Here is a 57,671-nt window from a genome sequence, read left to right as displayed (position 1 = left end):
GTACAGGTAGCTGCGGTCGGAGGTGTTGCGGCCGCGGACCGCACCCACCCGCTCCTCGCCGTGGGCGTCCTTGCCCTCAGGCTTGGACACCATGGCCGCTTTGCGGGCGGGGTCGGCGCCGTCGTAGCTGATCGTGCCGTCCTTGAAGTGGACCTGCTCGTAGCCGAACTTCCAGTTCCACTGGAAGGCCGTCACGTCGATGGTGACCTCGGGGTCCTTGTCGAGGTGCAACATCTTCTCCTGCACCACCACGGTGAAGTAGAAGAGCACCGAGATGATGAGGAACGGCGTCACCGTCAGCACGAGTTCGAGCGGCATGTTGTAGCCGAACTGCCTGGGCAGCTCCGTGTCGGTCGCCTTCTTGCGGTGGAAGGCGGACGTCCAGAACATCAGCCCCCACACGACGACGCCGACGACGAGCGAGGCGATCACCGCGCCGATCCACAGTTCCCGGTTCCAGTGGGCCTGCGGGGTGACGCCCTTCGGCCAGCCCATGCCGAGCACTTCCGACCAGCTGCATCCGCTCAGGGTCAGCGCCAGCAGGCCCAGCGTCCCGGCCAGCGCCAGGGGCCGCAGACGACGGGCCAGACGACGGTTGCCCTGCGACATACGTTGCGAACGGACCTGCTCGCGAGGTGTCACGTTGGCGCCTCCTGCTCGGACATCGAATACTACGCAGCGTAGACCACGCCGTTGAGCCGGGCGACGAAACCCCGGCCCGGCGGGCCCACGCGCGCCGCCCAAGTGCGGCATACTGGGGCGCCGTGTGTGGTCTGCTGGCTTTCGTCGCGGCACCGGCCGGCGGCGACCCGGCCGGAACCGACGACACCGCCGGGGCCGCGGATGCCGTAGCCCGGGCGTCGCACCTGATGCGCCACCGCGGCCCCGACGAGCCGGGCACGTGGACCGACCCCGGCGCGGGCGGGGCCGCGGAAAGCGTGGTGTTCGGCTTCAACCGGCTGTCCATCATCGACATCGCGCACTCGCACCAGCCGTTGCGCTGGGGGCCGCCGGAGGCGCCGGACCGGTACGTGCTGGTGTTCAACGGCGAGATCTACAACTACCTCGAGCTGCGCGACGAGCTGGCCGCCGAGCACGGCGCCGTCTTCGCCACCGAGGGTGACGGCGAAACGATCGTCGCCGGCTACCACCACTGGGGCACCGGGGTGCTCACGCGGCTGCGCGGCATGTTCGCGTTCGCGCTGTGGGACACCGTTGCACGCGAATTATTCTGTGCGCGTGACCCTTTCGGCATCAAGCCGCTGTTCATGGCCACCGGCACCGGCGGGACCGCGGTGGCCAGCGAGAAGAAGTGCCTGCTGGACATCGCCGGGCTGGTCGGATTCGACACCGGCATCGATGACCGTGCCGTGCAGCACTACACCGTCCTGCAGTACGTGCCGGAGCCCGAGACGCTGCACCGCGGCGTGCGCCGGCTGGAATCGGGCAGCTACGCCCGCATCCGGCCCGGACGGCCGCCGGAGGTCACCCGCTACTTCGTGCCGCGCTTCGCCGCCACGCCGATCACCCGCGACACCGAACAGGCCCGCTACGACGAGATCACCGCGGTGCTCGAGGATTCGGTGGCCAAGCACATGCGCGCCGACGTCACGGTCGGGGCGTTCCTGTCCGGCGGCATCGACTCCACGGCCATCGCGGCGCTGGCCATCCGGCACAACCCCCGGCTGATCACGTTCACCACCGGCTTCGAGCGGGAGGGCTTCTCCGAGATCGACGTGGCGGTGGCATCGGCGGAGGCCATCGGGGCCCGCCACATCGCCAAGGTGGTCCACCCCGACGAGTTCGTCGCCGCGCTGCCCGAGATCGTCTGGTACCTCGACGAACCCGTCGCCGACCCCGCGCTCGTGCCGTTGTTCTTCGTCGCCCGCGAGGCCCGCAAGCATGTCAAGGTGGTGCTGTCCGGCGAGGGCGCCGACGAGCTGTTCGGCGGCTACACCATCTACCGGGAACCCTTGTCGCTGAAGCCCTTTGACTACCTTCCGCGTCCGGTACGCCGGTCGATGGGCAAGGTGTCCAAGCCGCTGCCGGAGGGCCTGCGCGGCAAGAGCCTGCTGCACCGCGGGTCGCTGACGCTCGAGGAGCGCTACTACGGCAACGCCCGCAGCTTCTCCGACGCCCAGCTGCGCGATGTGCTGCCCGGGTTCCGCGACGACTGGACGCACACCGACGTGACGGCGTCGATCTACGCCGAGTCGGCCGGCTGGGATCCGGTGGCCCGCATGCAGCACGTCGACCTGTTCACCTGGTTGCGCGGCGACATCCTGGTCAAGGCCGACAAGATGACGATGGCCAACTCGCTGGAACTGCGGGTGCCGTTCCTGGACCCCGAGGTGTTCGCGGTGGCCTCGCGGCTGCCCGTGGACGCCAAGATCACCCGGACCACCACGAAATACGCCCTGCGTCGCGCGCTGGAACCCATCGTTCCCGCGCATGTGCTGCACCGGCCCAAGCTGGGGTTCCCCGTTCCCATCCGGCACTGGCTGCGCGCCGGCGAGCTGCTGGAGTGGGCCTACGGCCTGGTGGCGTCCTCGCAGGCCGGTCACCTGGTGGACCTGGACACCGTGCGCCGCATGCTCGACGAGCACCGCAACGGGGTCAGCGACCACAGCCGCCGGCTCTGGACGGTGCTCATCTTCATGCTCTGGCACGCGATCTTCGTCGAGGGCAGCGTGGTGCCGCAGATCAGCGAGCCCGTGTACCCCGTGCAGCTCTAGGGTTTACCGCGAGCAGACGCAGAATCGCACGCGGAGAGCTCGCGCAGTGCGATTCTGCGTCTGGTCGCCGGGCGGACGCGTCTGCTCGGCGAACTAGGCCAGCACGGCGGTGATCTCGGCGGCCGCGTCCTCGCCGTAGGCGCCGGCGAGCCGGGTCGCCGCGACCTCGTGGTCCCACGCCCACTCCTGGGTGCCGGTCGACTCCAGCACCAGCACGGCGACCAGCGAGCCGAGCTGCGCGGACCGCTCGAGGCTCAGGCCCGCGCTGCGCCCGGTCAGGAACCCGGCGCGGAAGGCGTCGCCGACCCCGGTGGGGTCGGTCTGGCTGGTCTCGGGCACCACGTCGACGTGGGTGGTGGTGCCGTCGGGCTCGACGATGTCGACGCCCTTGGGGCCCAGCGTCGTCACCCGTAGCTCGACCTGGGCCATCACGTCGGCGTCCGTCCAGCCGGTCTTGGACAGCATCAGGTCCCACTCGTAGTCGTTGGTGAACAGGTACTTGGCGCCGTCGACGAGCGTGCGGATCTCCTCGCCGGACAGCCGGGCCAGCTGCTGGGACGGGTCGGCGGCGAAGGGCAGGCCGAGCTTGCGGCACTCCTCGGTGTGCACCCGCATGGCGTCGGGGTCGTTCGCCCCGATGATCACCAGCTCCGGCGTCCCGATGGCCGAGACCACGTCGGCGAGCTTGATGTTGCGGGCCTCCGACATGGCGCCGGGGTAGAACGACGCGATCTGGGCCATGTCGACGTCGGTGGTGCAGGTGAAGCGGGCGGTGTGCGCGCTGTCGGAGACCAGGACGTGATCGCAGTTGACGCCGTGGGACTGCAGCCAGTCGCGATACCCGCCGAAGTCGTCGCCGGCCGCCCCGACCAGCGCGACGTCGCCGCCCAGCACCCCGATCGCGAAAGCGATGTTGCCCGCGACGCCGCCGCGATGAATGACCAGGTCATCGACCAGGAAGCTGAGCGAAACCTTCTGCAGGTGCTCGGGCAGGAGTTGCTCGGAAAACCGGCCGGGAAACCGCATCAGATGGTCGGTTGCAATCGAACCTGTCACCGCGATCGTCACGAATTCTTCACCCTTCTTAGTAAGGCTGCCTATCTTACGCAACGCGGCATGGGCCAAAAACCGGTGCGCTAGCCTGCCTAGCAAGACCCGAGCAACGCAGGGGGTGGGACCCACCGCGGACGTTTTACCGCTCGTGGTCCCGTCTACCACCATAGGAGAAACTCGATGGCCGGTCCGCACCCGCCGAATGAGACTGTCTGGGGGCCTTCCTCGGCATGCGACTGGGCGAGGGAACCGGCGCCGCGCTAGCCCTGCCGGTGCTGCGCGCCGCGGTGGCCGCGCTCTCGTCCATGGCGACGTTCGCCGAGGCCGGCGTGTCGCCCCGGTCGACCTCGTGATCCGCTCGCTGGCAACCGCTTTCGCGTTCGCGACGGTGCTGCCGGTGCCGCGTGCGGCGAACTCGGCGATGGGCCGGGGAGCCATGACCGCGCTGCCGCTGGCGGGCGCCGCCCTGGGCGCGCTGGCCGCGGCAGTGACGTGGGGCGGTGCTCACGCGTTCGGGCCGGCCAGCGCCCTGCCCGGCCTGCTGGCGGTGACGGCGCTGCTGCTCGCGACCCGTGGCCTGCACATCGACGGTGTCGCCGACACGGCCGACGGGCTGGGCTGTTACGGGCCGCGGGAGCGGGCCCTGGCGGTGATGCGCGATGGCTCCACCGGGCCTTTCGGCGTGGCGGCCGTGGTGCTGGTGATCCTGTTGCAGGGGCTGGCCTTTTCAGCGCTGGGCACCGCGGCGATCGTCGTCGCGGTGGCCGCGGGCCGGGTCGCCGCGGTGCTGGCCTGCCGGCGGTCCGTGCCGGCTGCCGAGGGTAGCGCGCTGGGCGCCCAGGTGGCCGGCAGCCAGCCCGCGCCGGTGGTGGTGGCCTGGGTCGTGGCGCTGGCCGCCGTTTCGGTGCCCGTCGGACCGCTGCCGTGGCAGGGCCCGCTCGCGGTGCTGCTGGCGCTGTGCTGCGGCGCCGGCCTGGTGTCTCACTGCGTGCGGCGGTTCGGCGGCATCACCGGTGACGTGCTGGGTGCCGCGATCGAACTCACCACGACGGTCAGCGCGGTGGCGCTGGCGGCATTGGTGCGGCTCTGAGCGGTCGAGCGCCCTCCTCGAACGTGAAGCTGGCTTCACGCTCGAGCGCCAACGTGAAGCTGGCTTCACGCTCGGCGAAGAGTTACAGCTAGCCCAGCCGGGCCATCCAGCCGTGGGTGTCGGCGAAGGTCCCGCGCTGGATGCCGGTGAGCGTGTCGCGCAACGCCATCGTCACCTCACCGGGCTGCCCGTCGGCGACGGTGAATTCGCTGTCGCCGTACTTCACTCGCGCGACGGGGGTGATGACGGCGGCGGTGCCGCAGGCGAACACCTCGGTGATCTCGCCGGCGGCGGCCTTCTTCTGCCACTCGTCGACGTCGATCTTGCGTTCCTCGACATTGAATCCGGCATCGATTGCCAACTGCAGCAACGAGTCTCGGGTGATGCCGGGCAGCAGCGAGCCCGACAGCTCCGGGGTGACCAGCCGGGCCGAGCCGCCGCTGCCGAACACGAAGAAGATGTTCATCCCGCCCATCTCCTCGACGAAGCGCCGTTCGACGGCGTCGAGCCACACCACCTGGTCGCATTCGTGCTCGGCGGCCTCGGCCTGGGCCACCAGCGAGGCGGCGTAGTTGCCCCCGAACTTGGCGGCGCCGGTCCCGCCCGGGCTGGCCCGCACGTACTCCGTCGAAACCCACACCGTCACGGGGTTGATGCCGCCCTTGAAGTACGCGCCCGCCGGCGAGGCGATGAGCAAGTAGCGATACCGCTTCGACGGCCGCACCCCGAGCCCGGGCTCGGTGGCGATCATGAACGGCCGCAGGTACAGCGCCTCTTCACCGCCGGCGGCAGGCACCCAGGCCTTGTCGACAGCGACCAGCTGACACAGCGAGCCCATGAACAGCTCGTCGGACAGCTCGGGCATCGCGAGCCGCCGCGCCGACGACCGCATCCTCGCCGCGTTGGCCTCGGCCCGGAACGACACGATCGAGCCGTCCGCCCACCGGTAAGCCTTGAGCCCCTCGAAGATCTCCTGCGCGTAGTGCAGCACGATCGCCGAGGGATCCAGCTCGATCGGTCCGTACGGGATGACACGGGCGTCGTGCCAACCCTGGCCCTCGTCGTAGTCGATCGACACCATGTGGTCGGTGAAGTACTTGCCGAAACCCGGCTCCGCCAAAATGGATTCACGTTCCGCGTCGGTCGCCGGATTGGACGCGTGTGTAACCGTGAACTCCAGTGAGCCGGTCGTCATGGCGCTGATTGTATCTGGCGGCGGCTAGCGGGTTTTCGCGGCGACGAACGGAGGATTGACCACTTCGCATTCGGCGGCGCGGCCGCGGACGTCGACGGTGACGCGCTGACCGTCGTCGATGCCGGCGCCGGTGTCGATGAGGGCCAGCCCGATGCCGACCTGCAGCGTCGGAGAAAACGTGCCGGAGGTGGTGACGCCGACGGGCGCGTCGCCGGCCAGCACCGTCAGCCCGGGACGCAGCACGCCGCGGCCGACCATCCGCAACCCACGCAACAGCCGTCGCGGTCCCGCCGCCTTCTCGGCCAGCAGCGCGTCGCGGCCGAAGAACGCCTCCTTCTTCCAGCCGATCGCCCAGCCGCAGCGGGCCTGCAGCGGCGAGATGTCGGGCGACAGCTCGTGCCCGTGCAGCGGATAGCCCATCTCGGTGCGCAGCGTGTCGCGGGCGCCCAGCCCGGCCGGTTGTCCCCCGGCGGCGGCCACCGCCGCGGCCAGCGCGTCGAACACCACGGCCGCCGACTCCCACGGCGGCAGCAGCTCGTAGCCGTGCTCGCCGGTGTATCCGGTGCGGCAGACGCGCACCGGTACGCCGGAGTACGAGGCGTCGGCGTAGGCCATGTAATCCATGTCGGCCGGCAGGCCCAGATCGGCCAGCACGTCCGCCGACCGCGGCCCCTGGACGGCCAGCACGGCGTAGGACCGGTGTTCGTTGGTGATTGTCAGCTTTGGGCCCAAACCGGCCCCAGCGGCGCCCTGCAGCGCCTGCACCACCGCGGCCGTGTTGGCGGCGTTGGGCACCAGGAAGATCTCGTCGTCGTCGACGTAGTAGGCGATCAGGTCGTCGATGACACCGCCGGATTCGTTGCAGCACAGGGTGTATTGGGCCTTGCCGGGGCCGATGCGGCCGAGGTCGTTGGTGAGCGTGGCGTTGACGAACTCCGCGGCGCCCGGCCCCCGCACCGACGCCTTGCCCAGATGGCTGACGTCGAACAGGCCGACGGCGTCGCGCGTCGCGTTGTGCTCGCTGACGGTGCCGGCATAGGACACCGGCATCAGCCACCCACCGAACTCGGCAAACGCCGCGCCGAGCTCGCGGTGGCGATCTTCCAACGGTCCGTGCTGCACGTCATCGGTCACGGCGATTCACCCTAATCGTCGAGCCTGGCACACTTGGGCAGGTGTCCGATCCGCTGGACTTCGAGGCCCTCGAGGCCGCCGGGATCGCCGATGCGCGCGAGCGCGCCGACCTGATCAAGTACCTGCACGGGCTCGGCTTCACGCGCGAGGAGATGGTCGAGGCCGAAGGCCGCGGCCGGCTGTTCGGGCTCGCCGGCGACGTCCTGCAATGGCCGGGACGCCCGGTGTACACGCTGCAGGGCGCGGCCGACGAACTCGGCCTGACGGCCGACGACGTGGCCCGCGCGTGGGCGTTGCTCGGGCTGACCGTCGCCGGTCCCGACGTCCCGGTGCTGAGCCAGGCCGACGTCGACGGGCTGGCGACCTGGGTGGCCTTGAAACGGGTGGTCGGCGAGGACGGGGCGTTCGGGCTGCTGCGGGTGCTCGGCGCCGCGATGGCCCGGCTGGCGGAGGCGGAGTCGACGACGATCCGCGCCGGGATGCCGGACATCCAGATGACCTACACCAACGACGAGCTCGCCACCGCGCAGGCGTACCGCGCGGTCGCCGAGTTCGTCCCGCGCATCGGGGCGTTGATCGACGTCGTGCACCGCCACCACCTGACCAGCGCCCGGACCCACTTCGAGGGCGTGCTTCGCGACACGTCGGCAAGCGTGGTGTGCGGCATCGGCTTTGCCGACCTGTCCGATTTCACCGTCCTCACCCACGCGCTGGCTCCCGCGGAGTTGTCGATGTTGCTCAACGAGTTCGCCGGCGCCGTCTCCGACGTGGTGCACGCCGACGGCGGCCGGGTGGTGAAGTTCATCGGCGACGAGGTGATGTGGGTGAGCGCGTCACCCGAGCGGCTCGTCAGGGCGGCGGTCGACCTCGTCGACCACCCCCGCGCGCGGGAGGAGGGCCTTCGGGTGCGCGCCGGCCTCGCCTTCGGCGCCGTCCTGGCCATCAACGGCGACTACTTCGGCAGCCCGGTCAACCTGGCCGCACGCCTGGTGGCCGCCGCCGCCCCGGGTGAGGTCCTGGCGTCGTCGGAATTGCACGACGAATTGCCCGACTGGCCGGCGGTGCCCCGTGGCCCGTTGACCCTCAAGGGTTTCGACGCCCCGGTCACCGCCTACGAGCTGCGCAGCGGGGACGTTGCCGGGGACCACCCCGGCCCCGGTGACTAGGGTGGTTGCCCGTGAGCACCGAACCCGGTTACCAGGCCCCGTCCGTCACCGTCGCCGCCTCGCTGCCCAAACGCGCGGCGGACTCCGCGGTGCTGATCGTGCCGGTCGTGTCCGCGGGCGAAGACGACCGCCCCGGCGCGGCCGTGCCGCCCGGGCACTCGCTGAGCGCCGACGCGATCGCCGAGATCGAGGCCGGCCTTCGGGCGCTCGACGCCACCGGCGGCGTCGACCAGGTGCATCGGCTGGTGGTGCCGTCGCTGCCGGTGACCAGCGTGTTGACCGTCGGCCTGGGCAAGCCGCGCCCGGAGTGGCCGGCGGACACCGTGCGCCGCGCCGCCGGTGTGGCGGGTCGGTCGCTGGGCACCGCCGAGTCGGTGCTGACCACGCTCGCCGAGCTGCCCGGCGAGGGGGCCTGCGCGGCCGCCGTCGAGGGTCTGATCCTGGGCGCCTACCGGTTCACGGCGTTCCGGACTGCGAAGACGGCGCCGAAAGACAACGGGCTGCGCAAGATCACCGTCCTCGCCACCGCCAAGGACGCCAAGGCGCAGGCCGCGCGCGGAGCCGCGGTGGCCACGGCGGTGGCCACCGCCCGCGACCTGGTCAACACCCCGCCGAGCCACCTGTTTCCCGCCGAGTTCGCTTCCCGCGCAAAGGCTTTGGGCGAGGCGGCCGGCCTCGAGGTGGAGGTGCTCGACGACAAGGCGCTGCAGAAAGGTGGTTACGGCGGCATCATCGGCGTCGGGCAGGGCTCCTCGCGCCCGCCGCGGCTGGTGCGGCTGACCCACCGCGGCTCGAAGCTGGCCAAGCGGCCCAAACAGGCCAAGCGCGTGGCGCTGGTCGGCAAGGGCGTCACCTTCGACACCGGCGGCATCTCGATCAAGCCGGCCGCGTCGATGCACTACATGACCTCGGACATGGGCGGGGCGGCCGCGGTCATCGCGACGGTGACGCTGGCCGCCCGGCTCAAGCTGCCCATCGACGTGACCGCCACCGTCCCGATGGCCGAGAACATGCCGTCGGCGACCGCACAGCGCCCGGGCGACGTGCTGACGCAGTACGGCGGGACGACGGTCGAGGTGCTCAACACCGACGCCGAGGGCCGGCTCATCCTGGCCGACGCCATCGTCCGGGCCTGCGAGGACAACCCCGACTACCTGATCGAGACGTCGACGCTGACCGGGGCGCAGACCGTCGCGCTCGGCGCCCGGATCCCGGGGGTGATGGGCAGCGACGAGTTCCGCGACAGGGTCGCCGCCATCTCGCAGCGCGTGGGCGAAAACGGCTGGCCGATGCCGCTGCCCGACGAGCTCAAGGACGACCTGAAGTCGACGGTGGCCGATTTGGCCAACGTGAGCAATCAACGCTTCGCCGGCATGCTGGTGGCCGGGGTGTTCCTGCGGGAGTTCGTCGCCGACGGCGTCGGCTGGGCGCACATCGACGTCGCCGGGCCGGCGTACAACACCGGCAGCGCGTGGGGCTACACCCCCAAGGGCGCCACGGGCGTGCCGACCCGGACCATGTTCGCGGTGCTGGAGGACATCGCCGAAAACGGTTGACGGCGAATCACTTGACCAGCAGCGACATCACGGCCCGGTTGAGCCTGCGGCGCGGCCATCCGGTGATCCCGTCGGCGGCCAGCGCGGCCCGGGCCGCGTTCCGCCCGCAGGCGCCGTGCACGGAACCGCCCGGGGTGGCCGACGCGCTGCCCAGATACAGGCCCTCGACCGGGGTTTCGGCGCGCCCCATGCCGGGCGCCGGCCGAAAGATCAGCATCTGCGGCAGCTGAGCGGTTCCCCCGTTGAGCGCGCCCAGGTGCAGGTTGGCATCGGCGGCCTCCAGATCCGACGGTCGCTGCACGAACCGGTCGACCACCGTCGCGCCGAAGCCGGGGGCGTGCTCCTCGATCACCTGGTCCATCGACTTGGCGAGCTGCTCGGCCGACGAATCGTCGGCGACGTTGCGGGGCAGATGCGAGTAGGCCCAGACACTTTCGGTCCCGGCGGGCGATCTGCTCGGGTCCGCCGTGGTCGTCTGCCCCAGCAACATGAACGGCCGCTCGGGCACCACCCGGGTGTTCAGGTCGGTCATCCAGCGCAGCAGCCCGTCGCCGTCGGCGCCCAGGTGCACGGTTCCCGCGTCCTGCAGCGCCCGCGAGCGCCACGGGATGCGCGCGTTGCACGCGTAGTTGACCTTCACCACCGGCGGGTCCCAGACATAGTCCTCGAAGTCGCGGAGCAGCTTGGCCGGCACCGCGTCCGCGGGCAGCATGTCGCAGAACAGGCGCGGCGCCGTCACGTCGGCCACCACCGCCCGGCGCCCCCGCACCGTGCGCCCGCCGCTGGTCGTCACGCCGACGGCCCGCCCGCCCCTGACCTCGACGCGAGACACGTTCTGATTACACTCGATTCGCGCGCCGGCCGCGCGGGCGCGGTTCACCAGCGCGGCCGTCAGCCGGCCGGAACCACCGACGGGCACCGGCCACCCGCAATCCTGGGCCAGCATGGTCATGAGAAAGCCCATCGCGCCGCTGATCGGCGCGTCCGGGGGCACGTCGGCGTGCATCGCGTTGCCCAGCAACAACGTTCGGGGGGCGTCTCCGTCGAACATCTGCCGGGCCATCGCGTCGGCGGGCTGAACCAGCAGGCGGGCCAGCCGGAGCGCGTCGGCCGTGCCGAGCTCGAGCAGCAGCCGAACCATCGGGCGCACCGGCGGAAACGGCGCGAGCATGGCGTCCAGCAACGGCTTCTTGACCTGCTCCCACAAGTTCACGGCGCGCCACCAGTTGTCGCCGTCGGCCGGCTCGCGGCGCGCAAATTCGGCCGCGGTTCGGGCCGGGTCGTGGTGGACCATGGGCGGGTCGTCGTCGGTGGCGTGGCGCGGGTGGCCGACCACCGCCGGCGCGTGCGACCACCGCAGCCCGTGGTCCTCCAGCTGCAGGGCCGCGATCGCCGGCGAGGCCACCGTCATCGGGTAGTAGGAGCTGAACAGGTCGGTGACGTAGCCCGGCGTCAGCTCGGCGCTGCGGACCGCGCCGCCGGGCTCGGGCTGGGCCTCGAGCACGAGCACATCCCACCCGGCGTCGGCCAGCATCGCCGCGGCGACCAGGCCGTGGTGGCCGGCCCCGATGACGACGGCATCGGTCGTCTCGGCCATCCGCTAATTGACCTCGCTGGGCTCGAGGCGCTTGGCGATCGCGGCCAGCCGCCAGAGACACTCGCGGTTGCGGGGGTACACCGCGGCCAGGGCCAGCCGGTCGGGAATCAGGTTCACCGGGCCGGAGGCGGGCGTCTCGATCATCTCGACGCGGCAGCCCCCGTTCGGTAAGTCCTTGAGCCGCAGCGTTATCCGCAACGCGCCGAGCGGCCCGATGCCGGCGAGCAGCACGAGTTCCTCGCCGGGGGTGCAGCTCTCGACCACCGTCTGGTCGCTGATCACCAACGGCCACACCCCGACCGAGTGCTTGATGGCGGAGCCGGGTTCCGGCCAGTGCGAGTCGACGGCACGGGTCCGGCTGTTGCCCACCACCCACTGGGCGTACGTCCACCCGTCGGCCATCGCGTCCCAAATCTGCTGGCGCGACGCCTCCACCTCGCGGGTCGTGGCCATCTCTCGGGTCGCGGTCATCTGCACTCCTTTTTCCACCGGCATACCCCCTCCGGATACCCCGGTCGCCCGAAACCACACGCAACCGCTGCGGCCGGGGCCGTTTAGCGCGGCTGAACAGTGGCTATTAAGCCGTTACCAATACGGGCGTTGGACAGGAGGCGGATCATGACCGTTCGTCGGTTGGTTGTCGGATTGGGCGCGGTGCTGTTGCTCGCGGGCGTGATCGGGCTGTTGACTCCGGTGTCGGTGTCCGACGGCAACGGCCACTCCGTGGGCTGCGGGAACGCCGTCGCGACGGACCTGTCCGCCGCCAGGAGCGCCAACAACAACGGGGTGGCGAACATCCCGATCCTCAACCAGGTGGTTCCGCACACCGACTTCGTCGCGAAGTGCCAGTCCGAGGTGGGCGGCCGGCGGGCGTGGACGATTCCGCTGGCGGTCATCGGGATCGTCGTGGTCGCCGGCGCGTTGCTGGTGCAGCGGCGGGGCGCGCGGCAGACCGGCGTTTAGCGGCGATCGCAAGCCCGGCGAAGCCGGGTGAGGCGGGTCGCGGCCCTCAGGCCCGCACAGGGCCCGGCAGCGATCGCCGCCCGGGCTAGATGACCCGCACCCGCGCGGTGCTGCGCAAAGCCTGCGGTGCCACGCGCGCCAGCCCGTAGAAGGCATGCGCTTCCGGCGCCACCGGGCGGATCGGCTTGTTCTTCTTGACCGACGACAAGATCGCCTTGGCGACCTTGTCGGGACCGTAGTGACGCAGCGCGAACGCCTTCTTCAGCTGACCCTGACGGCCCTCGACGTGCTCGTCTCCGCGGTCCGCGGGGGCGTTGAAGCGGGTGGTGTCGATGATGTTGGTGTTGATGACGCCGGGGCAGATGGTCGTCAATCCGACGCCGGCGGCGTCGAGTTCGGCGCGCAGGCAGTCGGAGAGCATGAAGGTCGCCGCCTTGGAGCTGCAATAGGCGCTCAGCGACTGCAGCGGCGCATAGGCGGCCATGGACGCGATGTTGACGATGTGCCCGCCCGTGCCGCGTTCGACCAGGCGCCGCCCGAACGACCGGCAGCCGTTGACCACGCCGCCGAAGTTGACGTCCATCACCCGGTCGAACTGCTCGGCCGGGGTATCCAGGAACGCGCCCGCGTGCCCGATGCCGGCGTTGTTGACCACGATGTCGGGGACGCCGTGCTCGGCGCTGACCCGCTCGGCGAAGGCCTCCACCGCGTGGGCGTCGGCCACGTCGAGCACATACGGGTGCGCCCGGCCGCCGTGCGCGGCGATCTGGGCGGCGGTCTCCTTGACCGCGGCCTCGTCGATGTCGCTGACGACCAGCTCGGCGCCCGCGCGCGCGAACGCGTAAGCGGTCTCGCGGCCGATTCCGCTGCCGGCCCCGGTGACGGCGACCAGGGTGTCGCCGAACTCTTCGCGCGGCCGCCCGACCTGCGCGCGCAGCATGGCCCGGCTCGGCCGTCCGCCGTCGACCAGGTCGGCGAAATCGTGGACCGCGGCGGACATCACCTGCGGGTGCGACATCGGCGAGAAGTGCCCGGCCTTGATGTCGCGGCGCCACAGCCGCGGCACCCACCGCGCCGTCTGTTCAAAGCCGTAGGGCCGCACGAAGGGATCTTGGGTATTGACGATGAGCTGCACCGGCACGTCGATCACCGGAACCGGCCGCTTGCGGGAATACGTCCGAAAGTAGTTGGCGGGATACACCTTTACGGAGTGGGCCGCGTCCGCGGCCAGCTTGGCGGAGTGATGGATCTTCTCGGCGGGGATGTTGTCGACCATGTTGCGCCGGATCGCCGCGCTCGAGAACGCCAGCCGCAGCGTCAACGGCGCCAGCACGGGAATGGAGAACAGCACCATGTAGGTCAGGCGCAGGCCCTGGACGAGCGCCCGCAGGAAGGTGCGGGGCCGCCACGGACGGCGCAGGCCGCCGAAGATGAAGTCGGCGAGTTGATCCTGGCTCGGGCCGGACACCGAGGTGAAGGACGCGACGCGGTCACCGGCGCCGGGACGGGTGAGGTACTCCCAGACTCCGGCCGAACCCCAGTCGTGGGCCAGCACGTGCACCGGGGCGCCGGGGCTCAGCTCTCCGATCACCGCGGCGAAGTCGTCCGCGTAGCGCTCCATGGTGTGCGCCGACACCGGTTTGGGCGCCGACGACATCCCGACGCCACGGTTGTCGTAGCGGACGACCCGGAACCGCTCGGCCAGCGACGGCACGACGCCGTCCCACAGCACGTGCGAGTCGGGCCAGCCGTGCACCAGCACGACGGTGGGGCCGTCGGGGTTGCCCTGTTCGTAGATCGCGATGCGCGCGCCGTCCGCGCTCTCGACGAACTGCTGGGGCGCCTGTGGTGTTGCCGGCATGGGACCTCCGCGTCTCGCTACGTCGCCACACCGTAGCAAGCGGGTACGGGCGCGCCCGGCACGTGAGCGCCCCGCCCTGACCGAGTGCCGACGCGCGCGCAATGACAGGATAGTTTTGAATAGCTGCTTCGATGCCGCACCGGCAGCGCCGCGGTGTGGTAGCCAATGTACGACGTGCCCCGACACCGATCGAGGAGTCAGAAGAGATGGCCTTCTCCGTCCAGATGCCCGCACTCGGTGAGAGCGTCACCGAGGGGACGGTCACCCGCTGGCTCAAGCAGGAAGGCGACACGGTCGAAGTCGACGAGCCCCTCGTCGAGGTCTCGACCGACAAGGTCGACACCGAGATTCCCTCGCCGGCGGCGGGCGTGCTGACCAAGATCATCGCCCAGGAGGACGACATCGTCGAGGTGGGCGGAGACCTTGCTCTCATCGGCGAGGCATCCGAAGCCGGAGGCGATTCCGCGGCACCCGCCCCGGCGCCCAGCCAACCGGAATCGCCACCGGCGGCTGCCGAACCCGAGCCGCAAGCCGAAGCGCAACCCGAACCCGAACCCGAGCCGGCGGCCCCGGCGCCACGGCAATCCGGCGGAGGTTCCGGCGACGCGACGCCGGTGGTCATGCCGGAACTGGGCGAGTCGGTCACCGAGGGCACCGTGACGCGGTGGCTGAAGAAGGTGGGCGATTCGGTCCAGGTCGACGACCCCCTGGTGGAAGTGTCCACCGACAAGGTCGACACCGAGATTCCGTCGCCGGTGGCCGGCGTGCTGATCAGCATCACCGCCGAGGAGGACGACGTCGTCGCGGTCGGCGGTGAGCTGGCCAAGATCGGGACCGGCTCCGAGGCCGCCGCACCCGCACCGCCCCAACCGAAACCCGAGCCGAAACCCCAGCCCAAGCCCGCACCCGCGCCGGAACCGGAGCCCCAGCCCGAGGCCCAGCCCAAGGAGGAGGCGAAACCCGAACCCACGCCGCAGCCGGCTCCCGAACCGAAACCCCAACCGGCACAGGCGCAGCCGGCCCCGCAGGCCGGCGACTCGGGCACCAATGGCAGCCCGTACGTGACGCCGCTCGTGCGCAAACTCGCCGCCGAGCACAACATCGACCTGGGCACCGTCACGGGCACCGGGGTGGGCGGGCGCATCCGCAAGCAGGACGTCCTCGCGGTCGCGCAGAAGAAAGATGAGCCACAGCAGGCTCCCGCACCCACCGCGCCGGCCCCCGCCGCCGCCAAGGCGGCCCCGGCACCCGCGGCCCCTGCACCCGCACTGGCACACCTGCGCGGCACCACCCAGAAGGCCAGCCGGATCCGGCAGATCACGGCGGCCAAGACGCGCGAATCGCTGCAGGCCACCGCCCAGCTGACGCAGACCCACGAGGTCGACATGACCCGGATCGTCGGCCTGCGGGCCCGGGCCAAGGCGGCGTTCGCCGAACGCGAAGGGGTGAACCTGACCTTCCTGCCGTTCATCGCGCGCGCCGTGATCGACGCCCTCAAGGTCCACCCCAACATCAACGCCAGCTACAACGAGGACACCAAAGAAATCACCTACTACGACGCCGAGCACCTCGGTTTCGCGGTGGACACCGAACAGGGCCTGCTCTCCCCCGTCATCCACAATGCCGGCGACCTGTCCCTTGCCGGGCTGGCCCGGGCGATCGCCGACATCGCCGCGCGGGCCCGCTCGGGCAACCTCAAACCCGACGAATTGTCCGGTGGCACTTTCACGATCACCAACATCGGCAGCCAGGGCGCCTTGTTCGACACCCCGATCCTGGTGCCGCCGCAGGCCGCCATGCTGGGCACCGGGGCCATCGTCAAGCGGCCGCGGGTCATCGTCGACGAGTTCGGCAACGAATCGATCGGCGTCCGTTCGGTGTGCTACCTCCCGCTGACCTACGACCACCGCCTGATCGACGGGGCCGACGCCGGACGTTTCCTCAGCACCATCAAGCACCGGCTCGAAGAGGGAGCGTTCGAGGCCGACCTGGGGCTCTAAGTCGTGACTCGAGCTGACGGCAAGGCCGTCATCGCGATAGCGGGATCGTCCGGCCTCATCGGGTCCGCCCTGGCCGCCGCCCTGCGCGCGGCCGACCACACCGTGCTGCGCATCGTGCGCCGCACGCCTGCGAATTCCGAAGAGCTGCACTGGAATCCCGACAGCGGCGAGTTCGACGCCGACGCGCTCGGCGACGTCGACACCGTCGTCAACCTGTGCGGCGTGAACATCGGCCGGAGACGATGGTCGGGCGCGTTCAAGCAGAGCCTGCGCGACAGCCGCATCACGCCGACCGAGGTGCTGGCCAACGCCGTCGCCGACGTCGGCGTCGAGACGTTCATCAACGCCAGCGCGGTGGGCTTCTACGGCAACACCAGGGACCGTGTGGTCGACGAAAGCGACCGGGCCGGAAGCGGATTCCTGGCCCAGCTGTGCCAGGACTGGGAGGCCGCGACGCTGCCCGCCCAGTACGGCGGTGCCCGTGTCGTGCTGGCCCGCACCGGTGTGGTGCTGTCGCCGTCGGGCGGCGCGTTGCGGATGATGCGGCCGGTGTTCGCGGCCGGCCTTGGTGCCCGGCTGGGCAGCGGCCGGCAGTACATGTCATGGATCAGCCTCGAGGACGAGGTGCGGGCGCTGCTGTTCGCGATCAACAATCCGTCGCTGTCCGGGCCGGTGAACATGACCGGGCCCGCGCCCGTCACCAACGCCGAATTCACCACCACGTTCGGCCGCGCGCTGAACCGCCCGACGCCGTTGATGGTGCCCGGCTTCGCGATCCGGGCCGCCCTCGGCGAGTTCGCCGACGAGGGGCTGCTGATCGGGCAGCGCGCCATCCCGTCGGCGCTGGAGCACGCCGGTTTTCGGTTCCACCACAACACCATCGGCGAGGCGCTCGGTTATGCGACCGCGCGTCGCGACCACGACTAGACCGCAAATCGGCCCGGGGTCAGGCGGCGCCCGCCGCCGCGGGTGCGGAGGCGACCGATACCGACGCGGGACGCGGTGACGGCGATCACATGAGTAACCTCGCGGTAGTGAGCTCCATTCGCGCCGACCGCGGTCCGATCGACGTCCGCCAGCTGGGGGCGGTCGACTACCGCACCGCCTGGCAGCTGCAGCGGGACCTGGCCGACGCCAGGGTCGCGGGCGGCGCCGACACCCTCCTGCTGATGGAGCACCCGCCGGTCTACACCGCGGGGCGGCGCACCGACCCGCACGAACGGCCGGTGGACGGCACCCCGGTCGTCGACACCGACCGCGGCGGCAAGATCACCTGGCACGGGCCCGGGCAGCTGGTCGGCTATCCGATCATCGGGTTGGCCGAGCCGCTTGATGTGGTGAATTACGTTCGGCGCCTTGAAGAGTCGCTGATCAGGGTGTGCGCCGACCTGGGCCTGCACACCGTCCGGGTCGAGGGCAGGTCGGGGGTGTGGGTGCCGGCCGGGGCCGGCCGGCCCGAGCGCAAGGTCGCCGCCATCGGGGTGCGGGTCGCGCGCGCGACCACCCTGCACGGGTTCGCGCTGAACTGCGACTGCGATCTGGGCGCGTTCGGCGCCATCGTGCCGTGCGGCATCGCCGACGCCGGGGTGACGTCGCTGTCGGCCGAACTGCGCCGCACGGTGACCGTCGACGAGGTCCGCGCGCCGGTCGCCGCCGGCGTCTGCGACGCCCTGGACGGCGTCCTGCCGATCGGTGATCATCGGCCGGCCCGCGTAGCATCGGCAACGTGACTGTTGCACCCGGGGGCCGGCGGCTGCTGCGGCTCGAGGTGCGCAACACGCAGACCCCGATCGAGCGCAAGCCGCCGTGGATCAGGGTCCGCGCCCGGATGGGCCCGGAGTACACACAGCTCAAGGGACTGGTCCGGCGCGAGGGGTTGCACACCGTCTGCGAGGAGGCCGGCTGCCCCAACATCTTCGAATGCTGGGAGGACAGGGAGGCCACCTTCCTGATCGGCGGCGACCAGTGCACCCGTCGCTGCGACTTCTGCCAGATCGACACCGGAAAGCCCGCCGCGCTCGACCGCGACGAGCCCCGGCGGGTCGCCGAAAGCGTCGCGACGATGGGGCTGCGCTACGCCACGGTCACCGGCGTGGCCCGCGACGACCTGCCCGACGGCGGGGCCTGGCTCTACGCCGAAACGGTGCGCGCCATCAGGGAGCTGAACCCGTCGACCCGCGTGGAGCTCTTGATCCCCGACTTCAACGGCGAGCCCGCCCGGCTGGCCGAGGTGTTCGAGTCGCGCCCGGAAGTGTTGGCGCACAACGTCGAAACCGTCCCCCGGGTGTTCAAGCGCATCCGGCCGGCATTCACCTACGAGCGCAGCCTGGGCGTGCTCACCGCGGCGCGCGACTTCGGGCTGGTCACCAAGAGCAACCTCATCCTCGGCCTGGGCGAGACGCCCGACGAGGTCCGCACCGCGCTCGCCGACCTGCGCGCCGCCGGCTGCGACATCATCACGATCACCCAGTACCTGCGCCCGTCGGCGCGTCACCACCCGGTCGAGCGCTGGGTCAGGCCCGAGGAATTCGACGAGTTCGCGCGGCACGCCGAGGGGCTGGGCTTCGCGGGTGTGCTGGCCGGTCCGCTGGTGCGGTCGTCCTACCGCGCGGGACGCCTCTACCGGCAGGCCGCCGGTGGCGCCTCCGCGCCGTAGGCCGCGTACGTATCCTTTGGCTATGGCAAAACCCCGCAACGCCGCTGACAACAAGGCCGCGAGGGCGCAAGCCGCGGCCGCCCGCAAGGCCGCCGCCAAGGAGCGCCGCGGCCAGTTGTGGGAGGCGTTCAAGATTCAGCGCCAGGAGGACAAGCGCCTGCTGCCGTACATGATCGGCGCCTTCGTGCTGATCGTCGGCGCGTCGGCGGGCGTCGCGGTGTGGGCCGGCGGACTCACCATGATCACCCTGATCCCATTCGGCGTGGTGCTGGGCTTGCTGGCGATGTTCATCATCTTCAGCCGCCGGGCCCAGAAGTCGATCTACCGGAAGGCCGAGGGCCAGACCGGCGCCGCGGCGTGGGTGCTGGACAACCTGCGCGGCAAGTGGCGGGTGACCCCGGGGGTGGCCGCCACCGGGCACTTCGACGCGGTGCACCGGGTGCTCGGCCGGCCCGGCGTCATCCTGGTGGGCGAGGGATCGGCGGCCCGCGTCAAACCGCTGCTGGCCCAGGAGAAGAAGCGCACCGCGCGGCTGATCGGTGACACGCCGATCTACGACATCGTCGTCGGCAACGGCGAGGGCGAGGTCCCGCTGGGCAAGCTGGAGCGCCACCTGACCCGCCTGCCGAACAACATCACCGTCAAGCAGATGGACTCCCTCGAGTCGCGGCTGGCCGCGCTGGGGTCGCGGACCGGTTCCGCCGTCATGCCCAAGGGGCCACTGCCCAACGCCGGCAAGATGCGGGGGGTGCAGCGCACGGTCCGCCGGCGCTAGCGGCGATCGGCCGGGGCCCGCCCGCCAACCGAGACCACCTGCAGGCCCAGCGCCAGCTGCCCGGGCGTGAAGCTGAACAGCCGCACCGCCAGGACTCCGAGCGCAAACCAGATGACCAGCACGGCGGTCGACAGCCATCGCTCGGAGAAAAGCCCCAACCGCTGGGCCAGCGCGGCCAGGCCGTAGGCGATCAGCCAGTCGATCATCAGGGCGGCCAGCCGGCGACCCATCGGCGCGAGCGACCCCGGCCCGCTTTCGGGCAAACCGAGCCGCTCGCCGGGGTAGGCCGGGCGTGAGTCCTGGGTCATCGGCCCGGCTCCCCTGTCGCCTCGGCATCGGGACCCGACGCACCGATGCGTTTGCACACCGGAACGGATACGATCTTGCGGGCCATGGCCCCACAATAGAACCCCTGGGCTGACCGGAATCTGCTGCGGGCGCCGTGGTCGCGTAACCTCCGTGCAACACCGCGTTGACTCGCGGGCAACATCTGCTCCATAGCGTCAGGCCGCGGATAACACCAAGTAAAGGAGCATTTCTGTGACGGAAACGACGCCCGACGACGTCTTCAAACTCGTCAAGGACGAGAACGTCGAGTTTGTCGACGTCCGGTTCTGTGACTTGCCGGGCATCATGCAGCACTTCACCATTCCGGTTTCGTTTTTCGACGAGAGCGTGTTCGAGGACGGCTTGGCCTTCGACGGCTCGTCGATTCGCGGGTTCCAGTCCATCCACGAGTCCGACATGCTGCTCCTTCCGGACCCCGAGACGGCGCAGGTCGACCTGTTCACCGAACACAAGACGCTCAACCTGAACTTCTTCGTGCACGACCCGTTCACCCTCGAGCCGTACTCGCGCGACCCGCGCAACGTCGCCCGCAAGGCCGAGAACTACCTGAAGAGCACGGGGGTCGCCGACACCGCGTATTTCGGCGCCGAGGCGGAGTTCTACATCTTCGACTCGATCAGCTTCGACTCGCGCACCAACGGCTCGTTCTACGAGATCGACGCGATCTCGGGGTGGTGGAACACCGGCTCGCCCAACGAGATCGACGGCAGCCCCAACCGGGGCTACAAGGTCCGCCCCAAGGGCGGGTACTTCCCCGTCGCCCCCGTCGACCACTACGTCGACCTGCGCGCCACGATGTTGTCCAACCTGATCAAGGCCGGCTTCAGCCTCGAGAAGGGCCACCACGAGGTGGGCACCGGCGGCCAGGCCGAGATCAACTACAAGTTCAACACTCTGCTGCACGCCGCCGACGACATGCAGCTGTACAAGTACATCGTCAAGAACACCGCCTGGCAGCACGGCAAGACCGTGACGTTCATGCCCAAGCCGCTGTTCGGTGACAACGGCTCCGGGATGCACACCCACCAGTCGCTGTGGAAGGACGGCAACCCGCTGATGTACGACGAGACGGGCTACGCCGGCCTGTCCGACATCGCGCGGCACTACATCGGCGGCCTGCTGCACCACGCGCCGTCGCTGCTGGCCTTCACCAACCCGACGGTGAACTCCTACAAGCGCCTGGTCCCCGGCTTCGAGGCACCCATCAACCTCGTGTACAGCCAGCGCAACCGGTCGGCCTGCGTGCGCATCCCGATCACCGGCAGCAACCCGAAGGCCAAGCGGCTGGAGTTCCGTTGCCCCGACTCGTCGGGCAACCCGTACCTGGCGTTCGCCGCCATGCTGATGGCGGGCCTGGACGGCATCAAGAACAAGATCGAGCCGCAGGCGCCGGTCGACAAGGACCTCTACGAGCTGCCGCCCGAGGAGGCCGCCAACATCCCGCAGGCGCCCACCCAGCTGTCCGCGGTGATCGACCGGCTGGAGGCCGACCACGAATACCTCACGGAGGGCGGCGTTTTCACGCCCGACCTGATCGAGACGTGGATCAGCTTCAAGCGCGAGAACGAGATCCTGCCGGTCCAGATCCGGCCGCACCCCTACGAGTTCGCGCTCTATTACGACGTGTAACGAGCACCCGGCACCGGCTGAGCCCATCCGCTCCGCGATCCCTGCGATCGCGAGCGGGTGGGCTCATCGGCATCTGCCCGGCATCGACGGCCCGGATCGGAACCTTGTTCGGCGAGGGAGCGGCGTCGCAGAATGTGAAAGGGGTCTGAGCGGGAGGAGAATCCGATGGCACGAAACGGTCCGCGCCGGCTCGCCGGTTCGTGCGCCGCGGCGCTGACGCTCGCCCTATCGCTTGCGCCCGGCGCCGCCGCCGACAATCCGTCGTGGAACGGCCAGTACGCGATCACGTTCATGGTCGGCCCCAAGTCGGGGACCAGCATGGCCGTCGGGGACCCCGAGGTGCAGCACACCGATGTCTATACGCTCCGCTCGAGCTGCACCGGCGGGAAGTGCGTGGCCACGATCGTCGGCGGCCCGCCGCCGAGTAATCCCACTGTGCCGCAACCGGTTCAGTTCACGTGGGACGGGTCGTCGTGGACGCAGGTCAGCGATTTCCAATGGGACTGCATGATGCCCGACACCTCGATCCAGTGGAATCCGGCCCACGCCACAGTGCGCTACACGCCCCAACCCGACGGATCGCTGGCCGGCACCATGCACACCGACATCCTCAGCGGCGCATGCCAGGGCACCATCGAGATGAACATGACGGCCGTGCGCGCGTAACGGCATTCGGCCTGGGCGCACGGGCGTGATCAGACGAGCCGACCGGGCGGTTGATCCTGGTCGGCCGCACCGAGCAGGTCGAGCTGCATCCACGCGACGTCGTGCCAGCGGTCATGTTTCCACTCGACCCGCCGGAACAGACCGGCGTCGTAAAACCCGAACGAGCGGTGAAAGCCGTTGCTGGCCTGGTTCGGCTGGGTGATGCCGGCGAACGCCCGCCGGTAGCCGCGCTCGGTGAGCCGGCGCAGGAGCTCCGCGTAGAGCGCGCGGCCGCCGCCGGTGCGGTGATGGTCGGCGTCCACATAGATCCCCGTCTCAACCGACCATGCGAACGAGGGCAGGCGCCTGAGTGCGTGGCCGTAGGCGAAGCCGACGATCCGGTCATCGCGCTCCAGGATGAGCCACGCGTGGCTCTCGCACACCGAGGTAATCCGGGCGGCCATCTCGCCGACGGTGGGAACGTCGATCTCCCAGCTGATCTCGGTACCCAGGACGTAGGGACGGTAGATCGCCAGGCAGGCGACCGCATCGTCGGGTGACGCCGCACGCACTCGGCCGTCGTTGGCTGGCATGGCAGCATTCTCTCAGCCTGTATCAGCGCTACGTCGCATCACCGGCCATGTTGACGTGCCGCGAAACATAAACCATTGCGATCCCCGGCGGCGTGTCTTCGCCATAGGTTATGTGTCGCGAGCCGCGGACCAAAGTCAGCCGTCGAGCGCCAAGTCCTTGCGGAAGCGCTGCAGGCCGTCGATCTTGTCCTCGAGCGTGGCATCCGGGCCCGAATAGAACATCCACGGCATGGTGATGATGCCGGTGATGCCGGCCTCCTCGGCGCGCCGATAGTCGGCGACGGTGAAGGCGTCGGTCAGCGGCGTCAGGATGGTGAAATCCTGCATCGTCAAACCGTTTTCGGCGCGCAGGTCCCGCAGGCGGCCCACCGCCTCGATGGCGCGGTCGGTCTTGATCAGGTCGCCGATCCAGCCGTCGTTGCGGGCCGCGCGGCGCAGTGCGACGTCGCTGAGCCCGCCGACGTACACCGGTATCGGCGGCGGCGTCGGCTGCATCTCCAGCCGTGGCGCCCGGTAGAACTCGCCGTCGAACTCCGTCCACCCCGGCTGCCACAGCGCCCGCATCAAGTCGACGATCTCGTCGGTGCGCCGGCCGCGGGCGTCGAATCGCTCGCCCATCAGCGCGAACTCCTCCCGGCACCAGCCGACCCCGATGCCGAGTTCGACGCGTCCCGACGCCAGAACCGCGGCCGTGCCAATGGCTTTCGCGGCGGCGTACGGGTTGCGCATCGCCGGGATGTACACGGTGGTGACGAACCGCAGCCGCGCGGTGACCTGGGCCAGCGCCCCGGCCAGCACCCACGGATCGGGCCAGTCGGTGAACGGCTGCCAGCGCCGCTGTCCGTCCTTGGTGTACGGGTAGGGGGTGTCCAGGGTCTCCAGGTTGACGACGTGGTCGGGGATGCCGATGCCGTCGTAGCCGAGTTCGTCGGCGGCCCTGGCGATCTCGATGATCTCGCGGGTGTTCAGGAAGGCGCTGCTGACGTAGAACCTCACTGCGATTCCCGCGCCCACGACGGCTCGATGAAAACACCGTCGGCCTCGACGGTGACCCCGGAGTCATCCGAAATCGTCCCGCGGGCAAAGACTTTCACACCCTCCTTGCCCTCGATCCAGGCCTCGGAGCGAAGCCGGCCCAGGGGGGTGCCCCGCAGGTACTTCACGGTGATGGTTCCGGTGAACCGCGGCTTGGACAGCCCCTCGCTGGCCGCCTCGCCCAGCATGTGGTCGAGCACCAGGGCGCTCACCCCGCCGTGTACCAGCTTGGGTGGGCCCTCGTAGGCCGCCCCGAGGATGAATTCGCTCCAGCACCGTCCGCCGCCGTCGTGGTGGACGATGACGGGCGGGGCGATCGGATTACCCAGGCCGATCGCGGCGTTTCCCAGCGTCAGCGGGCGCGCGCCGTCGACGCGGTAGCTCACCCCGACCGGCCGGGTCTTTTGCCGCAACGACTCGGTGACCGCCTCGATCGCGGATCGCGCGTCGGCGACGACGTCCTCGCCGGCCTCGGTGCGGATCGTGGCGTCGATGAGCTCGCGAACGGCGTCGGCCAGCGGCGTGTACAGGGCCGTCACCCGTTGCGCCTCCGCCGCGCTGAGCACCTCGAAAATGGCATCCAACGCGCCGGCCTCCTGCCTCAACTCCCGAACACCTTGCGCACGACCGCTTTCGCCCGGCGCGTCACCCGAAGATAGTTGTCCAGGAACTCGCTGCCGTCATCGGTCGGCCACCCCGCCGCGACGGCGACGGCGTTGAGCTGCCGCCCGGGCCCGGGTAACTGGTCGGTGGGCTTGCCGCGGACCAGCACCAGCGCGTTGCGGGCCCGGGTCGCGGTCAGCCAGGCCTGGCGCAACAGGTCCACGTCCTCGGCCTCCGCCAGGCCGGCCGCCGCGATCGCGTCCAGCGATTCCAGCGTCGAGGTGTTGTGCAGCGCCGAGATCTCGTGCGCGTGCCGCAGTTGCAGCAGCTGCACGGTCCACTCGATGTCGGCCAGCCCGCCGCGGCCCAGCTTGGTGTGCGTATTGGGATCCGCACCGCGCGGCAACCGCTCGGACTCGACGCGGGCCTTCATGCGGCGGATCTCCTGGACCGCCTCGGCCGACACGCCGTCCGGCGGGTAGCGCGTCTTGTCAGCCATCAGGAGGAACCGCTCCCCCAGTTCCGCGTCGCCGGCCACCGCGTGCGCGCGCAGCAGGGCCTGGACCTCCCACGGCTGCGCCCACTGCTCGTAGTAGGCGGCGTAGGCGCCCAGCGTGCGGACCAGCGGACCGCTGCGGCCCTCGGGCCGCAGGTTCGCGTCCACCTCCAGCGGCGGATCCACGCTCGGAGTGCCCAGCAGCGTGCGCACCTGCTCGGCGACCGACACCGACCAGCGGATGGCCTGCGAATCCTCGACCCCGCGCGACGGCTCGCAGACGAACAGCACGTCGGCGTCGGAGCCGTAGCCCAGTTCGGAGCCGCCGAGGCGTCCCATCCCGATCACCGCGATCTTCGCCGGCACCTGGCCGCCCGCCGGCAGGTTGGCCGAGATCATCGCGTCCAGCGCGGCCTGCAGCACCGCCACCCACACCGACGTCAGCGCCCGGCACACCTCCCGGACCTCCAGCAGGCCCAGCAGGTCCGCCGACCCGATGCGCGCCAGCTCACGGCGGCGCAGCGTGCGCGCGGCGGCGATCGCCCGCACCGGGTCGCGATGGCGCGCCGCCGAGGTGATCAGGCCCCGGGCCACGGCCCCGGGCTCGGTTTCGAGCAGTTTGGGGCCGTGCGGGCCGTCGCTGTAATCCTGGATGACGCTCGACGTGCGCAGCAGCAGGTCCGGGACGTACGCCGAGGTGCCCAGCACGTGCATGAGCCGCTTGGCCACCGCGGGCTTGTCCCGCAGCGTCGACAGGTACCAGCGCTCGCCCGCCAGCGCCTCGGACAGCCGCCGGTAGGACAGCAGCCCGGCGTCCGGGTCGGGCGCGTACGACAGCCAGTTCAGCAGCCTGGGCAGCAGGACCGACTGCACCCGGCCGCGCCGGCCGCTCTGGTTCACCAGCGCCGACATGTGTTTCAGCGCCGTCTGCGGCCCCTCGTAACCCAGCGCCGCCAGCTGCCGCTCGGCCGCCGCCGACGTCATGCCGTTCGAGATCTCCAGGCCCTTGGGCCCGATCGACTCCAGCAGCGGCTGGTAGAAGAGCTTGGCGTGCAGCTGCGAGACCCGCAGGTTCTGGTGCCGGAGCTCCTCGCGCAGCACCCCCGCCGCGTCGTGCCGGCCGTCGGGACGGATGTGCGCCGCGCGGGCCAGCCACCGCACCGCCTCCTCGTCGTCGGCCTCCGGCAGCAGGTGGGTGCGCTTGAGGCGCTGCAGCTGCAGCCGGTGCTCGAGCAGCCGCAGGAACTCGTAGGAGGCGGTCAGGTTCGCCGCGTCCTCGCGTCCGACGTAGCCGCCCTCGCCCAACGCGGCCAGCGCGTCCACCGTGGACGCGACGTGCAACGAGTCGTCGCTGCGGCCGTGCACCAACTGCAACAGCTGCACGGCGAACTCCACATCGCGCAGCCCGCCGCTGCCGAGCTTGAGCTCGCGGTCCCGCACGTCGGCGGGCACCAGCTGCTCGACGCGGCGCCGCATGGCCTGGACCTCGGCGACGAAGTCCTCGCGTTCGCAGGCGACCCACACCATGGGCAGCAGCGCGGCCACGTAGCGCTCGCCCAGCTCCTTATCGCCGACGGCCGGGCGCGCCTTGAGCAGCGCCTGGAATTCCCAGGTCTTGGCCCAGCGCTGGTAGTAGGCGACATGCGATTCCAGGGTGCGGACCAGCTCGCCACTGCGCCCTTCGGGCCGTAGCCCGGCGTCGACCTCGAAGAACGCCGACGACGCGACCTTCATCATCTCCCCGGCCACCCGCGCGGCCAGGGCGTCGGCGCGCTCGGCGACGAAGATGACGTCGACGTCGCTGACGTAATTCAGTTCGCGCGCACCGCATTTGCCCATCGCGATGACCGCGATCCGCGGCGCGTCGCGCTCACCGCAGACGCTGACCTCGGCCACCCGCAGCGCGGCGGCCAGCGCGGCGTCGGCCAGGTCCGCCAACTGGGCGCCCACCACGGTGAACGGCAGCACGGGTTCGTCCTCGACCGTCGCGGCCAGGTCGAGGGCGGCCAGCACCAGCAGGTGGTCGCGGTACAACGCCTGCAGCCGCGTCAGCGCCGAGCCCTCCGCGGCCAGCGCCTCGTCGGCGCACTCGCGGAACTGGGTCAGCATTTCCTCGCGGGAGGGCAGTTTGGCGTTGCCGCGCAGTAGCTTCCAGGACTGCGGGTTGGCCACCAGGTGATCGCCCAGGGCCAGCGACGAGCCGAGCACCGCGAACAGCCGGCCGCGCAGGGAGCGTTCGGTGAGCAGGGCCGCGGAGAGTTCGTCCCAGTCGGCGTCGGGGTTCTCCGACAGCCGGATCAGGGTGCGCAGCGCGGCATCCGGGTCGGGGGCGCGGGACAACGACCACAGCCGCTCGACGTAGGCGCGGTCGTCGCGGTCGTACCAGCCAAGGGACGTGAGCCGGTCGCTCGCAGGGGGGTCGACCAGCCCGAGCCGTCCGACGCTGGGCAGCCGGGGGCGCTGCGTCTCGGGTTTGGTCACGCCCACGACCGTAGCGCAACCAGCGCGTCTTTCCGGCGACCCGCGAGCTACAGCGACAGGTAGGTGCTCAGCTCGTAGGGAGTCACGTGGCTGCGGTAGTTGGCCCACTCCGTGCGCTTATTGCGCAGGAAGAAGTCAAACACGTGCTCGCCCAAGGTTTCCGCGACCAGCTCGGAGGCCTCCATGGCCTTCAGCGCGCTGTCGAGGCTGGTCGGCAGCTCGCGGTAGCCCATCGCGAGGCGTTCCTCGGGGGTGAGGTCCCACACGTTGTCCTCGGCCTGCGGCCCCAGCACGTAGCCCTTCTCCACCCCGCGCAGGCCGGCCGCCAGCAGCACGGCGAACGTCAGGTAGGGGTTGCAGGCGGAGTCGGGGCTACGCACCTCGATGCGCCGCGACGACGTCTTGTGCGGCGTGTACATCGGGACCCGCACCAGCGCGGAGCGGTTGGCCGCGCCCCACGACGCGGCGGTGGGCGCCTCGCCGCCGACCACCAGCCGCTTGTAGGAGTTGACCCACTGGTTGGTGACCGCGCTGATCTCGGAGGCGTGCTCCAGGATCCCGGCGATGAACGACTTGCCCACATCCGACAGCTGCAGGGGGTCGTCGGTGCTGTGGAAGGCGTTGACCTCGCCCTCGAACAGGCTCATGTGGGTGTGCATCGCCGAGCCGGGGTGCTCCCCGAACGGCTTGGGCATGAAGGACGCCCGCGCGCCGTTGTCGATAGCGATCTCCTTGATGACGTAGCGGAACGTCATCACGTTGTCGGCCATCGACAGGGCGTCGGCGAACCGCAGGTCGATCTCCTGCTGGCCGGGCGCGCCCTCGTGGTGGCTGAACTCGACGGAGATGCCCATAAATTCCAGGGCCTCGATCGCGTGGCGGCGGAAGTTCGACGCCGAGTCGTGCACCGCCTGGTCGAAGTAGCCGGCGGAGTCCACCGGTACCGGCCTCGACCCGTCGTAGGGGCTGGGCTTCAACAGGAAGAATTCGATTTCGGGATGCACGTAGCAGGAGAAGCCGAGGTCGTTGGCCTTCTGCAGCTGGCGCCGCAGCACGTGGCGCGGGTCCGCCCACGACGGCGACCCGTCGGGCATGGTGATGTCGCAGAACATCCGCGCCGAGTGGTGGTGACCCGAGGGCGACGCCCAGGGCAACACCTGGAACGTCGACGGATCCGGGTTTGCCACGGTGTCGGATTCGGACACCCGCGCGAACCCCTCGATCGAGGAGCCGTCGAAGCCGATGCCCTCTTCGAAGGCGCCCTCCAGTTCGGCGGGTGCGATGGCGACCGACTTGAGGAAACCCAGGACATCGGTGAACCAGAGCCGGACGAAGCGGATGTCCCGTTCCTCCAGCGTGCGGAGGACGAATTCCTTCTGTCGATCCATGCCCCGACAGTATGCAACCGCTGTTAATTCTGTGTTACGGAAGCCCGTTCGGAACCGTTGCGAACGCTGCTCAGGACGCGCAGTGCAGCGCCGCCGGCGGCACCGTCGCGTTGACGAAGTAGCGCATGACCGCGGTGTCGACGCACTGGTCTCCGTTGAATACCGCGGTGTGCTGGGTGCCGTCGTAGGTGATCAGCGGAGCGCCGAGCTGGCGGGCCAGGTTCACCCCGGCCTGGTACGGCGTGGCCGGGTCGTGGGTGGTGGAGACCACCACGACCTTGCCCGGGGCGACGTGCGGGGCGGGATGCGGCGCCGACGTCGCCGGCACCGGCCACAGCCCGCACAGGTCGCGCGGCGCGTTGCCGGTGAACTGCCCGTAGCTCAGGAACGGCGCCGCCTGGCGGATCCGCTGGTCGGCCGTCACCCAGCTCGCCGAGTCGGTCGGCGACGGCGCGTCGACGCACCGCACGGCGTTGAAGGCGTCCTGGTCGTTGCCGTAGTGCCCGTTTTTGTCGCGCTGCTCGTAGTCGTCGGCGAGCATCAGCAGGTCGCCGGCATCGGTGCCGCGCTGCAGGCCGAGCAGGCCGCTGGTCAGGTACCTCCAGCGCTGCGGGGTGTAAAGGGCGTTGATGGTGCCGGTGGTCGCGTCGGCGTAGCTCAGGCCGCGCGGGTCCGACGTCCGGCCGGGCCTGGCGACGAGCGGGTCGACCAGGGCGTGATACCGGTTGACGAACTGGGTCGGATCGGTGCCCAGGGGGCAGCCCGGCGAGCGGGCGCAGTCGGCGGCGTAGTCGTTGAAAGCCGTTTGGAATCCGGCCATTTGCTCGATGTTCTCCTGCACCGGGCCGACGGTGGGGTCGATCGCGCCGTCGAGGACCATCGCGCGCACGTGGCCGCCGAACTTCTCCAGGTAGGCCGTGCCCAGCTCGGTGCCGTAGCTGAAGCCGAGGTAATTGATCTGATCATCGCCGAGCGCCTGGCGCACCAGGTCCATGTCGCGCGCGACCGAGGAGGTGCCGACGTTCGCCAGGAACGCGGTGCCCATCCGGTTGACGCATTGCTGGGCCAGCTGCCGGTAGAGCTGCTCGATGTGCGCCACACCGGCCGGGCTGTAGTCGACCATGGGCTCGCGCCGGTACGCGTCGAACTCGGCGTCGGTGCGGCAGCGCAACGCCGGCGTCGAGTGGCCCACCCCCCGCGGGTCGAAGCCCACCAGGTCGAAGTTCCGCCTGATGTCCGAACCGTCGAGGTCCGAGGCCATGCCGGCCACCATGTCGACCGCGGACCCGCCGGGCCCGCCGGGATTGACCAGCAGGGACCCGAGGCGCTTCCCGGTCGCGGGCACGCGGATGACGGCCAGCTTCGCCTGAGCCCCGCCCGGGGCGTTGTAGTCCACCGGGACCGACACGGTGGTGCACCGCGCGCCGGCCGGAACGTCAGCGGAGTCGCTGAGGAACTGATCGCAGGTGCCCCAGGTCAAGCCTGACGCGGCGGCCTGCGGCGGAGCCGGCGCGGGCGTCTGACCGGCACCGGGCTCGGGCGTCGCCCCCGCCACCGGAAGTGTCCCCGCGGATTGCCCGGCGGCCAGCACCCCCAACGACAGCAGCGCTGAACTCAACGGTCTCAGGCGCGACATGGCTGACATCGTTGCACCCGGGCGTCGTTCGGCTACAGCGCGAAATGGTCACGCCTTGGTCTCGTCTTCACACGCGCGAGCGTGTCGTCGCAACGTGGCGAACGACTCAGCACTTGGCCCCGCTGGGCGGCGTGGAGCCCCCGACCAGGTATGCCGTCACGTAGTCGTCGACGCAGCTGTCGCCCTGGAAGACGACCGTGTGCTGGGTGCCGTCGAAGGTGAGCAGCGAGCCGCGCAGCTCGTTGGCGAGGTCGACACCCGCCTTGTACGGCGTCGCCGGATCGTGCGTGGTCGACACCACCACCGTCGGGGCCAGGCCGGGCGCGGAGATGTTGTGCGGCTTGCTCGTCGGCGGCACCGGCCAGAACGCGCACGTGCCCAGCGGCGCGTAGCCGGTGAACGTGCCGTAACTCATGAACGGGGCGATCTCACGGGACCGGCGGTCCTCGTCGACGACCTTGGCGCGGTCGGTGATCGCGGGCTGGTCCACGCAATTGATCGCCACGCGGGCGTCGGTGGCGTTGCTGTAGTGGCCGTGCGCGTCGCGGCGCATGTACATGTCGGCCAGGGCCAGCATGGTGTCGCCGTGGTGGTGGGCCAGCTCGGTCAGCCCGTCGGTGAGGTGATGCCACAGCGTCGGCGAGTACAGCGCCATGATCGTGCCCACGATCGCGTCGCTGTAGCTCAGCCCGCGCGGGTCGGTGGTGGGCGCCGGGCGGCCGATCATCGGGTTGTTCGGGTCGACCAGCGGGTCGACCAGGCTGTGGTAGACGTCGACGGCCTTGGCCGGGTCGGTGCCCAACGGGCAGGTCGACTGCTTGGCGCAGTCGGCGGCGTAGTCGTTGAACGCGTCCTGAAAGCCCTTGGCCTGCCGCAGATCCGCCTCGATCGGATCGGCGTTGGGGTCGACGGCGCCGTCGAGGATCATCGCCCGCACCTTCGTCGGGTAGGCCTCGGCGTAGGCCGAGCCGATCCGGGTGCCGTACGAGTAGCCCAGGTACGTCAGCTTCTCGTCGCCCAGGGCCGCACGGATCCCGTCCAGGTCGCGGGCGACGTTGACGGTCCCGACGTTGGCCAGGAAGCTCTTGCCCATCTTGTCGACGCAGCGGCCGACGAAATCCTTGGTCTCGTCCTCGATGTGGGCCACCCCCGCCGGGCTGTAGTCCACGTCGGGCTCCGTGCGCAGCCGGTCGTTGTCGGCGTCGGAGTTGCACCAGATCGCCGGCCGCGAGGTCCCGACGCCGCGAGGGTCGAAGCCCACCAGGTCGAACCGCTCACGGACCCGCTTGGGCAGCGTCTGCACGACGCCGAGGGCGGCGTCGATGCCGGACTCACCGGGGCCGCCCGGGTTGATCACCAGCGAACCGATCTTGTCTCCGGTCGCCGGGAAACGGATCAAGGTCAGCGCGGCCACGTCGCCGTCGAGGTGGTCGTAGTCGACGGGCACGGCCAGCTTGCCGCACATCGCGCCCTTGGGGATCTTGGCTCTGGGGTTCGACGAGCGGCACGGCGTCCATTCGATCGGCTGGCCGAGCCTCGGCTCCGACATGACCGCGCGGCCGCGCACCATGTGGACGCAGCCGGCGAGAAGGACCGCCACGGCGGCGATCGCCGTTCCGGTCAGCAGCGTGCGCGCGACTTTGTCGCGGCGAGTCAGGCCCATGGTCACCTATGCTGCCAGAGCCCGCCTGAGATTTTGATGAGCGCGACACCGGCCGGCCACCCGGAGGCCACCGGCAGCTGCGGCAAATCGGGCCGAGGCATGTATCACAGGGCGGCGGCGGTGAAATCGCGGCGATGAAGTGGCAGAATGGCGGGGTCAGACGAACCCGGGGACCCGACCAGGATTTCAACACCTCAAGGGCCACGAGGATCGACCCGGCCATTCATTGAGGACAACGATGTCTGAGCACAACGTTTACGGCGCGAGCGCGCCGGCGCTCACCAAGATCCGCACCCACCACCTGCAGCGGATGAAGGCCGAGGGCCACAAGTGGGCGATGCTCACGGTCTACGACTTCTCCACCGCCCGCATCTTCGACGAGGCCGGCATTCCGGTGTTGCTGGTGGGCGATTCGGCGGCCAACGTCGTGTACGGCTACGACACCACGGTGCCGGTCTCGATCGACGAGCTCATCCCGCTGGTCCGGGGGGTGGCGCGGGGCGCCCGGCACGCCCTGGTGGTCGCCGACCTGCCGTTCGGCAGCTATGAGGCCGGACCCGCCGCCGCGCTGGCCACCGCCACCCGGTTCATGAAGGAGGGCGGCGCGCACGCCGTCAAGCTCGAGGGCGGCGAGCGGGTGGCCGAGCAGATCGCCTGCCTGACCGCCGCGGGCATCCCGGTGATGGGCCACGTCGGGTTCACGCCGCAGAGCGTGAACGGCCTCGGCGGGTTCCGGGTGCAGGGCCGCGGTGACGCCGCCGAGCAGACCGTCGCCGACGCGATCGCCGTCGCCGAGGCCGGGGCGTTCTCGGTCGTGATGGAGATGGTGCCGGCCGAACTGGCCACCCAGATCACCGGCAAGCTGACCATCCCGACCGTCGGGATCGGGGCCGGGCCCAACTGCGACGCCCAGGTTCTGGTCTGGCAGGACATGGCCGGGATGACCGGGATGAGCGGGGGCAAGCCGCCGCGGTTCGTCAAGCGCTTCGCCGATATCGGCGGCGAACTGGCCGGCGCCGCGCGGCGGTACGCCCAAGAGGTGGCCGACGGGTCCTTTCCCGCCGACGAGCACTGCTTCTGACCCGCGTCGGCCGCGGTCGCAAATACCACGAAAACCCTTGCGTGACAATGCTGTACGATTGACCGAGTAACGGACTTCGACACCATGTAGACACCGAAGGGCGCGCGCAATTCTCTGTGGGAACCGGGGTGACTTGGTGCGCCGCCGAACGGTGTTGAGGTCGCTGCTATGGCTGGCGGGAGGCCTAGGAGGGGGAGCACTGGCCGGAGCACCGCGCGCCATCGCGCAACCGCCCCGCACGTCGCCGGAAGGCAGCCGGTGGTCACCCGACCGCGCCAACACGTGGTACCGGGCGCAGGGCTGGCTCGTCGGCGCCAACTACGTCACGTCGAACGCCATCAACCAACTGGAGATGTTCCAGGCCCCCACCTTCGACCCGCGGCGCGTCGACACCGAGCTGGGCTGGGCGCAGGCCAACGGGTTCAACTCGGTGCGAGTCTTCCTGCACGACTTGCTGTGGGCCCAGGACCGCCGCGGGTTCCTCTCCCGCCTGGCGCACTTCGTCGACATCGCCGCGCGCCACGGCATCAAGCCGCTGTTCGTGCTGTTCGACTCGTGCTGGGATCCGTTCCCCGAGCCCGGCCCGCAGCGCCCGCCGCGGCCCGGCGTGCACAACTCGGGATGGGTGCAGAGTCCGGGCGCCGCGCGCCTCGACGACCGCGAATACCAGGGCACCCTGCGCGGCTACGTCACGGGCGTGCTGACCGAATTCCGCACGGACGACCGCGTACTGGCCTGGGATCTGTGGAACGAGCCCGACAATCCCTCCCGCTACTACCGCTCGGTCGAACGGGCGGACAAGGTCGAGCTTGTCGCGGATCTGCTGCCGCAGGTCTTCGGGTGGGCACGATCGGTCGATCCGTGCCAACCGTTGACCAGCGCCGTGTGGGACGGCGAATGGGCGGACCCGCAACGGCGCAGCACGATCAGCGGCATCCAGCTCGAGAACTCCGACGTGATCACCTTCCACTCGTATGGCGAGCCCGCGGACTTCGAGGGCCGCATCGCCGAACTCGCCCCGCTGGGCCGCCCGATCCTGTGCACGGAGTACCTGGCCCGTCCCCTGGGCAGCACCGTGCAGGGCATCCTGCCAGTCGCCAAGCGCTACAACGTCGGTGCGCTCAACTGGGGGCTCGTCGCCGGGAAGACCCAGACCTACTTCCCGTGGGACTCGTGGGAGCACCCGTACGCCGCGATGCCCGACGTGTGGTTCCATGACCTGCTCGGGCCGGACGGACGCCCTTATCGGGACACCGAGATGGACACGATTCGTCAGCTGAGCGGGCTGGCGCTGCATCGTCGCCCCGACCCTCCCGGTTAGCGCGCCGGCCCGCGATCGCCACCGGGCGCGTAACTCGCGTATGGCAGGCTGTTGGAGCCGATTCCCGCCCCCGACGGAAGCCACGATGCCTGCAAAAGCGCCCAAGACTTCGCGCCATCTCGAGGTAGAGCGCAAGTTCGACGTCGTCGACGCCACCGTGTCGCCCTCGTTCGAGGGCATCGCCGCGGTGGCCCGCGTGGAGAAGTCGCCGACGCAGTCCCTGGACGCGACCTACTTCGACACACCGAACCAGGATCTGGCGCGCAACAAGATCACGCTGCGGCGCCGCACCGGCGGCCACGACGCGGGATGGCACCTGAAGCTCCCGGGGGGTCCCGACGCCCGCACCGAGATCCACGCACCACTGAGCGCCGACGGGCACGAGGCGGTTCCCGACGAACTGCGCGACGTCGTGCTCGCCATCGTGCGCGACCGGCCTCTGCAACCCGTCGCGCGCATCACCACGACCCGCGAAAGCCAGGTGCTGTACCGCGCCGACGGCACCGCCCTGGCGGAGTTCAGCAACGACCACGTCACCGCGTGGGCGGCCACCGGTTCCGGCGACGATCCCGACGATTCCGGCGATTCCCCTGGCGCCCAACAGGAGTGGCGCGAGTGGGAGCTGGAGCTCTCGGAGGACGCCGCCGGCAGCGGGGTCCCCGACACCGACCTGCTGAACCGGTTGTGCAATCGGCTGCTCGACGCGGGCGCCGCGCCCGCCGGTCACGCCTCCAAGCTGGCCCGGGTGCTGGGCCGGACCGCGCAACCCGTCGGCCCTGCACGCGCCGAGGAGCCCCTGCAGCGCGCGCTGATCGAGCAGGTCGGTGAACTGCTGGTGTGGGACCGCGCCGTGCGCGCCGACGCGCCGGACTCCATCCATCAGATGCGGGTCACCACCCGCAAGATCCGCAGCCTGCTGCGCGATTACGACGAGTCGTTCGGCCTGGGCGACTTCGCCTGGATGCTCGACGAATTGCGCGAGCTGGCCGGCATCCTGGGCATCGCGCGCGATGCCGAAGTGCTCGCCGAGCGCTATGACACCGAATTGGGCCGGCTGGCACCGGATTTGGTGCGGGGACCGGTGCGCGCGCGCCTGGTCGAGGGTGCCTGGAACCGATATCAGACCGGGTGGCGCCGATCGTTGATGGCCATGCGCTCCCAGCGGTATTTCCGCCTCCTGGACGCCCTCGACGAACTGGTCTCGCGCAGCCCCGCCGAGATCCTGGGCGAGGAGCACGCGCCGGTTACCATCGACGCCGCCTACCGCAAGGTGCGCAAGGCCATGAAAGGCGCCGCGCAGGCCGAGCTCGACCACCCTCCCGGCGCGCACGAACGCGACGAGGCGCTGCATCGAATCCGCAAGCGCGCCAAGCGTCTTCGCTACACCGCCGCGGCGACCGGGGCCGACCAGGTGTCCGAACAGGCCAAGGCCATCCAGTCGCTGCTCGGCGACCATCAGGACAGCGTCGTCAGCCGCGAGCATCTGCGACACGAGGCCGAGGCCGCGCACGCCGCCGGCGAGGACACGTTCACCTACGGGCTGCTGTACCAACAGGAATCCGACCTTGCCGAGCGGTGCCGTCAGCAACTCGACGACGCGCTGCGCAAGCTGGCCAAGTCGGTGCGCAAAGCCCGGCGCTGAGGCGGCCGGGGCGGGCGAGTTGGCCTGTAAGCCGGATTCTGTCCCCCACCGCCGAACAACGGCGGCGGGGCGGCGACCATCCATCTGGACACACCGTTGCCGGGTGCCTCGAGCGGCCTACCCGCAGGCTCGGGCGAGCAACCCTCGGACGCCTGCGCGGCCGCACTTTCGTGCGGCCTTCTTGGCCTTGCTTCGGGTGGGGTTTGCCTAGCCATCCCGGTCGCCCGGAATGCTGGTGCGCTCTTACCGCACCGTTTCACCCTTACCACCGCGAGGGTGGCGGTCTGTTTTCTGTGGCACTGTCCCGCGAGTCACCTCGGATTGCCGTTAGCAATCACCCTGCTCTGTGAAGTCCGGACTTTCCTCGAACCGCCTTTCGACGGTCCGCGGCCGCCCGGCCAACTCGTCCGCGCCGACCAACGCTACCCGCTGCCGATGCTGCTGACCAGCGACGGGTCCCCACATTTGAGCTATTGCTCAGCACGAACGTTGGTGCCAGGCTGACCGCATGACAGAAACGGAAGGGTTCGTCGACCAGACGGTGACGGGCCTGGCGGAGCCGCAGCCGATGTATAAGGCGCTGCGCGAAACCAGCCCGGTGTTCCGGTCGCCACAGGCGGTGGTGCTCAGCCGCCTCTCCGACATCGAAATGGCGCTCAAACGCACCGAGCTGTTCTCGTCGAACATGGACGCCGTCGACCTCGGCAACATCCGGCCGATGATCCCGCTGCAGATCGATCCGCCGGAGCACGCCAAGTACCGGCGCATCCTCGACCCGCTGTTCACCCCCCGGGAGATGGCCCGGCGCGAACCGGGCGTCGCCGCGCTGGTGAACGAGATGATCGACCGCTTCGCCGGGCGGGGCGAGTGCGACTTCCACGAGGAGTTCGCCGTCCCGCTGCCGTGCACGGTCTTCCTGCAGCTGCTCGGCTTGCCGCTGGAGGACATGGATCAGTTTCTGGTCTGGAAGGACGCGATCATCCGCCCGGAGGGCGATTCGGGGTTCGACCGCCGGCACGAGAGCGGTGCCCCGACGGCGCAACAGATCTACGACTACTTCGACCGCGCCATCGACGACCACATCGCTCACCCGCGCGACGACGTGCTGTCGGCGATGATCGGGGCCAACATCGCCGGGGAGCCGCTGTCGCGCGAGGAGCTGCTCGACATCTGTTTCCTGTTCCTCATCGCGGGGCTGGACACGGTCACCGACTCGCTGGACTGCTTCTTCGTGTACCTGGCACAGCACCCCGAGCACCGCCACCAGCTCGTCGAGCAGCCCGAGATCCTGCCGAGCGCCATCGAGGAGTTGCTGCGCTGGGAGACGCCCGTGCCCGGGGTGGCCCGCGTCGCCATGCAGGACGTCGAGGTGGGCGGGTGCCCGATCAGCAAGGGTGAGCGGGTCAGCCCGCTGCTGGGCGCGGCCAACACCGATCCGGCAGAGTTCTCCGATCCCGACGTCGTCGACTTCACCCGCAACCCCAACCGGCACCGCGCGTTCGGTGGGGGGCCGCACCGCTGCCTCGGGTCGCACCTGGCGCATGGAACTGCGGGTGGCGCTGCGCGAATTCCACCGCCGCATACCGGATTACGAGATCAAGCCCGGCACGCAGCTCACCTACACCGCCGCGCTGCGGTCGGTGGAATCGCTGCCGCTGATCTTCCCGGTGGCATGATTCGCGTTTCGGTCGACCCCGACCGCTGCACCGGCCACGGGCGCTGCTACACGCTGGCCCCGGACGTCTTCGACGCCGACGAGGCCGGCCACTGCGTCGTTCGGGTTGACGACGTCTCCGGCGACCTCGAGCTGCAGGCCGTGACCGGGGAGCAAAACTGCCCCGAGAGCGCCATCACCCTGTCGCGCTGAAGCAGACGACGCTGCGCGCCCCGCGTCCCGCCGCCATGTCGGTGAACGCCTCCTCGACATCGTCGATGCCGATCCGCCGGGTCACCAGCGCCTCGAGGTCGAGACGGCCCCGCTGGGCGAGTGCGGCAAGCATCGGGATGTCGCGCACCGGATCGCTGGCCCCGTAGACGCTGCCCTGGACCGTCTTGCCGTCGGTCATCAAAGCCAGCGCGGGGAAACTCACTTCGTCCGCGACGCCGGCGGCGCCCACCAGGGTGACCTTGCCGCCGCGGCGGGTGGCGTCGTAGGCCGCGCGGATGGTGGCGGGCTTGCCGACGACCTCGATTCCGTGGTCGACGCCGACGCCACCGGTGAGGTCGCGCACCGCGGCGGCGACGTCGGACTCGCTCGCGTCGACGGTGTCGGTCGCGCCGTTGGCGAGCGCGGCGGGAAGCTGGGCCGCAACCCGGTCGGCGGCGATGATCTGCGCCGCGCCGGCCAGGCGCGCGGCCTGGATGGCGGCCAGACCCACTCCCCCGCAACCGATCACGAGCACGCTGTCACCCAGCCGCACGGCCGCGGTGCGCATCACCGCCCCCACGCCCGTCGTGACGCCGCAACCCAGGAGCGCTGCGAGGTCGAGCGGCAGCGACTCGTCGACGGCCACGACCGCCGCCGCGGGCAGCACAGTCTCCTCGGCCAGGGACGCAACCCCCATGCCCGGCCACACCGGGCCGGCGGAGGTCTCGGCGTAGGGCCCGCCGTAAGCGTGGTCGTAACCGTGCACGCACAGCTGCGTCTCGCCGCGCAGGCAATGCGGGCAGGACCGGCACGCCACGCTCCAGATGAGCACGACGTGGTCGCCCGGGCGCACCGAGTCGACCTCGTCGCCGACCTCGGCGACAACCCCGGCGCCCTCGTGACCGAGGGTGCACGGCAGCAGCGTCGGGATGGACCCGTTGCGCAGAGACAGGTCACTGTGGCAGACGCCGCTGGCGCTCATTCGCACCCGGGCCTCGCGCTTGCCGACCGGCCGCAGCGCGAGTTCCTCCACCTTGGTGGGGCGCCCCGCCTCGCGGAGCACGACGGCTTTCATCGGGCCTTCATCGGATCGCTGCTCTGATCGGCGTCATAGCGACCTACCATGGCGGGACAAACGCAGCGGGTCAAGGGCGGTGGGCCACGCCTGACTCGGCGACCGCGGCGATGGTCGGCGCGCGTATGCCCTTTTCGCTTGCACCGCAACGCATCTGCCCTCATCAGACAGCGGGCGCGTACAGTGGTTGCTCATGGCTGTCGCCCCGACCAACGAGCGGATGCTGGCCGGGCTCGCCGCCGCGGCCGTCTCGCTCGGCGTGGCCGAGTCGGTGGGCATCCCGTTCGGCGCGCGGGCCAACGCGCGCACCGCGATCGGTTCGGCCATCGTCGACCTGACGCCCGGGCCCGTCAAGGAGTGGGCGATCCAGACCCTGGGGTCGCTGGACAAACTCTTCCTGGGCATCGTCGTGTTGGTGGCGATCGCCACCATCGCCGCGGTCGCCGGAACCCTCGAGACCCGGCGCCGCCCACTCGGCAGCGCCCTGATCGCCGCGGCGGGCGTCCTCGGATGCGTCGCGGTCCTGTCGCGCCCAGGCGCGACGGCGCTCGACACGATCCCGACCGTCGCGGGCGCCCTCTGCGGCGTGACGACCCTGCGCTTGCTCAACCGTCGGTTCTGGCCCGGTGCGGCGGACCGGGAAGACCTGGCCGACCACGCGCCTGATGCCGGCCGGCGCAAGGTGGTCCTGTTCGCGCTGCTCGGGTTCGGCGTGGTGAGCGGTGTGGCCGGCGCGGTGATCACCCGGTTGACGCATTCGGTGGCCGGCGACCGCAGCGGTTTCGCGCTTGCCCGCCCGCGGATCCCGGCACCCCCGATACCGGCCGGTGTGCAGCCCAAAGGTGTTGCCCTGCCCAGCTTTGTCACGCCCAGCGCGGATTTCTACCGGGTGGATACCGCGCTGGCCGTCCCGCAACTCAGCCACGGCGACTGGCGGCTGCGGGTGCACGGGATGGTGGATCGCGAAACCACGTACAGCTTCGACGACCTCGCCCATTTCGAGGTCGTCGAAAAGGTGACGACGTTGACCTGTGTCTCGAATCCGGTTGGTGGGCAGTTGATTTCGACGGGGGTCTGGACGGGCTACCGGGTGGCCGATCTGCTGGCGGCGGCCGGCGTGCATGCGGACGCCGACATGGTGCTCTCGACGTCCATCGATGGGTTCACCGCCGGCACCCCGGTGGATGCGCTCACCGACGGCCGCGACGCGCTCCTGGCGGTCGGCCTCAACGGTCAGCCGCTGCCGATCGAGCATGGTTACCCGGCCAGGCTGGTGGTGCCCGGGCTCTACGGGTACGTGTCGGCCACCAAGTGGGTCGTGGATCTGGAGCTGACCCGCTTCGACAGGGCGCGCGCGTACTGGACGCGGCAGGGCTGGGCGGCGCGCGCACCGATCAAGACCGAGTCGCGGATCGATGTTCCGAAGGCCGGTCAGCAGGTGCCGGTCGGGCCCGTGGTGTTCGGCGGTGTCGCGTGGGCGCAGAATCGCGGGGTGCGGGCCGTCGAGGTCCGCATCGGAGACGGCGACTGGCAGCCCGCCGAATTGGGTGCCAGCTATTCCAATGAGACGTGGCGGTTGTGGAGCTTCCCCTGGCAGGCCAAAGCCCCTGGCAGACAATCGATCACCGTGCGCGCCACCGACAACACCGGCGCCACCCAAACCTCGGAGCGGGTTCCCCCGGCACCCGACGGAGCCACCGGCTGGCATACCGTCGATTTCACGGTGGCCCAGAAATGAGCGCTACTTCGACGACAGTTTGCGCCAACTGACGACCGCAACCACCATGCCGACCACCACGGTGATCGGACCGATGATGGACCAGGTCGTGGTGTTGCTCATCGGGCTACCACCGAGGACCCCGAACCCCTGCAGCGCCCAGATCAGACCGAAGAGCGCGACGAGCACGCCGAGTGCGAACGTGACGACGAAAGTCCTTCTCATCTAATGATCCTACGTCCGGCGATGCGCCCGGGCCCCGGGCACGACTCACCCCGTCGCCCGATCACTTCGATCGGTCAGGGGAGGCGACGGCAATTCCTACTTCCGCGCCAGGGCGTGCCACGCCATGTCGGCGATGGCCGCGCAGTAGGTGTCATCGATCGGGGCATCGGAGTAGAGCGCGCGAATGTTCAGCGGCGCCAGGACGATCTGCACGGCGGCAAGGGTGTTGACGCCCTCACGCAGTTCGCCGCGTTCCCGGGCCCGGTCCACCACCGCGCGCACCAGCCGGAAATTCGCTTGCCAGAACCTCGACCTGGTGGCCTCGTCGTGATAACCGCGCCGTTCCATGACCAACGCCCGCAGCAGGGTGCGGCCCACGTCGGAGTTGATGCGGTTGGTGACACTGCGCGCGAGAGCCGCCAGGTCCCCCCGCAGCGATCCGGTGTCCGCTGCCCACAAGGAGCCCTCGATGTCGGACAGCGCCGCGTCGACGATCAGTTGCTGACGGTCACCCCAGTAGCGGTAGATCAGCGCCGGATCCAGGTTATGGCGCTCGGCCAGGGCCTCGATGCTGAAACGCTCCACACCCCAGCGGGCCAGCTCGTCGAGCACCGCCGGCATCACGAGCGCCCAGACGTCCGCGGGGACGGCCCCCGTCGATACGGCGTTCGGTTGAGACTGCACGCGAGTCCCCTTCAAGCGATTCCGGAAAGTCAAGGTAGTTGACTTCGGGACCCGGCGTGGCGAAACGCCACAACCCCACAGAATGGCTACAGGTAGCCGGTCTGGTTCACCAGCCGCACCGAGGACGCCCCGTCGGAGAAGAACTCGGCGATGCTCAGCGACGCCAGGTCGAGGTGCAGCCGGTAGAGGATGCCCGGCCCGGCGTCCAGCGCCAGGCGCAGCAGCATCTTGATCGGCGTCACGTGCGAGACCACCAGCACCGTCGACCCCTGATGGCCTTCGATGATCCGTTCGCGTGCCTCGACCACGCGGCCCAGGACGTCGTCGAAGCTCTCGCCGCCCGGCGGCGTGGTGCCGGTGTCGCTCAGCCAGCGTCGGTGCAGCTCCGGGTCGCGCTCGGCGGCCTCGTTGAAGGTCAACCCCTCCCAGTCCCCGAAGTCGGTCTCGATCAGGCCGTCGTCGACCGTCACGTCCAGGCCCAGCGCCTTGGCGGCCGCCGCCGCGGTGTCGTAGGCGCGTTGCAGCGGCGAGGAGAACACCGCGGCGATCCCGCCGCGCTCGGCCAGGTAGCGCGCCGCGGCCCCGGCCTGCCGGCGGCCCACGTCGGTCAGCGCCGGGTTGCCGCGCCCCGAGTAGCGGCGCTGCGCGGACAGTTCGGTCTGCCCGTGGCGCAACAGCAGCAACCGGGTCGGCGTGCCCCGCGCGCCGGTCCAGCCTGGCCCGGTCCGGGCGTGCTCGGCGATGGTTTTCGGGGGGTCGGCTGCGGGTGTCGGCGTTTCGTTCTGCGCCGGGTCGTCGGCACCGGCGGCCGCCGCGTCCATCGCCTCGTTGGCCAGCCGATCCGCGTGGGTGTTGCGTTCCCGCGGAATCCACGTGTAGGTGACCCGCTGGAATCGGGAGGCCAGCTCGCGGGCCCGGCGGTGCAGCTCGATCAGGTCGGGGTGCTTGACCTTCCAGCGCCCGGACATCTGCTCGACCAGGAGCTTGGAATCCAGGAACACGGCGGCCTCGGTGGCGCCGAGGCGGGCGGCGTCCTCCAAACCCGCGATGAGGCCGCGGTATTCGGCGACGTTGTTGGTCGCCCGCCCGATGGCCTGCTTGGCCTCGGCCAGCACCGCCGCGCGGTCGGCGCTGAGCACCACGGCGCCGTAACCGGCCGGCCCGGGATTGCCGCGCGACCCGCCGTCGGCCTCGATGACCACCTTCACTGGTCGAAGCCCTTGATCCGCAACAGGATCGCGCCGCACTCCGGGCAGCGCACCACCTCGTCCTCGGCGGCGGCGGAGATCCGCGCCAGTTCCCCGCGGTCGATCTCGAGCCGGCGGGGCCGGTGGTATGGCCGCCACGGAAGGAGAGGGAGCAGGAAAGGAGGGGGCGGGGGGCGCCCGGCGGGTGGGGGGAGGGCACGAGGTAGAAGCTGGCTCTGAGACACAGATAGATGGGGATAAGAGACTTGGCGCGCTTCGTCGATCTCGGCGACCGCGTCGTCGAGGGCCTGCTGAGCGCGGGCAAGCTCGGCCTGCAGGTCGTCGAGAGCCGCCTGCTCGGAGGCCAGGCAGGCCTGCAGCTCCTCGCGGCGTTCCATGATTTCCAGGAGTGAGTCCTCCAGGCTGGTCCGCCGACGCATCAGGGTTTCCAGTTCGTGTTGCAGATCGGATAGCTGCTTGGCGTCCGTCGCGCCCGACTGCAGCATGGACCGGTCGCGCTGCTCGCGCTGGCGCACCGCCTCGATGTCCGACTCGAACCTCGACACCTGGGAGTCCAGGTCTTCCAGCGCGATCCGGGTCGCGGCCAGCCGGTCGGTGGCGGCGGCGCAATCGGCCTGGACCCGTTCATAGGCCTCCCGCTGCGGAAGGTGGCTGGCCCGGTGCGCGATCCGCGACAACTCGGCGTCCAGCTTGGACAGCTCGAGAAGCGAACGTTGTTGCGCCACTTCGGATTTCATCGGCTATGTGTCTCCATGTCTGCCCATATTCCAAGGATCGGTGCGGATCGTGCACACGCGTACGGGCAGCGATGCGCCGAAGCGGGCCCGCAGCACGCCGGCCGCCTGCTCACACCAGGGGAATTCGCTTGCCCAGTGTGCCACGTCGATCAGGGCCAGGTTCGAGGCCCGCCGATGCTCGTCGGCGGGATGGTGGCGGAGGTCCGCGGTGACGTACACCTGCGCGTCGGTGGCCGCCGCGGCGCTCAGCAGCGAGTCGCCGGCGCCGCCGCACACCGCCACCCGCGAGACCAGCGCGTCGGGATCCCCGGCTGCGCGCACGCCCCACGACGTTTGCGGCAGCGCCGCACAGACGCGGAAGACGAAGGCGCGCAACGGTTCCGGCTCGGCCAGGGTCCCGATGCGGCCCAGCCCCGTGTCGGCGGGCGGGGGAAGCAGCGCGAAGATGTCGAAGGCGGGTTCTTCATAGGGGTGGGCGGCGCGCATGGCCGCCAGGACGGCGCCACGAATTCGTGCGGGTGCGATGACCTCGAACCGGTCCTCGTCCACCCGCTCGACGGTGCCGACGCTGCCCACCGCCGGGGATGCCCCCTCGTGCGGCAGGAATTGCCCGATACCGCTGACGCTCCAGCTGCAATGCGAGTAGTCGCCGATGTGGCCCGCGCCGGCCTCGAAGACCGCGGCCTGCACGGCGGCGGCGCTCTCGCGGGGCACGTAGATGACCCACTTGTCCAGATCGGCTGCGGCCGTGACCGGTTCGAGCACCCCCTCCACCGTCAGGCCGAGGGCCCCGGCCAGCGCGTCGGAGACCCCGGGGCACGCCGAGTCGGCGTTGGTGTGCGCGGTGAACAGCGAACGCCCGGACCGGATCAACCGGTGCACGTGGCCGCGGGTGGCCCGGCGGGGGTCGGCCAGCGCGAGGTCGGCCGCGTACCCCACCAGCACGCCGGCGCTAACGGGCTGCCGCGCAAACACCCCGGCAGCGTCTCACAGGTGTGGTCTACTCGATCCCATGAGGCAGGTCCCGCGATGAGGCGGCGCGCGACCCGGGTGGCCGACCTGTTGAACCCGGCGGCGACCCTGCTGCCCGCCGCGAACGTCATCATGCAGCTGGCCCTGCCCGGCGTCGGGTACGGCGTGCTGGAAAGCCCCGTGGACAGCGGCAACGTCTACAAGCATCCGTTCAAGCGGGCCCGCACCACCGGCACCTACCTGGCCGCGGCGACCATCGGCACCGATCACGACCGCGCGCTGATCCGCGCCGCCGTGGACGGCGTGCACCGGCAAGTGCGGTCCACCGCGTCAAGCCCGGTGCGCTACAACGCTTTCGACCCCACGCTGCAGTTGTGGGTGGCGGCCTGCCTGTACCGATATTTCGTCGAGCAGCACGAGTTCTTGCACGGCCCGCTCGACGACCCGACCGCCGACGCCGTCTACCGCGACGCCCGGCGCCTGGCGACCACGCTGCAGGTCCCCGAGGGGATGTGGCCGCCGGACCGGGCCGCCTTCGACGAGTACTGGAAGCGCTCGCTCGACGGGCTGCGGATCGATCCGCCGGTGCGCGAGCATCTGCGCGGGGTGGCGTCGCTGGCCTTCCTGCCGTCACCGCTGCGGACGGTGGCGGGGCCGTTCAACCTGTTCGCGACGACCGGTTTCCTGGCACCCGAGTTCCGGGCGATGATGGGCCTTGACTGGTCGGCGCGCCAGCAGCGCCGCTTCGAGTGGCTGCTGGCCGCCCTGCGGGTGGCCGACCGGCTGATCCCGCACGGGGCGTGGATATTCGGGTATCGGCTGTACCTGTGGGACATGCGATCTCGCGCGCGCCGCAACCGGCGCATCGTCTGACGGTCCCCCTCTACGCGCGAGTGTGCGGTTTGCGACGCCGAATCGGCGTGTCGCGTCGCAGGATCCACACTCGAGACCGGAGGTTGGGCGAAGGAGTCAGCGGACCGTCGCGAAGAACGCGCGCACGTCGTCGACGAACAGCTCCGGCTGCTCGAACGCGGCGAAGTGTCCACCGCGGGGCATGTCCGTCCAGTGCGTGACGTGATAGACCGGCTCGCACCAGGATCGCGGCGCACCCAGCACCTCGCCCGGGAAAGACGCTATGCCAGTGGGCAATTCGACGCGGCCCATGTTCCCCCAGACCCGGAAGCTCTCCCAGTAGAGGCGCGCCGACGAGGCGCCGGTGCCGGTCACCCAGTAGACCATCACGTTGTCCAGCAGTTCGTCGCGGGTCAGCACGTTTTCCGGGTGGCCGTCGCAATCCATCCAGGCCCAGAACTTTTCGACGATCCACGCCAGCTGACCCACCGGTGAATCGACCAGCCCGTAGCCCAGCGTCTGCGGCCTGGTCGACTGCTGCTTGGAATAGCCGGTGCCCCACTTGCGGTGATCCGCCAGCGCGGCCAGGGCCTTCTGTTCTTCCGGGGTGGGGTCTTTCAGCGATTCCGGGGTGGGCCGCCCGATCGGCATGTTCAGGTGGATGCCCGCGCAGTGGCCGCCGTTGCGGCCGATCTGCGTGGTCACCGCCGCGCCCCAGTCGCCACCCTGGGCGCCGTAGCGCTCGTAGCCCAGGCGCAGCATGAGCGTCTCCCACGCCTGAGCGATTCTCTCGACGCCCCACCCCGTGCGGGTCGGCTTGCCGGAGAACCCGTAACCGGGCAGCGACGGGCAGACCACGTGGAAGGCGTCCTCGGCGCGTCCGGACGCGGGGTTGGTCAACGGCTCGATCACCTTGTGGAACTCCACGATGGAGCCGGGCCAGCCGTGGGTGATCACCAGCGGGAACGCGCCGTCGTGGGGGGAACGCTGATGGATGAAATGGATGTCGAGCCCGTCGATCTCGGTGACGTACTGGTCGAACCGGTTGAGTGCGGTCTCCCGCGCACGCCAGTCGTAGACGTCGGCCCAATGGTCGGCCAGCGCCCGGGTATACGCGAGCGGGATGCCCTGACTCCAGTCGTCGACACACTCGGCCTCGGGCCACCGGGTGCGCGCCAGGCGGGATCGCAGATCGTCGAGCACATCGTCGGCGACGGCGATGCGAAACGGCCGCACCGACTCCCCGCTTGTCGTGCTCGAACCGCTTCCGGCGCCGGCATTCTGCAGATCGTCCTCGGGCACGACCCGACCTTGCCATACCGGCTGATCACCCACAATCGGCCCCCCGATGCGTCCGCGCGGGCCGGCGCACGCCCGCCGATGACGAGAATATTGGCGATTTCGCTGACGTTCGCGCTGCGCGCCCTCGCATCCCGGCTGGCGTGAGCCAGGTTAGCTGGAGCGACCCCGACGAAATCGCTAAGGCGTCAATCCACTTCGCCCGTTGATGCCGCCGATGAGGTAGCCGCCGAAACCACCCTGGCCGCCGACGCCCGGGATCACCCCGATGCCGCCGTTGCCGCCGGCGCCGCCGATGCCGAACAGATAGCCGCCGTAGCCGCCCTGGCTTCCATTGCCCCCGACAGCCAAGCCCGCCGCGCCGTAGCCGTTGCCGCCCGCGCCGCCGACCCCGAAGATCAATCCGCCAAGCCCGCCCAGGCCGCCCGTGCCGCCGTGGCCGCCGGCTTGCGCGGCCCCCGCCGTCGCCGCCGGCACCGCCGATCCCGAACAACGAACCGCCGGCGTAGAAGTCACCGGCGCCGTCGCTGAACGCGTAGCCGTTGTCACCACCCTGGCCGCCGGGTCCGCCGGTGCCACCGGACGTCAGCGCGGTCCCGCCGTCACCGCCGTGGCCGCCGACGCCGAAGAGGATGCCGTTGCCGAAGCCGCCCTGGCCACCCTGGCCGCCGATGTTGCCGCCCCCCACGGCCGCCCCGCCCGCGCCGCCGTCCGCCCCGGTGCCGATGAGGTTGAACAGGATGCCGCCGCTGCCGCCGTCGCCGCCGACGCCCGCGAGACCGTTGCTGAAGTTGAGGCTGGACCCGCCCGCGCCGCCCGCGCCGCCCGCGCCATAGATGAAGCCGTTCCCGTTCCCGCCGGCGCCGCCCCAGCCGGCGACGAAGCCGTTGCCGCCGGTACCGCCGACGCCGCCGTTGCCGAGCAGGAACCCGCCGCTGCCGCCGAAGCCGCCGTCACCGGCGACGCCGCCGGGACTGGCCCCGCCCGTCCCGCCGGGACCGCCATTGCCGAAAAGCCCGACGGCGTTGCCCCCGTTGCCGCCGAACCCGGCCTGCCCGGCCCCGATGGCGACCCCGCCGGTCCCCCCGCGGCCGCCGTTGCCATACAAGAACCCGCCGCTGCCGCCATTACCGCCGTTCTGACCGGCTCCCCCGGACCCGCCGGCGCCGCCGCTGCCCCACAGCAGGCCGCCGTTCTGGCCGTTCGCGCCGGTTCCGGGGGTGCCGTCAGCGCCGTCACCGATCAGCGGGCGCCCCAGCAGCGTGTTGAAGGGTGCGTTGATCGAGTCGAGCAGACTCTGCAGGGGGTTGGCGTTGGCCGCCTCGGCACCGCCGTAGGCGGCTGCGCCGGCATTGAGGAGGTCGACGAACTGTTGATGAAAGGCCGCCGCCTCGGCGCCGAGCGCCTGATACGCCTGCGCGTGCTCACTGAACAGCGCCGCGACGGCCGCGGACACCTCGTCGCCGGCGGCGGCCAACAACGTCGTGGTGGGAGTGGCCGCGGCCGCGTTGGCCTCCGTGATGTTCGATGCGAGGTTCGCCAGATCCGAGGCGGCCGATGTCAGGAACTCCGGTGTTGCGACGACAAAGGACATCCCGACCTCCGAATGACGCGGCGATCACCCGAAGATCGCCGAGGAGCCGAATCTATCCCCATGCCCGCCCTACCGGTCCCAAGTTTCACATGGCGTCGTAGATGTCGCGAACGAACTCCGGTCCGGCGTCCTTCGGCGGCGTGAACACCTGCAGGCCGGCGACGTGCCTGGGGTGCTCGCGGGACTCGGCCAGCAAGCAGGACGCGTCTATGGCGAGATGAGTTTCGTTGTGGTCCTTGGGTTTTAGTAGCGGGTGGAGATCATGCACTCATCGCCGCCTCGGGTGTGCCCTCGGCACCCTGAGTCACCGGCGAAGTGAACGTCAGGTTGTCGTCCGCGACCGGGCCGTCGCGCAGCATCTTGGCGTCGGCGAGGTGGTCCATCGCCGTCCGCCACGGACCGTGGTCGCCCTGACGGGGGAACAGGTCGACGGAGCGCTTGAGATAGCCGGCCTTGACTTCCAGCAGAGGCATGGTGCGCATCTCGCCGCTGAGGTGCGGGTAACAGACCGTGTAACCGTTCGTGTCCATGTGCGCCATCAGCCGGCACAGGTGCTCGCAGACCGGGCCGACCTTCAGCGTCCACGACGAGTTGGTGTAGCCGAACGAATAGGCGAAATTGGGGACTCCGTCGAGCATCATCCCCTTGAAGGCGACCTTCTCGGGCAGGTTCACCGGTTCGCCGTCAACCGCCAGCGTGATCCCGCCGAATGCGAGCAGGTTCAGACCCGTTGCGGTCACGATGATGTCGGCCTCCAGCTCGCGTCCCGACTCGAGCCGGATGCCCGTCTCGGTGAAGGTGTCGATGCGGTCGGTGACCACCGAGGCGCTGCCGTTGCGGATCGCGGCGAACATGTCGGCGTCGGGAACCGCGCACAGCCGCTGGTCCCAGGGGTTGTAGGCGGGCCGGAAGTGCTCGTCAACCGGATACCCCTTGGGCAGATGCTTGGCGTTGAGGTGCCGGATGATTCGCCGCGCCGCACCGGGATAGCGCTGGCACAGCTGGAACACCGCGCGTTGCTTGGCGATGTTCTTGCGCCGGGCGATCGCGTAGGCGCGTTTGCGCCCGACCAGCTTGGGCAGGGCGTTGGCGATCCGGTCCTTCGAGGGCACCGGCAGGACGTAGGTCGGTGAGCGCTGCAGCATCGTCACGTGGCCGGCCTTGTCGGCCATCGCCGGCACCAGCGTGACCGCGGTCGCCCCGCTGCCGATGACGACCACGCGCTTGCCGCTGTAGTCCAGGTCCTCCGGCCACAGTTGCGGATGCACGATCTGGCCTGAAAAGCGTTCGCGGCCTTTGAATTCGGGGGTGAATCCCTGGTCGTAGCGGTAATAGCCGCCCGCGCAGAACAGCCACGCGCAGGTGATAAGAACCCGCTCGCCGGTGTCGGTGCGCTCGATGTCGACCGTCCACCGATTGTCGGCGCTGGACCACGAGGCGCTGATCACCTTGTGGTGGAAGCGGATCCGGGGCGCGATGCCGTTTTCCGAGACCGTCTCACGCAGGTAGGACATGATCGCGTCGGCGCTGGCGATCGCCTTCTCGTTCTCCCAGGGCTTGAACTCGTAGCTGAAGGTGTGCAGGTCCGAGTCCGAGCGAATCCCGGGATAGCGGAAGAGATCCCAGGTACCGCCGATCTCACCGCGCGCCTCCACGATCGCGAACGTCCTGTTCGGCTGCATGGTCTGCAGGTAGTACGCCGCGCCGATGCCGGAGATGCCGGCGCCGACGATCAACACGTCGAGGTTGTGGGTGGTGGACGTGGTGCTCATCGTGGGCTCCTTGGTTTCGCTGGACCGTTGCACCAACCGTGCGCCAGCACCGCCCTGATGATCTTGACCGAGAAGGACAATAATTTAGCTTTAAGAGACAGACGACGTGGGGTTATCCGTCCTGCGGACCGAATCGATTTCCCGCCGACGAGCCGAGGTCGCTACCCGGTGTCGCGAATCGAATCCAGCCGACGGCTGACTCGGGCCAGCGCCTCGTCGAACACCTCCACCTTTTCGCCGCGTCGTTCATTGGCGGGCTGGGCGGCACCGCGAGCGCCTTCGGCCTCCACTCGGGCCGCACCCTGACGCCGCAACAAGCTGAAGTTCTTTTCCCGCGCCGTCCGCAGCCGGCTCAGCAGGTCCTTCAGTTGCTTTTCGTCCATGCGCTCCAGCGCCTCGGGATGGCTTTCCCCGATCAGGGAGGCTTCCTGCTGGGTCAGGTTCACACGGTGGTTGCTCACCATGGATTCATAACCCGTGCCGCCCACGTCGACGTTCGAATCGCGCGATGCCGCGCCGAACCGTCATGCCGGGGCCACCCGGAGTTCACATCCCCCGACGGTGGGACCAACGGGCCGGCTGCGGGCCGGTGCTGAGCCGGTGAATACGGTCCAGGCGGCTTCTACAGATTCAACCGACCGGGCGTGGAGCCGTCCGAGGCGGTAATCGCCAACTGGTGGCGGCAGGGCATGGCCAAGGATCTGCAGCAGATCGCCGTTTCCCGTCGGGGACGACCAGATCGTTCGGTTTGGTGGGCGCGGACGGTATCGAACCGCCGACCGCTGGTGTGTAAAACCAGAGCTCTACCACTGAGCTACGCGCCCTGACACCCGCGCCGCAGGCTACACGCCCGACGGCCCGGCTCTCAAACCTCAGACCCGCAACGCCGTCAGCGCCTCGGTCCATAGCCGCTGGTCGCGGGACTCGCCGGGCTGCTTCATCTCGGCGAACCGGATGACGCCGGACTTGTCGACGACGAAGGTCCCGCGGTTGGAGTAGCCGGCGTTCTCGTCGAACACCCCGTAGGCGCGGCTGACCTCGCCGTGCGGCCAGAAGTCGGACAACACCGGGAAGGTGAACCCGCTCTCGATCGCCCAGATCTTGTGGGTGGGGGGCGGTCCGACCGAGATGGCCAGCGCGGCGCTGTCGTCGTTCTCGAATTCGGGCAGGTGGTCACGCAGCCGGTCCAACTCACCCTGGCAGATCCCGGTGAACGCCAGCGGGAAGAACACCAGCAGCACGTTCTTGGCGCCGCGGTAGGAGCTCAGGGTCACACGCTGCTGGTTCTGGTCGCGCAAGGTGAAGTCGGGGGCTGGGGCGCCGACGGCCAGCATCAACGCTTCCCGGTTCGGGACTTCGGCTGAACCAGCTGGCTGGCGCTCCAGTCACCGAGATTGACCGACGAGGTGGGCATCAGGCCCGCGGTGGGCGCCGCCTCGGCGATGTCGGCGGGCAGCACGTGACCGGGCTTGCCGGTCTTGGGGGTCAGCACCCAGATGACGCCGTCCTCGGCAAGCGGGGTGATCGCGTCCATCAGGGTGTCCACCAGGTCCCCGTCGCCGTCGCGCCACCAGAGCAACACCACGTCGACGACCTCGTCGGTGTCTTCGTCGAGCAAGTCGCCGCCGCACGCTTCCTCGACCGCGGCGCGGATGTCGTCGTCGGTGTCCTCGTCCCAGCCCCATTCCTGGACGACTTGGTCTCGTTGGATGCCCAGCTTGCGAGCGTAGCTCGGGGCGTGATCCGCCGCGACCACCGTGGAGCCTCCTTAAACCATCCGCGCACACCGTGCGATGTGGATTATCGTCGCACAGCCGCGACCGGGTCCACACCCGCGCCTCAGTAGGACGCCAGGCACAGTTTCAGCGCTTTCGTCTTGGTGTCGTTGAGTTGATCGACCCGCTTGTTGAACTCCCCCGTGGAGGCGTGCGTGCCGATCGCGTTGGCCACCCCGTGAGCCGCGTCGATGTAGGCGTTGAAGGCGTCCTTGAGCTGTTGCGACAGCGCGTCGTTGAAGCTGTTGGAAACGGTTGAGGCGCTGTTGTTCAGCGCCTCGATCGCCGGGCCTTCGGTGGGCCCGGTGTTGCGGCCGGCGTTGTAGGCCCCGACGAAGGTGTTCACCTTGTCGATCGCCTCCTTGCTGGTGTTGGCCAGCGAGTCACACGACGTCCGCACCGCCCTGGTGGTCAGCGACTGCTGACGCTGGGACTCCCGGATGCTCGACGTCGCCGAGGACGCCGAGACCGACGCCGACACCGACTGCCGGTAGGCCGGCGCGACCTTGGTGTCGGGCGTGGCCGTGCCATTGGTGACCGTGGTACAGCCGACGATGCCGATCAGGGCCACGGCGACACAACCGACCGCCAGAGCGCCTCGCTTCGGGAGATCCCCCGCAAGGACGGCGCGCCATCCGATGAGCACGGCTTGACGTTACCGGGTGGCCATCCGGGCGTCCGAGCACACGCCGCATTGGTGTCGCCGGGATGAACCCCCGTCACCGGGTACGCGCCGGGGGCGGCGGTGCGGCACGATAGAGGGTTAGGACTGATACGCCCGCCCCGCCGACTACAGGAGTAGTTCGTTGACAACCGAGTTCGCGCGCCACGACCTGGCCAAAACCCCCAGCAGCGCAAGCGAACCCGACCGGGTTCGGGTCATCCGCGAAGGCGTGGCGTCCTACCTGCCCGACATCGACCCCGAGGAGACGTCGGAGTGGCTGGAGTCCTTCGACGCGCTCCTGGAGCGCTCGGGTCCGGCCCGCGCGCGCTACCTGATGCTGCGGCTGCTGGAACGGGCGGGCGATCAGCGGGTCGCCATCCCCGCGCTCACCTCGACGGACTACGTCAACACCATCCCCACCGAATTGGAGCCGTGGTTCCCCGGCGACGAGGACGTCGAACGGCGCTTCCGGGCGTGGATCCGGTGGAACGCCGCGATCATGGTGCATCGCGCCCAGCGCCCGGGAGTCGGTGTGGGCGGCCATATTTCGACCTACGCCTCGTCCGCGGCGCTCTACGAGGTCGGCTTCAACCACTTCTTCCGGGGCAAGTCGCATCCCGGCGGCGGGGACCAGGTGTTCATCCAGGGCCACGCGTCCCCGGGCATCTACGCGCGCGCCTTCCTCGAGGGGCGCCTGAGCGCGGACCAACTCGACGGCTTCCGCCAGGAACACAGCCACCCCGGCGGTGGCCTGCCCTCATACCCGCACCCGAGGCTGATGCCCGACTTCTGGGAATTCCCCACCGTGTCCATGGGCCTGGGCCCGCTGAACGCCATCTACCAGGCGCGGTTCAACCACTACCTGCACGACCGCGGCATCAAGGACACCTCCGACCAGCACGTGTGGTGCTTCCTGGGCGACGGCGAGATGGACGAGCCCGAGAGCCGGGGGCTCGCCCACGTCGGGGCGCTCGAGGGCCTGGACAACCTGACGTTCGTGATCAACTGCAACTTGCAGCGCCTCGACGGACCGGTGCGCGGCAACGGCAAGATCATCCAGGAGCTGGAGTCCTTCTTCCGCGGGGCCGGCTGGAACGTGATCAAGGTGGTGTGGGGCCGCGAGTGGGACGCCCTGCTGCACGCCGACCGCGACGGCGCGCTGGTCAACCTGATGAACACCACGCCCGACGGCGACTACCAGACGTATAAGGCCAACGACGGCGCCTACGTGCGCGACCACTTCTTCGGCCGCGACCCGCGCACCAAGGCGCTGGTCGAGAACATGACCGACGCGGAGATCTGGAACCTCAAGCGCGGCGGCCACGACTACCGCAAGGTCTACGCCGCCTACCGCGCCGCCGTCGACCACAAGGGCCAGCCCACGGTGATCCTGGCCAAGACCATCAAGGGCTACTCGCTGGGCGCCCACTTCCAGGGCCGCAACGCCACCCATCAGATGAAAAAGCTTGCGCTGGAAGACCTTAAGCACTTCCGGGATTCGATGCGGATCCCGGTCAGCGACGCCCAGCTGGAAGAGGATCCCTACCTGCCGCCGTACTACCACCCCGGCTCCGACGCCCCGGAGATCCGCTACCTGCTCGACCGCCGCCGGACCCTCGGCGGATTCCTCCCCGAGCGCCGCACCAAGACCAAGGCGCTGCGGCTTCCGGGCCGCGACATCTACGCCCCGATGAAGAAGGGGTCGGGAACCCAGGCGGTCGCCACCACGATGGCGACCGTGCGCACCTTCAAAGAGGTGATGCGCGACAAGGAGATTGGCCCGCGGATCGTGCCGATCATCCCCGACGAGGCCCGCACGTTCGGGATGGACTCCTGGTTCCCGTCGCTGAAGATCTACAACCGCCTCGGCCAGCTCTACACCGCCGTCGACGCCGACCTGATGCTGGCCTACAAGGAGAGCGAAATCGGGCAGATCCTGCACGAGGGCATCAACGAGGCCGGCTCGGTGGGCTCGTTCATCGCGGCCGGCACGTCATATGCGACGCACAACGAGCCGATGATCCCGATCTACATCTTCTATTCGATGTTCGGCTTCCAGCGCACCGGCGACGGCCTGTGGGCGGCGTCCGACCAGATGGCCCGCGGCTTCTTGCTGGGCGCCACCGCGGGCCGCACCACGCTGACCGGCGAGGGCCTGCAGCACGCCGACGGTCACTCGCTGCTTTTGGCCGCCACCAATCCGGCGGTGGTGTCCTACGACCCGGCGTTCGCCTACGAGATCGCCTACATCGTCGAGAGCGGGCTGGCCCGCATGTTCGGGGACGACCCGGAGAACGTGTACTTCTACCTCACGATCTACAACGAGCCCTACCCGCAGCCGCCCGAGCCGGAGAACTTCGATCCCGAGGGTCTGCTGCGCGGCATCTACCGCTACCGCGCCGCCGGCGAGCAGCGCACCAGCACGGCGCAGCTGCTGGCGTCCGGGGTCGCCATGCCCGACGCGCTGAAGGCCGCGGACATGCTGGCGGCCGAATGGGACGTCGCCGCCGACGTGTGGTCGGTGACGAGCTGGGGCGAGCTGAACCGCGACGGCGTGGCCGTCGAGCGGGCAAAGCTGCGGCACCCCGACCGGCCGGCGGGCGTCCCCTATATAACCCAGGCGCTCGCCGACGCCGCCGGGCCGGTGGTGGCCGTCTCGGACTGGATGCGCGGCGTCCCCGAGCAGATCCGCCCCTGGGTGCCGGGCACCTACGTCACGCTGGGCACCGACGGGTTCGGCTTCTCCGACACCCGGCCGGCTGCCCGGCGCTACTTCAACACCGACGCCGAATCGCAGGTGGTCGCCGTGCTCGAGGCGCTGGCGCGCGACGGGGAAATCGACCCGTCGGTGCCGGTGGCCGCGGCGCGCCAGTACAAGATCGACGACGTGCACGCCGCCTCCGGGCAGGGCGCCGACGCCGGGACCGCGACGTAGGGCTTGCTTCCCCCGCCGCCCGCGCCCGCCCGCCGAGTGTGCGGCCAGCTTCACGTTCGGCACCGAGTGTGCGGCTGGCTTCACACTCGAGCCCGAGCCCCAGGCCCGACAGAACGCCGCGACACCCGCTCTTTGGCGGGAACTTCCAGGAAAGTGGCGTAGGTTTTAGGGGTGACTGACAATGAATGACAACCCGTTCGCCGGCCCGTTCGCCCGGCATCCGCGGTCGCCGCTCGAACTGCTGGACACAGTGCCCGAATCCCTGCTGCGCCGGTTGAAGCAGTACTCCGGGCGGCTGGCCACCGAGGCCGTCGCGGCCATGCAGGAGCGGCTGCCGTTCTTCGCCGACCTGGAGGCATCCCAGCGGGCCAGCGTGGCGCTCGTCGTGCAGACGGCCATCAACAACTTCGTCGAGTGGATGCAGGACCCGCACAGCAACGTCAGCTACACCGCGCGGGCGTTCGAGTTGGTGCCGCAGGACCTCGCCCGGCGGATCGCGCTGCGCCACAGCGTGGACATGGTGCGGGTGACGATGGAGTTCTTCGAGGAAGTGGTGCCGCTGGTCGCGCGGTCGGAGGAGCAGTTGACCGCGCTGACGGTCGGGATCCTCAAATACAGCCGGGACCTGGCATTCACCGCCGCCTCGTCGTACGCGGACGCGGCCGAGGCTCGCGGCACGTGGGACAGCCGAATGGAGGCCAGCGTCGTCGACGCCGTGGTGCGCGGCGACACCGGCCCCGAGCTGCTGTCCCGGGCGGCCGCGCTCAACTGGGACACCACGGCCCCGGCGACCGTGGTGGTCGGCATCCCCGCGCCCGGCCACATCGGCCCCGACGGCAAGGGCGGGACCCAGCGGGCCAGCCAGCAGGTCCGTGACGTCGCCGCGCATCACGGGCGCGCCGCACTCACCGACGTGCACGGCACCTGGCTGGTGGCGATCGTGTCCGGCCAGTTGTCGCCCACCGACAAATTCCTCGGCGACCTGCTGAACGCGTTCTCCGACGGTCCCGTGGTCATCGGGCCGACCGCGCCCATGCTGACCGCGGCGTATCACAGCGCGAGCGAGGCGATTTCCGGGATGAACGCCGTCGCAGGCTGGCGGGGTGCGCCGCGGCCGGTGCTGGCGCGGGAGCTGTTGCCCGAGCGGGCGTTGATGGGCGATGCGTCGGCGATCGTGGCGTTGCACACCGACGTCATGCGGCCCCTGGCCAACGCCGGTCCGACGCTGATCGAGACGCTCGACGCCTACCTCGATTGTGGCGGCGCGATTGAGGCGTGTGCCAGAAAGTTGTTCGTTCATCCAAACACGGTGCGCTACCGGCTCAAGCGGATCACCGACTTCACCGGACGCGATCCGACCGACCCGCGGGACGCATATGTGCTGCGTGTGGCCTCGACGGTGGGCCAACTCAACTACCCACGAACCCCCGCGTCTTTCAACACCGGGCCGGCGAACCCGCTCCCGCTGCCCGTCAACGGTGCTGCACTCGGGCAAGCCAAACGATAGTGACCCATGCAACAGATCGCGCTCCGGTATCAAACATGTAGCTTACGGGGCTATTTTGTAGACAGTGCACAAAAACCTAAGACGAGGTTCATAATCTGTTACACCCGCTAAAACCGTTTCCACAGTGTTCTCTTAAACACGTGATTGCATTACTTGCGCCCGGACAGGGATCGCAGACCGAGGGGATGCTCTCGCAGTGGCTCGAACTCCCGGGCGCCGCGGACCAGCTCGCCGTGTGGTCGAAGGCCAGTGGCCTCGACCTGGTACGGCTGGGCACCACCGCGTCGACCGAGGAGATCACCGACACCGCCGTGACCCAGCCCCTGGTCGTCGCGACCACGCTGCTGGCCCACCGGGAGATGACCCAGCGCGGGCTGCTGAGCGGCCGCGACCTCATTGTTGCGGGCCACTCGGTCGGTGAGATCGCGGCCTACGCGATCGCCGGG

Annotated in this window: 48 protein-coding genes, 1 tRNA gene, 1 other RNA gene and 4 pseudogenes (2 of these 54 running past the window's edge); 23 read left to right on the top strand and 31 right to left on the bottom strand. The window is 69.9% G+C overall.

All coding sequences use genetic code 11. The annotated features are described in order from the left end of the window. Positions 1-642: the 5' portion of an aa3-type cytochrome oxidase subunit II gene (ctaC, locus tag BN971_RS01665; protein ID WP_085182289.1), read on the bottom strand. It extends 429 nt beyond the left edge of the window; only the first 642 of its 1,071 coding nucleotides appear in the window; it begins with the start codon at positions 640-642; its stop codon lies beyond the left edge, outside the window. A 122-nt stretch (positions 643-764) separates the two neighbouring features. Between ctaC and asnB the strand changes: the two genes are divergently transcribed. Further along, the gene (asnB, locus tag BN971_RS01660) at positions 765-2,735 is read left to right on the top strand and encodes an asparagine synthase (glutamine-hydrolyzing) (protein ID WP_085182288.1); all 1,971 of its coding nucleotides are present in this window, start codon (positions 765-767) and stop codon (positions 2,733-2,735) included. 93 nt (positions 2,736-2,828) lie between these two features. Here asnB and BN971_RS01655 read toward each other — a convergent pair whose 3' ends face one another. After that, positions 2,829-3,803 carry a carbohydrate kinase family protein gene (locus BN971_RS01655; protein ID WP_085182287.1) on the bottom strand — a complete coding sequence of 325 codons (975 nt, stop codon included), beginning with the start codon at positions 3,801-3,803 and terminating at the stop codon, positions 2,829-2,831. Between the two features lie 209 nt (positions 3,804-4,012). Here BN971_RS01655 and BN971_RS01650 point away from each other — a divergent pair. Together BN971_RS01650 and BN971_RS01645 are read left to right on the top strand one after the other, a co-directional pair. Next, a pseudogene (locus BN971_RS01650) lies at positions 4,013-4,141 on the top strand (nicotinate-nucleotide--dimethylbenzimidazole phosphoribosyltransferase); the annotation flags it as partial. Then, the gene (locus BN971_RS01645; protein ID WP_085182281.1) at positions 4,138-4,878 is read left to right on the top strand and encodes an adenosylcobinamide-GDP ribazoletransferase; all 741 of its coding nucleotides are present in this window, start codon (positions 4,138-4,140) and stop codon (positions 4,876-4,878) included. The pseudogene BN971_RS01650 and the gene BN971_RS01645, both read left to right, overlap by 4 nt. Positions 4,879-4,966: 88 nt before the next feature. On the opposite strand, the gene BN971_RS01640 is transcribed toward BN971_RS01645, so the two are convergent. After that, positions 4,967-6,073, bottom strand: coding sequence for a branched-chain amino acid aminotransferase (locus tag BN971_RS01640; protein ID WP_085182280.1), 1,107 nt, complete (start codon positions 6,071-6,073; stop codon positions 4,967-4,969). A gap of 24 nt (positions 6,074-6,097) precedes the next feature. Beyond that, the gene (gene gcvT / locus BN971_RS01635; protein WP_085182279.1) at positions 6,098-7,213 is read right to left on the bottom strand and encodes a glycine cleavage system aminomethyltransferase GcvT; all 1,116 of its coding nucleotides are present in this window, start codon (positions 7,211-7,213) and stop codon (positions 6,098-6,100) included. 35 nt (positions 7,214-7,248) lie between these two features. Between gcvT and BN971_RS01630 the strand changes: the two genes are divergently transcribed. Then, the gene (locus tag BN971_RS01630; RefSeq protein WP_085182278.1) at positions 7,249-8,373 is read left to right on the top strand and encodes an adenylate/guanylate cyclase domain-containing protein; all 1,125 of its coding nucleotides are present in this window, start codon (positions 7,249-7,251) and stop codon (positions 8,371-8,373) included. Positions 8,374-8,384: 11 nt separating this feature from the next. After that, positions 8,385-9,929, top strand: a complete 1,545-nt coding sequence (locus BN971_RS01625) for a leucyl aminopeptidase (protein WP_085182277.1) — start codon at positions 8,385-8,387, stop codon at positions 9,927-9,929. Between the two features lie 7 nt (positions 9,930-9,936). Here the strand turns inward: BN971_RS01625 and BN971_RS01620 are convergent, their stop codons facing one another. Both BN971_RS01620 and BN971_RS01615 read right to left on the bottom strand, forming a co-directional pair. Further along, positions 9,937-11,526, bottom strand: coding sequence for a phytoene desaturase family protein (locus BN971_RS01620; protein WP_090349745.1), 1,590 nt, complete (start codon positions 11,524-11,526; stop codon positions 9,937-9,939). A 3-nt stretch (positions 11,527-11,529) separates the two neighbouring features. Beyond that, positions 11,530-11,997 carry an SRPBCC family protein gene (locus BN971_RS01615; RefSeq protein ID WP_085182294.1) on the bottom strand — a complete coding sequence of 156 codons (468 nt, stop codon included), beginning with the start codon at positions 11,995-11,997 and terminating at the stop codon, positions 11,530-11,532. Between the two features lie 147 nt (positions 11,998-12,144). Here BN971_RS01615 and BN971_RS01610 point away from each other — a divergent pair, with 147 nt between their 5' ends. After that, positions 12,145-12,489 (top strand): aminopeptidase, encoded by a 345-nt coding sequence (locus BN971_RS01610; protein ID WP_085182275.1) that lies wholly within the window; start codon positions 12,145-12,147, stop codon positions 12,487-12,489. A gap of 85 nt (positions 12,490-12,574) precedes the next feature. Here the strand turns inward: BN971_RS01610 and BN971_RS01605 are convergent, their stop codons facing one another. Continuing rightward, positions 12,575-14,350 (bottom strand): SDR family oxidoreductase, encoded by a 1,776-nt coding sequence (locus BN971_RS01605; RefSeq protein ID WP_085182274.1) that lies wholly within the window; start codon positions 14,348-14,350, stop codon positions 12,575-12,577. Between the two features lie 206 nt (positions 14,351-14,556). Between BN971_RS01605 and sucB the strand changes: the two genes are divergently transcribed. The 5 genes from sucB (at position 14,557) to BN971_RS01580 (ending at position 19,781) form a co-directional block, all read left to right on the top strand. Then, the gene (gene sucB, locus BN971_RS01600; protein WP_085182273.1) at positions 14,557-16,350 is read left to right on the top strand and encodes a 2-oxoglutarate dehydrogenase, E2 component, dihydrolipoamide succinyltransferase; all 1,794 of its coding nucleotides are present in this window, start codon (positions 14,557-14,559) and stop codon (positions 16,348-16,350) included. A gap of 3 nt (positions 16,351-16,353) precedes the next feature. After that, a complete protein-coding gene (locus BN971_RS01595; protein ID WP_085182272.1) occupies positions 16,354-17,277 on the top strand; it encodes a TIGR01777 family oxidoreductase in 924 nt (307 codons plus the stop codon). 89 nt (positions 17,278-17,366) lie between these two features. Next, complete coding sequence (lipB, locus tag BN971_RS01590; protein ID WP_085182271.1) at positions 17,367-18,080, top strand: lipoyl(octanoyl) transferase LipB; 714 nt, start codon at positions 17,367-17,369, stop codon at positions 18,078-18,080. After that, on the top strand, positions 18,077-19,006 hold the full coding sequence (gene lipA, locus BN971_RS01585; protein WP_085182270.1) for a lipoyl synthase: 930 nt from the start codon (positions 18,077-18,079) through the stop codon (positions 19,004-19,006). The genes lipB and lipA overlap by 4 nt, the downstream gene beginning before the upstream one ends. Positions 19,007-19,028: 22 nt before the next feature. Then, entirely contained in the window at positions 19,029-19,781 is a 753-nt protein-coding gene (locus tag BN971_RS01580; RefSeq protein WP_085182269.1) for a DUF4191 domain-containing protein, read from the top strand. 11 nt (positions 19,782-19,792) lie between these two features. Here BN971_RS01580 and BN971_RS01575 read toward each other — a convergent pair. Then, positions 19,793-20,089, bottom strand: a pseudogene (locus tag BN971_RS01575) (RDD family protein); the annotation flags it as partial. Between the two features lie 232 nt (positions 20,090-20,321). On the opposite strand from BN971_RS01575, the gene glnA reads away from it, so the two are divergent. Continuing rightward, complete coding sequence (gene glnA, locus BN971_RS01570; RefSeq protein ID WP_085182267.1) at positions 20,322-21,758, top strand: type I glutamate--ammonia ligase; 1,437 nt, start codon at positions 20,322-20,324, stop codon at positions 21,756-21,758. Positions 21,759-21,923: 165 nt separating this feature from the next. Next, the gene (locus BN971_RS01565) at positions 21,924-22,424 is read left to right on the top strand and encodes an Rv2253 family sensor-like surface protein (protein ID WP_085182266.1); all 501 of its coding nucleotides are present in this window, start codon (positions 21,924-21,926) and stop codon (positions 22,422-22,424) included. Between the two features lie 29 nt (positions 22,425-22,453). On the opposite strand, the gene BN971_RS01560 is transcribed toward BN971_RS01565, so the two are convergent. The 7 genes from BN971_RS01560 to BN971_RS01530 all read right to left on the bottom strand — a co-directional run bounded on the left by BN971_RS01560 (position 22,454) and on the right by BN971_RS01530 (position 32,304). Continuing rightward, positions 22,454-22,996 carry a GNAT family N-acetyltransferase gene (locus BN971_RS01560; RefSeq protein WP_085182265.1) on the bottom strand — a complete coding sequence of 181 codons (543 nt, stop codon included), beginning with the start codon at positions 22,994-22,996 and terminating at the stop codon, positions 22,454-22,456. A 135-nt stretch (positions 22,997-23,131) separates the two neighbouring features. Further along, positions 23,132-23,992 (bottom strand): TIGR03619 family F420-dependent LLM class oxidoreductase, encoded by an 861-nt coding sequence (locus BN971_RS01555; protein ID WP_085182264.1) that lies wholly within the window; start codon positions 23,990-23,992, stop codon positions 23,132-23,134. Beyond that, entirely contained in the window at positions 23,989-24,636 is a 648-nt protein-coding gene (locus BN971_RS01550) for a PaaI family thioesterase (RefSeq protein ID WP_085182263.1), read from the bottom strand. The genes BN971_RS01555 and BN971_RS01550 overlap by 4 nt, the downstream gene beginning before the upstream one ends. Continuing rightward, entirely contained in the window at positions 24,633-27,617 is a 2,985-nt protein-coding gene (locus BN971_RS01545) for a bifunctional [glutamine synthetase] adenylyltransferase/[glutamine synthetase]-adenylyl-L-tyrosine phosphorylase (RefSeq protein WP_085182262.1), read from the bottom strand. The genes BN971_RS01550 and BN971_RS01545 overlap by 4 nt, the downstream gene beginning before the upstream one ends. 41 nt (positions 27,618-27,658) lie before the next feature. Then, a complete protein-coding gene (locus BN971_RS01540) occupies positions 27,659-28,999 on the bottom strand; it encodes a glutamine synthetase family protein (protein WP_085182261.1) in 1,341 nt (446 codons plus the stop codon). 70 nt (positions 29,000-29,069) lie between these two features. Beyond that, entirely contained in the window at positions 29,070-30,635 is a 1,566-nt protein-coding gene (locus tag BN971_RS01535) for an alpha/beta hydrolase (protein WP_085182260.1), read from the bottom strand. Between the two features lie 106 nt (positions 30,636-30,741). After that, positions 30,742-32,304, bottom strand: coding sequence for an alpha/beta hydrolase (locus BN971_RS01530; protein ID WP_090349740.1), 1,563 nt, complete (start codon positions 32,302-32,304; stop codon positions 30,742-30,744). A gap of 232 nt (positions 32,305-32,536) precedes the next feature. On the opposite strand from BN971_RS01530, the gene panB reads away from it, so the two are divergent. The 3 genes from panB (at position 32,537) to BN971_RS01515 (ending at position 36,342) form a co-directional block, all read left to right on the top strand. Beyond that, entirely contained in the window at positions 32,537-33,379 is an 843-nt protein-coding gene (panB, locus tag BN971_RS01525; protein ID WP_085182258.1) for a 3-methyl-2-oxobutanoate hydroxymethyltransferase, read from the top strand. Between the two features lie 136 nt (positions 33,380-33,515). Continuing rightward, a complete protein-coding gene (locus BN971_RS01520; RefSeq protein WP_085182257.1) occupies positions 33,516-34,700 on the top strand; it encodes a glycoside hydrolase 5 family protein in 1,185 nt (394 codons plus the stop codon). A gap of 85 nt (positions 34,701-34,785) precedes the next feature. After that, entirely contained in the window at positions 34,786-36,342 is a 1,557-nt protein-coding gene (locus tag BN971_RS01515) for a CYTH and CHAD domain-containing protein (protein ID WP_085182256.1), read from the top strand. A gap of 11 nt (positions 36,343-36,353) precedes the next feature. On the opposite strand, the gene rnpB is transcribed toward BN971_RS01515, so the two are convergent. Beyond that, an RNA gene (gene rnpB, locus BN971_RS01510) (RNase P RNA component class A) lies at positions 36,354-36,748 on the bottom strand. 102 nt (positions 36,749-36,850) lie between these two features. Here rnpB and BN971_RS01505 point away from each other — a divergent pair. Both BN971_RS01505 and BN971_RS01500 read left to right on the top strand, forming a co-directional pair. Continuing rightward, positions 36,851-38,018: pseudogene (locus tag BN971_RS01505) on the top strand (cytochrome P450). Further along, entirely contained in the window at positions 38,015-38,209 is a 195-nt protein-coding gene (locus tag BN971_RS01500; protein ID WP_085182255.1) for a ferredoxin, read from the top strand. The pseudogene BN971_RS01505 and the gene BN971_RS01500 overlap by 4 nt, the downstream one beginning before the upstream one ends. On the opposite strand, the gene BN971_RS01495 is transcribed toward BN971_RS01500, so the two are convergent. Next, complete coding sequence (locus BN971_RS01495; protein WP_085182254.1) at positions 38,193-39,284, bottom strand: Zn-dependent alcohol dehydrogenase; 1,092 nt, start codon at positions 39,282-39,284, stop codon at positions 38,193-38,195. The two genes, BN971_RS01500 and BN971_RS01495, sit on opposite strands and share 17 nt — an antisense overlap. Positions 39,285-39,477: 193 nt before the next feature. Between BN971_RS01495 and BN971_RS01490 the strand changes: the two genes are divergently transcribed. Continuing rightward, on the top strand, positions 39,478-41,022 hold the full coding sequence (locus tag BN971_RS01490; protein WP_085182253.1) for a molybdopterin-dependent oxidoreductase: 1,545 nt from the start codon (positions 39,478-39,480) through the stop codon (positions 41,020-41,022). A gap of 3 nt (positions 41,023-41,025) precedes the next feature. On the opposite strand, the gene BN971_RS01485 is transcribed toward BN971_RS01490, so the two are convergent. The 5 genes and pseudogenes from BN971_RS01485 to BN971_RS01465 form a co-directional block, all read right to left on the bottom strand. Then, a complete protein-coding gene (locus BN971_RS01485) occupies positions 41,026-41,226 on the bottom strand; it encodes a hypothetical protein (RefSeq protein ID WP_085182252.1) in 201 nt (66 codons plus the stop codon). A gap of 96 nt (positions 41,227-41,322) precedes the next feature. Further along, positions 41,323-41,910 carry a TetR-like C-terminal domain-containing protein gene (locus tag BN971_RS01480; RefSeq protein ID WP_245836961.1) on the bottom strand — a complete coding sequence of 196 codons (588 nt, stop codon included), beginning with the start codon at positions 41,908-41,910 and terminating at the stop codon, positions 41,323-41,325. An 86-nt stretch (positions 41,911-41,996) separates the two neighbouring features. Then, positions 41,997-43,118 carry a bifunctional RNase H/acid phosphatase gene (locus BN971_RS01475; RefSeq protein ID WP_085182251.1) on the bottom strand — a complete coding sequence of 374 codons (1,122 nt, stop codon included), beginning with the start codon at positions 43,116-43,118 and terminating at the stop codon, positions 41,997-41,999. Next, positions 43,115-43,855 (bottom strand): CT398-like coiled coil hairpin domain-containing protein, encoded by a 741-nt coding sequence (locus tag BN971_RS01470; RefSeq protein ID WP_090349735.1) that lies wholly within the window; start codon positions 43,853-43,855, stop codon positions 43,115-43,117. The genes BN971_RS01475 and BN971_RS01470 overlap by 4 nt, the downstream gene beginning before the upstream one ends. A gap of 3 nt (positions 43,856-43,858) precedes the next feature. Further along, positions 43,859-44,737: pseudogene (locus tag BN971_RS01465) on the bottom strand (Nif3-like dinuclear metal center hexameric protein); the annotation flags it as partial. A gap of 147 nt (positions 44,738-44,884) precedes the next feature. On the opposite strand from BN971_RS01465, the gene BN971_RS01460 reads away from it, so the two are divergent. Then, positions 44,885-45,700 carry an oxygenase MpaB family protein gene (locus BN971_RS01460; protein ID WP_085182244.1) on the top strand — a complete coding sequence of 272 codons (816 nt, stop codon included), beginning with the start codon at positions 44,885-44,887 and terminating at the stop codon, positions 45,698-45,700. 96 nt (positions 45,701-45,796) lie between these two features. On the opposite strand, the gene BN971_RS01455 is transcribed toward BN971_RS01460, so the two are convergent. The 9 genes from BN971_RS01455 to BN971_RS01415 all read right to left on the bottom strand — a co-directional run bounded on the left by BN971_RS01455 (position 45,797) and on the right by BN971_RS01415 (position 52,765). Beyond that, positions 45,797-46,915: an epoxide hydrolase family protein gene (locus tag BN971_RS01455; RefSeq protein WP_085182291.1), complete on the bottom strand. Its 1,119-nt coding sequence runs from the start codon at positions 46,913-46,915 to the stop codon at positions 45,797-45,799. 91 nt (positions 46,916-47,006) lie between these two features. After that, on the bottom strand, positions 47,007-48,572 hold the full coding sequence (locus BN971_RS01450; RefSeq protein ID WP_139027025.1) for a PE family protein: 1,566 nt from the start codon (positions 48,570-48,572) through the stop codon (positions 47,007-47,009). A gap of 85 nt (positions 48,573-48,657) precedes the next feature. Next, positions 48,658-48,840, bottom strand: coding sequence for a hypothetical protein (locus BN971_RS01445; RefSeq protein WP_085181487.1), 183 nt, complete (start codon positions 48,838-48,840; stop codon positions 48,658-48,660). Next, complete coding sequence (locus BN971_RS01440; RefSeq protein WP_085181533.1) at positions 48,833-50,344, bottom strand: flavin-containing monooxygenase; 1,512 nt, start codon at positions 50,342-50,344, stop codon at positions 48,833-48,835. Before BN971_RS01440 ends, BN971_RS01445 begins: the two co-directional genes overlap by 8 nt. Before the next feature lie 161 nt (positions 50,345-50,505). Next, complete coding sequence (locus tag BN971_RS01435) at positions 50,506-50,832, bottom strand: hypothetical protein (RefSeq protein ID WP_249262697.1); 327 nt, start codon at positions 50,830-50,832, stop codon at positions 50,506-50,508. Positions 50,833-51,093: 261 nt separating this feature from the next. Beyond that, a tRNA-Val gene (locus BN971_RS01430) sits at positions 51,094-51,168 on the bottom strand. A 48-nt stretch (positions 51,169-51,216) separates the two neighbouring features. Then, positions 51,217-51,678 (bottom strand): peroxiredoxin, encoded by a 462-nt coding sequence (locus BN971_RS01425; protein ID WP_085181488.1) that lies wholly within the window; start codon positions 51,676-51,678, stop codon positions 51,217-51,219. After that, positions 51,678-52,100, bottom strand: coding sequence for a DUF3052 domain-containing protein (locus tag BN971_RS01420; protein ID WP_085181489.1), 423 nt, complete (start codon positions 52,098-52,100; stop codon positions 51,678-51,680). Before BN971_RS01420 ends, BN971_RS01425 begins: the two co-directional genes overlap by 1 nt. An 83-nt stretch (positions 52,101-52,183) precedes the next feature. After that, on the bottom strand, positions 52,184-52,765 hold the full coding sequence (locus BN971_RS01415; RefSeq protein WP_085181490.1) for a hypothetical protein: 582 nt from the start codon (positions 52,763-52,765) through the stop codon (positions 52,184-52,186). 160 nt (positions 52,766-52,925) lie between these two features. Between BN971_RS01415 and aceE the strand changes: the two genes are divergently transcribed. The 3 genes from aceE to BN971_RS01400 all read left to right on the top strand — a co-directional run. Continuing rightward, entirely contained in the window at positions 52,926-55,718 is a 2,793-nt protein-coding gene (gene aceE, locus BN971_RS01410) for a pyruvate dehydrogenase (acetyl-transferring), homodimeric type (protein ID WP_085181491.1), read from the top strand. Between the two features lie 181 nt (positions 55,719-55,899). Further along, positions 55,900-57,225: a PucR family transcriptional regulator gene (locus BN971_RS01405; protein WP_085181492.1), complete on the top strand. Its 1,326-nt coding sequence runs from the start codon at positions 55,900-55,902 to the stop codon at positions 57,223-57,225. A 140-nt stretch (positions 57,226-57,365) separates the two neighbouring features. After that, positions 57,366-57,671, top strand: the 5' portion of a protein-coding gene (locus BN971_RS01400; protein WP_090349733.1) for an ACP S-malonyltransferase. 588 nt of this gene lie beyond the right edge of the window; only the first 306 of its 894 coding nucleotides appear in the window; its start codon is at positions 57,366-57,368; its stop codon lies beyond the right edge, outside the window.

The sequence above is a fragment of the Mycobacterium bohemicum DSM 44277 genome (assembly GCF_001053185.1).
GTDB classification, from domain to species: Bacteria; Actinomycetota; Actinomycetes; order Mycobacteriales; family Mycobacteriaceae; genus Mycobacterium; species Mycobacterium bohemicum.
This window is presented reverse-complemented; position numbering and strand designations above follow the sequence as displayed.

Excerpts from the sequence above, each read along its gene's own strand:
- BN971_RS01620 (WP_090349745.1), bottom strand. The coding sequence starts at position 11,526 with ATGGCCGAGACGACCGATGCCGTCGTCATCGGGGCCGGCCACCACGGC.
- BN971_RS01640 (WP_085182280.1), bottom strand. The coding sequence starts at position 6,073 with ATGACGACCGGCTCACTGGAGTTCACGGTTACACACGCGTCCAATCCG.
- BN971_RS01535 (WP_085182260.1), bottom strand. The coding sequence starts at position 30,635 with ATGTCGCGCCTGAGACCGTTGAGTTCAGCGCTGCTGTCGTTGGGGGTG.
- BN971_RS01540 (WP_085182261.1), bottom strand. The coding sequence starts at position 28,999 with ATGGATCGACAGAAGGAATTCGTCCTCCGCACGCTGGAGGAACGGGAC.
- BN971_RS01500 (WP_085182255.1), top strand. The coding sequence starts at position 38,015 with ATGATTCGCGTTTCGGTCGACCCCGACCGCTGCACCGGCCACGGGCGC.
- BN971_RS01470 (WP_090349735.1), bottom strand. The coding sequence starts at position 43,855 with ATGAAATCCGAAGTGGCGCAACAACGTTCGCTTCTCGAGCTGTCCAAG.
- BN971_RS01515 (WP_085182256.1), top strand. The coding sequence starts at position 34,786 with ATGCCTGCAAAAGCGCCCAAGACTTCGCGCCATCTCGAGGTAGAGCGC.
- panB (WP_085182258.1), top strand. The coding sequence starts at position 32,537 with ATGTCTGAGCACAACGTTTACGGCGCGAGCGCGCCGGCGCTCACCAAG.
- BN971_RS01460 (WP_085182244.1), top strand. The coding sequence starts at position 44,885 with ATGAGGCGGCGCGCGACCCGGGTGGCCGACCTGTTGAACCCGGCGGCG.
- BN971_RS01565 (WP_085182266.1), top strand. The coding sequence starts at position 21,924 with ATGGCACGAAACGGTCCGCGCCGGCTCGCCGGTTCGTGCGCCGCGGCG.
- BN971_RS01425 (WP_085181488.1), bottom strand. The coding sequence starts at position 51,678 with ATGCTGGCCGTCGGCGCCCCAGCCCCCGACTTCACCTTGCGCGACCAG.
- BN971_RS01615 (WP_085182294.1), bottom strand. The coding sequence starts at position 11,997 with ATGACCGCGACCCGAGAGATGGCCACGACCCGCGAGGTGGAGGCGTCG.
- lipB (WP_085182271.1), top strand. The coding sequence starts at position 17,367 with ATGAGTAACCTCGCGGTAGTGAGCTCCATTCGCGCCGACCGCGGTCCG.
- BN971_RS01485 (WP_085182252.1), bottom strand. The coding sequence starts at position 41,226 with ATGAGAAGGACTTTCGTCGTCACGTTCGCACTCGGCGTGCTCGTCGCG.
- BN971_RS01610 (WP_085182275.1), top strand. The coding sequence starts at position 12,145 with ATGACCGTTCGTCGGTTGGTTGTCGGATTGGGCGCGGTGCTGTTGCTC.
- BN971_RS01405 (WP_085181492.1), top strand. The coding sequence starts at position 55,900 with ATGAATGACAACCCGTTCGCCGGCCCGTTCGCCCGGCATCCGCGGTCG.
- BN971_RS01495 (WP_085182254.1), bottom strand. The coding sequence starts at position 39,284 with ATGAAAGCCGTCGTGCTCCGCGAGGCGGGGCGCCCCACCAAGGTGGAG.
- BN971_RS01605 (WP_085182274.1), bottom strand. The coding sequence starts at position 14,350 with ATGCCGGCAACACCACAGGCGCCCCAGCAGTTCGTCGAGAGCGCGGAC.
- BN971_RS01580 (WP_085182269.1), top strand. The coding sequence starts at position 19,029 with ATGGCAAAACCCCGCAACGCCGCTGACAACAAGGCCGCGAGGGCGCAA.
- sucB (WP_085182273.1), top strand. The coding sequence starts at position 14,557 with ATGGCCTTCTCCGTCCAGATGCCCGCACTCGGTGAGAGCGTCACCGAG.
- BN971_RS01560 (WP_085182265.1), bottom strand. The coding sequence starts at position 22,996 with ATGCCAGCCAACGACGGCCGAGTGCGTGCGGCGTCACCCGACGATGCG.
- BN971_RS01450 (WP_139027025.1), bottom strand. The coding sequence starts at position 48,572 with ATGTCCTTTGTCGTCGCAACACCGGAGTTCCTGACATCGGCCGCCTCG.
- BN971_RS01440 (WP_085181533.1), bottom strand. The coding sequence starts at position 50,344 with ATGAGCACCACGTCCACCACCCACAACCTCGACGTGTTGATCGTCGGC.
- BN971_RS01490 (WP_085182253.1), top strand. The coding sequence starts at position 39,478 with ATGGCTGTCGCCCCGACCAACGAGCGGATGCTGGCCGGGCTCGCCGCC.